The sequence below is a fragment of the Pedococcus sp. genome, from assembly GCF_036000045.1.
In the GTDB taxonomy this organism is placed as follows: domain Bacteria; phylum Actinomycetota; class Actinomycetes; order Actinomycetales; family Dermatophilaceae; genus Pedococcus.
Genome location: NZ_DASYGF010000018.1, coordinates 1 through 56,615, shown reverse-complemented (window position 1 = coordinate 56,615; position 56,615 = coordinate 1). Strand labels below are relative to the sequence as shown.

At 69.8% G+C, this 56,615-nt stretch carries 53 protein-coding genes and 2 tRNA genes (1 of these 55 running past the window's edge); 27 read left to right on the top strand and 28 right to left on the bottom strand.

Going from position 1 to position 56,615, the window contains the following annotated elements:
- On the top strand, positions 1–801 hold the 3' portion of the coding sequence (locus VGN50_RS03450) for a radical SAM protein (protein WP_327443240.1). It extends 798 nt beyond the left edge of the window; the window shows 801 of its 1,599 coding nt (coding positions 799–1,599); its start codon lies off the left edge, out of view; it ends in the stop codon at positions 799–801.
- 720 nt (positions 802–1,521) lie between these two features.
- Here VGN50_RS03450 and VGN50_RS03445 read toward each other — a convergent pair.
- Positions 1,522–2,679: a Gmad2 immunoglobulin-like domain-containing protein gene (locus VGN50_RS03445; RefSeq protein ID WP_327443239.1), complete on the bottom strand. Its 1,158-nt coding sequence runs from the start codon at positions 2,677–2,679 to the stop codon at positions 1,522–1,524.
- The gene (locus VGN50_RS03440; protein WP_327443238.1) at positions 2,676–3,239 is read right to left on the bottom strand and encodes a SigE family RNA polymerase sigma factor; all 564 of its coding nucleotides are present in this window, start codon (positions 3,237–3,239) and stop codon (positions 2,676–2,678) included. Before VGN50_RS03440 ends, VGN50_RS03445 begins: the two co-directional genes overlap by 4 nt.
- A 70-nt stretch (positions 3,240–3,309) precedes the next feature.
- Between VGN50_RS03440 and VGN50_RS03435 the strand changes: the two genes are divergently transcribed.
- Genes VGN50_RS03435 through VGN50_RS03410 form a run of 6 tightly spaced genes read left to right on the top strand, consistent with a single transcriptional unit; the run spans position 3,310 to position 8,651 of the window.
- Positions 3,310–3,690 (top strand): HIT domain-containing protein, encoded by a 381-nt coding sequence (locus VGN50_RS03435; RefSeq protein ID WP_327443237.1) that lies wholly within the window; start codon positions 3,310–3,312, stop codon positions 3,688–3,690.
- Positions 3,691–3,745: 55 nt separating this feature from the next.
- Positions 3,746–4,837, top strand: a complete 1,092-nt coding sequence (locus tag VGN50_RS03430; protein WP_327443236.1) for a PhoH family protein — start codon at positions 3,746–3,748, stop codon at positions 4,835–4,837.
- Positions 4,815–5,282, top strand: coding sequence for an rRNA maturation RNase YbeY (gene ybeY, locus VGN50_RS03425; protein WP_327443235.1), 468 nt, complete (start codon positions 4,815–4,817; stop codon positions 5,280–5,282). The genes VGN50_RS03430 and ybeY overlap by 23 nt, the downstream gene beginning before the upstream one ends.
- A gap of 16 nt (positions 5,283–5,298) precedes the next feature.
- Complete coding sequence (locus VGN50_RS03420; RefSeq protein ID WP_327443234.1) at positions 5,299–6,624, top strand: hemolysin family protein; 1,326 nt, start codon at positions 5,299–5,301, stop codon at positions 6,622–6,624.
- On the top strand, positions 6,621–7,556 hold the full coding sequence (era, locus tag VGN50_RS03415) for a GTPase Era (RefSeq protein ID WP_327443233.1): 936 nt from the start codon (positions 6,621–6,623) through the stop codon (positions 7,554–7,556). Before VGN50_RS03420 ends, era begins: the two co-directional genes overlap by 4 nt.
- A 60-nt stretch (positions 7,557–7,616) precedes the next feature.
- Entirely contained in the window at positions 7,617–8,651 is a 1,035-nt protein-coding gene (locus VGN50_RS03410) for an aspartate-semialdehyde dehydrogenase (protein ID WP_327443232.1), read from the top strand.
- A 6-nt stretch (positions 8,652–8,657) separates the two neighbouring features.
- On the opposite strand, the gene VGN50_RS03405 is transcribed toward VGN50_RS03410, so the two are convergent.
- Positions 8,658–10,598, bottom strand: coding sequence for an acyl-CoA dehydrogenase family protein (locus VGN50_RS03405; RefSeq protein ID WP_327443231.1), 1,941 nt, complete (start codon positions 10,596–10,598; stop codon positions 8,658–8,660).
- A gap of 238 nt (positions 10,599–10,836) precedes the next feature.
- Here VGN50_RS03405 and leuA point away from each other — a divergent pair, with 238 nt between their 5' ends.
- Positions 10,837–12,579 (top strand): 2-isopropylmalate synthase, encoded by a 1,743-nt coding sequence (gene leuA / locus VGN50_RS03400; protein WP_327443230.1) that lies wholly within the window; start codon positions 10,837–10,839, stop codon positions 12,577–12,579.
- 12 nt (positions 12,580–12,591) lie between these two features.
- Here the strand turns inward: leuA and VGN50_RS03395 are convergent, their stop codons facing one another.
- Positions 12,592–13,221, bottom strand: coding sequence for an alpha-ketoglutarate-dependent dioxygenase AlkB (locus tag VGN50_RS03395; RefSeq protein ID WP_327443229.1), 630 nt, complete (start codon positions 13,219–13,221; stop codon positions 12,592–12,594).
- Positions 13,222–13,313: 92 nt separating this feature from the next.
- Between VGN50_RS03395 and recO the strand changes: the two genes are divergently transcribed.
- Together recO and VGN50_RS03385 are read left to right on the top strand one after the other, a co-directional pair.
- A complete protein-coding gene (recO, locus tag VGN50_RS03390; protein WP_327443228.1) occupies positions 13,314–14,069 on the top strand; it encodes a DNA repair protein RecO in 756 nt (251 codons plus the stop codon).
- The gene (locus VGN50_RS03385) at positions 14,066–14,875 is read left to right on the top strand and encodes an isoprenyl transferase (protein ID WP_327443227.1); all 810 of its coding nucleotides are present in this window, start codon (positions 14,066–14,068) and stop codon (positions 14,873–14,875) included. The genes recO and VGN50_RS03385 overlap by 4 nt, the downstream gene beginning before the upstream one ends.
- A gap of 23 nt (positions 14,876–14,898) precedes the next feature.
- Here the strand turns inward: VGN50_RS03385 and VGN50_RS03380 are convergent, their stop codons facing one another.
- The 5 genes from VGN50_RS03380 to VGN50_RS03360 all read right to left on the bottom strand — a co-directional run bounded on the left by VGN50_RS03380 (position 14,899) and on the right by VGN50_RS03360 (position 18,583).
- On the bottom strand, positions 14,899–15,348 hold the full coding sequence (locus VGN50_RS03380; RefSeq protein ID WP_327443226.1) for a transcriptional repressor: 450 nt from the start codon (positions 15,346–15,348) through the stop codon (positions 14,899–14,901).
- Positions 15,345–16,346 (bottom strand): metal ABC transporter permease, encoded by a 1,002-nt coding sequence (locus VGN50_RS03375; protein ID WP_327443225.1) that lies wholly within the window; start codon positions 16,344–16,346, stop codon positions 15,345–15,347. The genes VGN50_RS03380 and VGN50_RS03375 overlap by 4 nt, the downstream gene beginning before the upstream one ends.
- A complete protein-coding gene (locus VGN50_RS03370) occupies positions 16,339–17,157 on the bottom strand; it encodes a metal ABC transporter ATP-binding protein (RefSeq protein WP_327443224.1) in 819 nt (272 codons plus the stop codon). The genes VGN50_RS03375 and VGN50_RS03370 overlap by 8 nt, the downstream gene beginning before the upstream one ends.
- Positions 17,154–18,119 (bottom strand): metal ABC transporter substrate-binding protein, encoded by a 966-nt coding sequence (locus VGN50_RS03365; RefSeq protein WP_327443223.1) that lies wholly within the window; start codon positions 18,117–18,119, stop codon positions 17,154–17,156. The genes VGN50_RS03370 and VGN50_RS03365 overlap by 4 nt, the downstream gene beginning before the upstream one ends.
- 83 nt (positions 18,120–18,202) lie before the next feature.
- Complete coding sequence (locus VGN50_RS03360) at positions 18,203–18,583, bottom strand: DUF6703 family protein (RefSeq protein ID WP_327443222.1); 381 nt, start codon at positions 18,581–18,583, stop codon at positions 18,203–18,205.
- Between VGN50_RS03360 and VGN50_RS03355 the strand changes: the two genes are divergently transcribed.
- Genes VGN50_RS03355 through VGN50_RS03335 form a run of 5 tightly spaced genes read left to right on the top strand, consistent with a single transcriptional unit; the run spans position 18,574 to position 23,566 of the window.
- The gene (locus tag VGN50_RS03355) at positions 18,574–19,977 is read left to right on the top strand and encodes a glycine--tRNA ligase (RefSeq protein ID WP_327443221.1); all 1,404 of its coding nucleotides are present in this window, start codon (positions 18,574–18,576) and stop codon (positions 19,975–19,977) included. The two genes, VGN50_RS03360 and VGN50_RS03355, sit on opposite strands and share 10 nt — an antisense overlap.
- Positions 19,978–20,037: 60 nt before the next feature.
- On the top strand, positions 20,038–20,532 hold the full coding sequence (locus VGN50_RS03350) for a sigma factor-like helix-turn-helix DNA-binding protein (RefSeq protein WP_327443220.1): 495 nt from the start codon (positions 20,038–20,040) through the stop codon (positions 20,530–20,532).
- Positions 20,529–21,773, top strand: a complete 1,245-nt coding sequence (locus VGN50_RS03345) for a hypothetical protein (protein WP_327443219.1) — start codon at positions 20,529–20,531, stop codon at positions 21,771–21,773. Before VGN50_RS03350 ends, VGN50_RS03345 begins: the two co-directional genes overlap by 4 nt.
- A 48-nt stretch (positions 21,774–21,821) precedes the next feature.
- Complete coding sequence (locus VGN50_RS03340; RefSeq protein WP_327443218.1) at positions 21,822–22,775, top strand: ABC transporter ATP-binding protein; 954 nt, start codon at positions 21,822–21,824, stop codon at positions 22,773–22,775.
- Entirely contained in the window at positions 22,772–23,566 is a 795-nt protein-coding gene (locus VGN50_RS03335) for an ABC transporter permease (RefSeq protein ID WP_327443217.1), read from the top strand. The genes VGN50_RS03340 and VGN50_RS03335 overlap by 4 nt, the downstream gene beginning before the upstream one ends.
- A gap of 19 nt (positions 23,567–23,585) precedes the next feature.
- On the opposite strand, the gene VGN50_RS03330 is transcribed toward VGN50_RS03335, so the two are convergent.
- Positions 23,586–24,416 (bottom strand): sulfurtransferase, encoded by an 831-nt coding sequence (locus tag VGN50_RS03330; protein WP_327443216.1) that lies wholly within the window; start codon positions 24,414–24,416, stop codon positions 23,586–23,588.
- A gap of 38 nt (positions 24,417–24,454) precedes the next feature.
- On the opposite strand from VGN50_RS03330, the gene dusB reads away from it, so the two are divergent.
- A complete protein-coding gene (gene dusB, locus VGN50_RS03325; RefSeq protein ID WP_327443215.1) occupies positions 24,455–25,669 on the top strand; it encodes a tRNA dihydrouridine synthase DusB in 1,215 nt (404 codons plus the stop codon).
- A gap of 22 nt (positions 25,670–25,691) precedes the next feature.
- Here the strand turns inward: dusB and VGN50_RS03320 are convergent, their stop codons facing one another.
- Positions 25,692–26,249, bottom strand: a complete 558-nt coding sequence (locus VGN50_RS03320; RefSeq protein WP_327443214.1) for a type 1 glutamine amidotransferase domain-containing protein — start codon at positions 26,247–26,249, stop codon at positions 25,692–25,694.
- A gap of 64 nt (positions 26,250–26,313) precedes the next feature.
- Between VGN50_RS03320 and VGN50_RS03315 the strand changes: the two genes are divergently transcribed.
- The 5 genes from VGN50_RS03315 (at position 26,314) to VGN50_RS03295 (ending at position 30,932) form a co-directional block, all read left to right on the top strand.
- Complete coding sequence (locus VGN50_RS03315) at positions 26,314–26,973, top strand: YdeI/OmpD-associated family protein (protein ID WP_327443213.1); 660 nt, start codon at positions 26,314–26,316, stop codon at positions 26,971–26,973.
- Between the two features lie 9 nt (positions 26,974–26,982).
- A complete protein-coding gene (locus tag VGN50_RS03310) occupies positions 26,983–28,224 on the top strand; it encodes a deoxyguanosinetriphosphate triphosphohydrolase (RefSeq protein ID WP_327443212.1) in 1,242 nt (413 codons plus the stop codon).
- An 82-nt stretch (positions 28,225–28,306) separates the two neighbouring features.
- Positions 28,307–30,247: a DNA primase gene (dnaG, locus tag VGN50_RS03305; RefSeq protein ID WP_327443211.1), complete on the top strand. Its 1,941-nt coding sequence runs from the start codon at positions 28,307–28,309 to the stop codon at positions 30,245–30,247.
- The gene (locus VGN50_RS03300) at positions 30,247–30,765 is read left to right on the top strand and encodes a hypothetical protein (protein WP_327443210.1); all 519 of its coding nucleotides are present in this window, start codon (positions 30,247–30,249) and stop codon (positions 30,763–30,765) included. Before dnaG ends, VGN50_RS03300 begins: the two co-directional genes overlap by 1 nt.
- A gap of 91 nt (positions 30,766–30,856) precedes the next feature.
- A tRNA-Asn gene (locus tag VGN50_RS03295) sits at positions 30,857–30,932 on the top strand.
- A 161-nt stretch (positions 30,933–31,093) separates the two neighbouring features.
- On the opposite strand, the gene VGN50_RS03290 is transcribed toward VGN50_RS03295, so the two are convergent.
- From VGN50_RS03290 to VGN50_RS03245, 10 genes are all read right to left on the bottom strand, one after another.
- On the bottom strand, positions 31,094–31,297 hold the full coding sequence (locus VGN50_RS03290) for a hypothetical protein (RefSeq protein ID WP_327443209.1): 204 nt from the start codon (positions 31,295–31,297) through the stop codon (positions 31,094–31,096).
- 333 nt (positions 31,298–31,630) lie between these two features.
- On the bottom strand, positions 31,631–32,242 hold the full coding sequence (locus VGN50_RS03285) for a GNAT family protein (protein WP_327443208.1): 612 nt from the start codon (positions 32,240–32,242) through the stop codon (positions 31,631–31,633).
- A 348-nt stretch (positions 32,243–32,590) separates the two neighbouring features.
- Positions 32,591–33,436, bottom strand: coding sequence for a glutamate ABC transporter substrate-binding protein (locus VGN50_RS03280; protein ID WP_327443207.1), 846 nt, complete (start codon positions 33,434–33,436; stop codon positions 32,591–32,593).
- A gap of 79 nt (positions 33,437–33,515) precedes the next feature.
- Positions 33,516–34,244 (bottom strand): amino acid ABC transporter ATP-binding protein, encoded by a 729-nt coding sequence (locus VGN50_RS03275; protein WP_414694551.1) that lies wholly within the window; start codon positions 34,242–34,244, stop codon positions 33,516–33,518.
- An 85-nt stretch (positions 34,245–34,329) separates the two neighbouring features.
- On the bottom strand, positions 34,330–34,530 hold the full coding sequence (locus tag VGN50_RS03270; protein WP_327443205.1) for a hypothetical protein: 201 nt from the start codon (positions 34,528–34,530) through the stop codon (positions 34,330–34,332).
- A 68-nt stretch (positions 34,531–34,598) separates the two neighbouring features.
- The gene (locus tag VGN50_RS03265) at positions 34,599–35,222 is read right to left on the bottom strand and encodes a phosphatase PAP2 family protein (protein WP_327443204.1); all 624 of its coding nucleotides are present in this window, start codon (positions 35,220–35,222) and stop codon (positions 34,599–34,601) included.
- 211 nt (positions 35,223–35,433) lie between these two features.
- Entirely contained in the window at positions 35,434–36,906 is a 1,473-nt protein-coding gene (locus VGN50_RS03260) for a carboxylesterase/lipase family protein (RefSeq protein ID WP_327443203.1), read from the bottom strand.
- An 89-nt stretch (positions 36,907–36,995) separates the two neighbouring features.
- Positions 36,996–37,757 (bottom strand): decaprenylphospho-beta-D-erythro-pentofuranosid-2-ulose 2-reductase, encoded by a 762-nt coding sequence (locus VGN50_RS03255; protein ID WP_327443202.1) that lies wholly within the window; start codon positions 37,755–37,757, stop codon positions 36,996–36,998.
- The gene (locus VGN50_RS03250; RefSeq protein ID WP_327443201.1) at positions 37,751–39,088 is read right to left on the bottom strand and encodes an FAD-binding oxidoreductase; all 1,338 of its coding nucleotides are present in this window, start codon (positions 39,086–39,088) and stop codon (positions 37,751–37,753) included. The genes VGN50_RS03255 and VGN50_RS03250 overlap by 7 nt, the downstream gene beginning before the upstream one ends.
- Positions 39,085–39,999: a decaprenyl-phosphate phosphoribosyltransferase gene (locus tag VGN50_RS03245; protein WP_327443200.1), complete on the bottom strand. Its 915-nt coding sequence runs from the start codon at positions 39,997–39,999 to the stop codon at positions 39,085–39,087. The genes VGN50_RS03250 and VGN50_RS03245 overlap by 4 nt, the downstream gene beginning before the upstream one ends.
- A 313-nt stretch (positions 40,000–40,312) precedes the next feature.
- On the opposite strand from VGN50_RS03245, the gene VGN50_RS03240 reads away from it, so the two are divergent.
- Together VGN50_RS03240 and VGN50_RS03235 are read left to right on the top strand one after the other, a co-directional pair.
- Positions 40,313–41,371 carry a hypothetical protein gene (locus tag VGN50_RS03240; protein WP_327443199.1) on the top strand — a complete coding sequence of 353 codons (1,059 nt, stop codon included), beginning with the start codon at positions 40,313–40,315 and terminating at the stop codon, positions 41,369–41,371.
- A gap of 105 nt (positions 41,372–41,476) precedes the next feature.
- Positions 41,477–41,980 (top strand): hemerythrin domain-containing protein, encoded by a 504-nt coding sequence (locus tag VGN50_RS03235; RefSeq protein ID WP_327443198.1) that lies wholly within the window; start codon positions 41,477–41,479, stop codon positions 41,978–41,980.
- A gap of 451 nt (positions 41,981–42,431) precedes the next feature.
- On the opposite strand, the gene VGN50_RS03230 is transcribed toward VGN50_RS03235, so the two are convergent.
- The 5 genes from VGN50_RS03230 to VGN50_RS03210 form a co-directional block, all read right to left on the bottom strand.
- The gene (locus VGN50_RS03230; protein WP_327443197.1) at positions 42,432–44,810 is read right to left on the bottom strand and encodes a transglycosylase domain-containing protein; all 2,379 of its coding nucleotides are present in this window, start codon (positions 44,808–44,810) and stop codon (positions 42,432–42,434) included.
- Positions 44,811–44,940: 130 nt separating this feature from the next.
- Positions 44,941–46,164: a hypothetical protein gene (locus VGN50_RS03225; RefSeq protein ID WP_327443196.1), complete on the bottom strand. Its 1,224-nt coding sequence runs from the start codon at positions 46,162–46,164 to the stop codon at positions 44,941–44,943.
- A gap of 130 nt (positions 46,165–46,294) precedes the next feature.
- Entirely contained in the window at positions 46,295–47,083 is a 789-nt protein-coding gene (locus VGN50_RS03220; RefSeq protein ID WP_327443195.1) for an ABC transporter permease subunit, read from the bottom strand.
- Complete coding sequence (locus VGN50_RS03215; protein ID WP_327443194.1) at positions 47,073–47,975, bottom strand: ABC transporter ATP-binding protein; 903 nt, start codon at positions 47,973–47,975, stop codon at positions 47,073–47,075. The genes VGN50_RS03220 and VGN50_RS03215 overlap by 11 nt, the downstream gene beginning before the upstream one ends.
- 40 nt (positions 47,976–48,015) lie before the next feature.
- Entirely contained in the window at positions 48,016–48,510 is a 495-nt protein-coding gene (locus VGN50_RS03210) for a MarR family winged helix-turn-helix transcriptional regulator (RefSeq protein ID WP_327443193.1), read from the bottom strand.
- Between the two features lie 57 nt (positions 48,511–48,567).
- On the opposite strand from VGN50_RS03210, the gene VGN50_RS03205 reads away from it, so the two are divergent.
- The 4 genes from VGN50_RS03205 to VGN50_RS03190 all read left to right on the top strand — a co-directional run bounded on the left by VGN50_RS03205 (position 48,568) and on the right by VGN50_RS03190 (position 54,007).
- Entirely contained in the window at positions 48,568–50,361 is a 1,794-nt protein-coding gene (locus VGN50_RS03205; RefSeq protein ID WP_327443192.1) for a chloride channel protein, read from the top strand.
- Positions 50,362–50,440: 79 nt separating this feature from the next.
- The gene (locus VGN50_RS03200; protein ID WP_327443191.1) at positions 50,441–51,397 is read left to right on the top strand and encodes a cytochrome c oxidase assembly protein; all 957 of its coding nucleotides are present in this window, start codon (positions 50,441–50,443) and stop codon (positions 51,395–51,397) included.
- Positions 51,398–51,668: 271 nt separating this feature from the next.
- Positions 51,669–52,292 carry an SCO family protein gene (locus VGN50_RS03195; protein ID WP_327443190.1) on the top strand — a complete coding sequence of 208 codons (624 nt, stop codon included), beginning with the start codon at positions 51,669–51,671 and terminating at the stop codon, positions 52,290–52,292.
- 233 nt (positions 52,293–52,525) lie between these two features.
- Positions 52,526–54,007 (top strand): cation:proton antiporter, encoded by a 1,482-nt coding sequence (locus VGN50_RS03190; protein ID WP_327443189.1) that lies wholly within the window; start codon positions 52,526–52,528, stop codon positions 54,005–54,007.
- A 536-nt stretch (positions 54,008–54,543) separates the two neighbouring features.
- Here VGN50_RS03190 and VGN50_RS03185 read toward each other — a convergent pair.
- Together VGN50_RS03185 and VGN50_RS03180 are read right to left on the bottom strand one after the other, a co-directional pair.
- Complete coding sequence (locus VGN50_RS03185; protein WP_327443188.1) at positions 54,544–55,728, bottom strand: IS481 family transposase; 1,185 nt, start codon at positions 55,726–55,728, stop codon at positions 54,544–54,546.
- Between the two features lie 114 nt (positions 55,729–55,842).
- Positions 55,843–55,915, bottom strand: a tRNA-Arg gene (locus tag VGN50_RS03180).
- Positions 55,916–56,615 lie beyond the last annotated feature (700 nt).

The following is a 56,615-nucleotide window of genomic DNA, read 5'->3' as shown; positions in this document are numbered from 1 at the left end:
ACGATCCAGACCTTGAAGTCGATCGAGGAGGTCAAGGTTGTCAACGTGTTCCCGGTGATTATGCGCGAAACCGATCCGATCACGACGCAGCTCCGCCGCAATCCAGCCGACTTCCACGACGCGGCGACCCGTGACCAGATGTGGATCTTCGCTCGTAACGAACTCCGGGACTCGGGGTGGACCGAAGGCCCCATCTCCTACTTGCATCGCAGCGATGTGCGACCCGAGCAGCAGTCCGACAAGTTCGAGTGCGTCAACCTGCTCGGGTTCGGCACGTCCGGATTCGGCTACTTGAACGGGAACGGCTGGGCATCGCAATACTTCAACTTCTGCAACGACGTCGACTACGCCAAGCGGGTCGACGCTGGTGAGCCTCCGATCTGGCGCATGGGCATCTACGACCAGGCCGAGCGTGCCCGGCGCAAGGTCATCTTCGGCCTCGCCAACGTCAAGAGCGCAGAGAACCTGGTGGCGATCGAGCAATGCTTTGGGGTCGACGTCGACGAGATTTACGGCCGCACCTTCAATGCGCTGCTGATGCTAGGTCTCATCGAGGTTGTACCCATCGAGCACGGGATCAGGTTCACCGAGGACGGCTTGGCTCGACTCGAAGAGATCTGCTACCTGCTCCAGAGCGACTACGCCAAGGACGCGTGCGACACCCAACCCGACGCCGACGACCCTCGCTCCAAGGAGCTGATCAATCAGCACTATGCCGTCACCATGCCGTCGGAGGACCGGGCGGCATTCGAGGCCCTCGTCGCCGATCAGCCACGCGAGTTCATGCATCGAATCCGCTGATCGGGCCGCCGAGATGACCCTCCAAAGCCTCGCCGGCCCGGAGACGTTCGGCCCGTGCGGGTGTCAGGGGGGTCCAGAGGGGGCCCACTCACGTGCGTCACCGTTCGTGACTGCGCGCGTACCCTGAGAGACGACGGCCCAGGGGCGCGTGACCCGAACTCGTCGTGGGGCCCGGGTCATGACGAGGGGGATAGGTCATGGTGAGGCTGGCCGTGCTGCGGCACGTCAGCTTCCGTCGTTTCTTCGTCGGACAGGCGGTCTGGCCCATCAGGGCGCCGGCTGCGCTAATCCACAGTGCGTTGCGAAGTCCGAAGCTGGCGCCGATGAGCCCTCCGAAGACGGCTCCCGCTGCACGCACGCCGTAGTTGATCATCCGGTGGGCGCCGGCGACACGGAGCGCAGACGATCGGGTATCTTCTGGGCGCAACGCTCCCCGTGGTCAGACCGGCACGGGGGACCTCACTCCCGATGGTCGCTGTCCTCCCGAAGACGGTCAACGTAGGCCGCCTCCCGGCTCGACCGGTGCGCCCAGCCACGACGCGAACGACTCCATGACTTCGAGGCCCGCCAGGCGGCCCATGAGCTCCATCTCGCTGCGGTAGATGTAGCGCAGGCTCGATGGGTAGAACGTCGCGCCGGACTCGCTGGTGAAGTGATTGCTCCGGCACGGCCGATCGAGTTCACAGTTTCGAAGGGTGTCTAGCGCGATGGCGCTGACTGTCAGCGAACCGTGAAGCCCACCGCCTCCTGCGCGGCGACACTGCCGTCGGCCATGCTCACCTCGAACACCCGCACGGTGTAGTCGCCCGGCGTGAGCAGCCCCAGGTCGACGGAGTACGAGCCTTGGGCCGGCGCCCCGGCTGTGGCGGTCGTGTGGCCCGCCTTGACCTGGGTCTGGCCGCGGGTCAGCTGCCAGCTCACCGCGCCCTCGAACACGATCGCCTGGCCCTGAACGTGGACCGGCTTCGACACGGGCAGCACCTGGCCGCGGCCCGGGGTCGTGACCCACACCGGTGCGAGGTCCTGGAACAGCTGGTCCGAGCCAGGCCGGTTGTAGGTCCGCGAGGTGGGGAACCGCCCGAACAGCGCGGCGGACCCGTCGGCCACGGCGAACCGCACCGGGATGGTGCCCTTGCCGACCGCTGCCTGGGCCGTCCAGACGAGCTCCTGCACCGCGAGCCGCTGGGTCTCGGCGCTCAAGCCGGATGCGCCACCGTTCGCGAGGGCGACCGTGATCGTCCGGTCCGTCACCGTGACGTCGGCGATCGTCTGGCCCGACCATGGCTGCAGGTATCCGGCGGTGCTGCCGCCTGGGTACGCGTCGACGGCGAGGACCAGCGCGGCCTTGGCCCTCTCTGCCGGCGAGGCACCCCGGTGCAGTGCGCCGGGAAGGAACTCGCGGAACAGCTTGTGGGTGCCCTTGCTGTCCCCGATCGGCCCGACGAAGTACACCGGCAGGCTTGCCGTGGTGAGGCCGGCAGGGGGTGCGGTGGGGGTGCCGCTCGTGGGTGTGCCTGAGGAGACGGTGGACGAGCCGGTCGGCTGACCGGTCGTGGCCGACAGACCCGGGCCGCTGCTCGCCGGGGGTGCCGGCACCAGCTGGTCGGCGCTGCGATGCGTGGCCGCCCAGGCACCACCGGCGATCAGGGCCACCGTCGCGGCCACGGAGACGGGCCCGAGCCACCGTCGGGGCCGGACGCCGTCACTGGTCGGCCCCGCCTCGTGCGCGGTTCTTAGCACCTCGTCGATCCGGTCGGCGGGGTGGATGCGGCTGGCCTCCACTGCGAGGGCGTGGCGCAGCTGCCCCTCCATGCGGTCGAGCTCACCGGGCTCGTAGTCGGGGTGGAGGAACTCCGGCTGGTCATTCGCGTGCCTCATGACCTGGCCTCCATCCGGTCGCGCAGGCTCGCGAGCCCGCGGTGCGCGTGCGCCTTGACCGAGCCTGCCGAGATGCCGAGGGCGTCGGCGATCTCGGCTTCGCTGAGGTCGAGGTAGTAGCGCATGGTGAGCACCTCTCGCTGACGTTGCGGCAGCCGCCCCAGGGCCATGACCATCGACTGGGTCGCCTCGACGTCGATCGCACGGTCCTCGGGGTTCGCCTCGGTGCTCCGGTCGATGCGCTGCGCGCTGGCGGTGCCCCCGCCGGCCTGGCGCGCGACGTACCGCTGCTCGACGCCCCGGTGCCGCAGGCCCGAGCGGGCGCCGTTGACCACCGAGCGACGCAGGTATGCCGCGGCTCTGTCCGCGCTGCGCAGGGAGCCCCAGCGCCGGTGCACGGCGATGAACGCGTCCTGGACGACCTCCTCGGCGCCTTGGTCGTCGCGCAGCAGTAACCAGGCCAGTCGGACGAGGCCGGCCCAGTGCGCGGCATACAGCTCCGCGACCGCTGCGTCGGCGGAGCTCTCGGCGGCCTCGCCGAGGCGGTTCCGCTCAGCCACACCCAACGGTCTCATGCTCCATCGACGCGCAACCCTGCCTTTCGGTTGACCCGCCGGTAGTCTCGGGCTCATGCCGCCCACGCAGGCTCCGACCGACGTCCCGACCGACCCTGACTGCGTGTTCTGTCGCATCGTCGCGGGCGAGATCCCCGCCACCGTGGTGCACGAGGACGAGCACACGGTCGCCTTCCGCGACCTCGAGCCCCAGGCGCCGACCCACGTCGTGGTCGTGCCGCGACGGCACGTGCCGACCGTGGCAGCGCTGGTGGAGCAGGCTCCCGAGGAGGTGGCGGCGGTCATCGCCGCGGTCGCGGCTGTCGCGCATCAGGAGGGCGTCGACGAGGGCGGCTACCGCACGGTCTTCAACACCGGCCGCGACGCGCACCAGACCGTTCTGCACGCCCATGTGCACGTGCTCGGGGGCCGGGTCATGGGATGGCCGCCCGGGTGACGGCGCTGGGCGCTGAGCGGCACCGTGGCTGAGCGCACCGTAGACTGGACGGACCATGCCTGACGCCGATCATCCGACCACGCTGGACGGCGCGCCCGATGCCGCTCGGCCCGCTCCCACACACACCGTCGTGATCCCGCCGCAGGTGCAGATGGTCACCCTCCTCGGACCGCGCGACGAGCTACTGCGGACGATGGAGCGAGCCTTCCCCCAGCTGGAGATCCACGTGCGGGGCAACGAGTTCCACCTGTCCGGCCCGAGCGCCGAGGTGGCGTTGGCCGAGCGGACCATCGACGAGCTGCTGCTCGTCATCGACGGAGGCCAGCCCCTCAACCGAGACGCGGTCGAGCGCTCCATCAGCATGCTGCGCGCCCAGACGACCGAGCGTCCCGCCGACGTGCTGACGATGAACATCGTCTCCTCGCGCGGCCGGACGATCAGGCCCAAGACGCTGAACCAGAAGCACTACGTCGACGCGATCGACCAGCACACGGTCGTGTTCGGCATCGGCCCCGCGGGCACGGGCAAGACGTACCTCGCGATGGCCAAGGCGGTCGCAGCGCTCCAGGCCAAGCAGGTCAACCGGATCATCCTGACCCGGCCGGCCGTCGAGGCGGGGGAGCGGCTCGGCTTCCTGCCCGGCACGCTCAACGACAAAATCGACCCGTACCTGCGCCCCCTCTACGACGCGCTGCACGACATGGTCGACCCCGAGTCGATCCCGCGCCTCATGGCAGCCGGCACCATCGAGGTCGCGCCCCTCGCGTACATGCGTGGCCGCACCCTTAATGATGCGTTCATCATCCTGGACGAGGCCCAGAACACCTCTCCGGAGCAGATGAAGATGTTCCTGACCAGGTTGGGCTTCGGCTCCCGGATGGTGGTCACCGGTGATGTCACCCAGGTCGACCTGCCCGACGGCACGAGGTCCGGCCTGCGCGTCGTGCGCGAGATCCTTGCGGACGTCGAGGACATCCACTTCTCCCTGCTGACGCCTCAGGACGTCGTGCGGCACCGGCTGGTCGGCGCCATCGTCGACGCGTACGGCCGCTGGGACGAGGTCCAGCACCGCGACCAGCGAGACGGTCGAGATGGTCGAGACGGTCGAGGAGGGCGAGGACAGCGTGAGCGTCGACGTTCTCAATGAGACCGACCACCAGCTCGACGAGCTCGAGCTGGTGGCCCTGAGCAAGTACGTCATGGAGCAGATGCGGGTGCACCCCGGCGCTGACCTGTGCCTGCGGCTCGTCGACGAGGCGGCCATGGAGGTGCTCCACGTGCAGTGGATGGACCTGCCCGGACCCACCGACGTGATGAGCTTCCCGATGGACGAGCTGCGGCCCGGGCGCGAGGGCGACGACCCACAGGAGGGCGTCCTGGGCGACATCGTCCTGTGCCCTTCGGTGGCGGCCCGCCAGGCCGCCGAGGCGGGTCACGCGACCGAGGAGGAGCTGCTGCTCCTGACGACCCACGGCATCCTGCACCTGCTTGGCTACGACCACGCCGAGCCCGAGGAGGAGCGCGAGATGTTCGAGCTCCAGCGCCAGCTGCTGCTGACCTTCCTCGCGGGTCGCGGCCGCACCTCTACCTGATGCACCCCCGCCTCCCATGACCCGGCTCGTCCTGTTCGCGTTCCTGAGCGTCCTGCTCGCCTTCCTGCTGGCCCTGGCTGAGGCGGCCATCTGGCGCATGTCCCGCGTGCGCGCCCACGAGCTGCTCGAGGAGGGCCGCCCGGGCGCGAAGTCGCTGGCGCGCATCGTCGCCGACAGCGCGGCATACCTGTCGGTCACGGCGTTCCTGCGGATCGTCGCGGAGACCACCACCGCGGTCCTCATCACGCTCGCGGTCGTCGACGCCGTCAACGGCTTCTGGAGCCAGGTGCTCATCGCCATCGGAGTCATGGCGCTGGTGTCGTTCGTCGTGGTGGGGGTCTCGCCGCGCACGCTGGGCCGCCAGCACTCCGACCAGGTCGCGCTGGTCGCGTCGCCTTTCATCGTGTGGCTGCGCCGGGTGCTGGGTCCGCTCGCGCGGGTGCTCGTCGCGCTGGGCAACGCCGTGACACCGGGGCGCGGGTACCGGGACGGGCCGTTCCAGAGTGAGTCCGAGCTGCGCGACCTCGTGGACCTGGCCGGCGAGAGCTCGGTGATCGAGGCGCAGGAGCGCCAGATGATCCACTCGGTGTTCGAGCTCGGTGACACGGTGGCCCGAGAGGTGATGGTGCCGCGGACGGACATGGTGACGATCGACCGGGGCAAGTCCTTGCGTTCGGCGATGTCGCTGTTCCTGCGCTCGGGGTTCTCCCGCATCCCGGTGGTCGGCGAGGGGGCCGACGACGTGCTCGGGCTGCTCTACTTCAAGGACGTGGCCCGACGGGTCAACGCCGACCCGGACGCGAACGCGCTCCCCGTCACCGTCCAGATGCGGCCCATGCACTACGTGCCCGAGAGCAAGCCGGTCGACGACCTACTGCGCGAGATGCAGCGCGACCAAAGCCATTTCGCCGTGGTGGTCGACGAGTACGGCGGGACCGCGGGGCTCATCACCATCGAGGACATCATCGAGGAGATCGTCGGAGAGATCGCTGACGAGCACGACCGCGAGACGCCGGGCGTCGAGGACCTGGGGGACGGCCGGACACGAGTGCCGGCGACACTGCCGATCGACGACCTGGCCGACCTGTTCGACGTCGAGATCGACGAGGACGAGGTGGACACGGTGGGTGGGCTCATCGCCAAGCAGATCGGACGGGTGCCCATCGTGGGCTCGCACTGCGAGGTGGCGGGTCTGTCGCTCACTGCCGAGCGCATGGCGGGCCGTCGTCACCGCATCGCCACGGTCATCGTCGAGCGGGTGAGCCCGCCGCCCGCCCAGGATGGTGACGAGGGCGCCCAAGACCGGGCTACGGTGGAGCACCAGCGAGAGGAAGTGACATGAAAGGCAGTGTCATGACCGACATGCCGTATGCCGCGGGTTTTGCGTGCTTGGTCGGCCGCCCCAACGCGGGCAAGTCCACCCTCACCAATGCGCTCGTCGGCCAGAAGGTCGCGATCACGTCCTCCAAGCCGCAGACGACTCGGCACACGATCCGGGGCATCGTCACCACCGACCAGTACCAGCTGGTGCTGGTGGACACTCCTGGCCTGCACAAGCCGCGCACCCTGCTGGGTGAGCGGCTCAACGACGTGGTCCGCGAGACACTGCTCGAGGTGGACGTCATCGGGTTCTGCCTGCCGGCGGACCAGCGGATCGGCCCCGGTGACTCCTTCATCGCCCGCGAGCTGGCCGAGCTCCAGCAGGCCAAGCGGCGACCCGTCGTGGCGATCGCGACCAAGACGGACCGGGTCGACCGGCAGCGGCTGGCCGAGCATCTGATCGCGATCGACCAGCTCGGCAGCTGGGATGCCATCGTGCCCTGTTCCGCTGTCGACGGCACCCAGGTCGATGAGGTCGCCGGCGTGCTCGCCTCCTACCTGCCGAGCTCGCCCGGCCCGCTGTACCCCGCGGGCGTCCTGACCGACGAGCCCGAGGCGGTCATGATCGCCGAGCTCGTCCGCGAGGCCGCGCTCGAAGGCGTGCGGGACGAGCTGCCGCACTCGCTGGCGGTCGTGGTCGAGGAGATGCTGCCCCGCGAGGGGCGCCCCGAGGGCAAGCCGCTGCTCGACGTGCGAGTCAACGTGTTCGTCGAGCGGTCGTCCCAGAAGGCCATCATCATCGGCCGGGGCGGGGCGCGCCTGCGCGAGGTGGGCACGACCGCGCGCCAGGGCATAGAGGCGCTGCTGGGGCAGCGCGTGCACCTCGACCTGCACGTGAAGATCGCCAAGGACTGGCAGCGCGATCCCAAGCAGCTCCAGCGGCTGGGTTTCTGAGCCGTCCGCCTCGTGGGCCGCAGGGTCGGGCGGCCCACGCCTCGCCGTAGACTCGGCCCCATGCGAGTCGGAGTCTTCGGAGCCACGGGTCAGGTCGGTTCGGTCATGCGCACGCTCCTCGCGGAGCGTGGTTTCCCGGTCGACGAGATGCGCTACTTCGCGTCGGCGCGATCGGCGGGCACGACCCTGCCATGGGCGGGCGGTGAGGTCACTGTCGAGGACACCGCGACGGCCGACTTCTCCGGACTCGATATCGCGCTGTTCTCCAACGGCGGGTCCACCTCCAAGGAGTGGGCGCCGCGAGTGGCGGCCGCCGGTGCCACCGTGGTCGACAACTCCTCGGCCTGGCGCAGGGACCCCCAGGTGCCGCTGGTCGTCAGCGAGGTCAACGCCGACGACCTCGACGACATCCCCAAGGGCATCGTCGCCAACCCCAACTGCACGACCATGGCCGCCATGCCGGCGCTCAAGCCGCTGCACGACGCGGCCGGTCTCGTGCGGCTCACCGTCGCGTCCTACCAGGCGGTGTCGGGCTCCGGCGGCAAGGGCGTCCAGGAGCTCGACGGCCAGCTGCGCGGTGCGTATGCCGCCGGCGACGTCCGCGGCCTGGCCCTGGACGGGCGGGCGGTCGGGGTGCCCCCGCCGAACGTGTACGCGGTGCCGGTCGGCTTCAACGTCATCCCGCTGGCGGGTTCCGTCGTCGACGACGGCTCGCTGGAGACCGACGAGGAGCAGAAGCTGCGCAACGAGTCGCGCAAGATCCTCCACATCCCCGACCTGCTGGTGTCGGGCACCTGCGTGCGCGTCCCGGTCTTCACGGGGCACTCGCTGGCCATCCACGCCGAGTTCGCCGACGCCCTGTCCCCGCAGGACGCGCTCAGGCTCCTGGAGAAGGCGCCGGGTGTCGTCGTGACCGACGTCCCCAACCCGCTCGAGGCGGCAGGCCGCGACGAGGTGTTCGTGGGCCGGGTGCGCGCCGACCAGGCTGCGCCCGAGGGCAAGGGCCTGGTCCTGTTCGTCGTCGGCGACAACCTGCGCAAGGGGGCGGCCCTGAACGCCGTCCAGATCGCCGAGGAGCTGCTCAAGCGTCGCTGACCGGGGTCAACGCACCGCGCGCCAGACCGACTCGCTTTCGCTCGGTCCCGGCGACCACGGGGCAATCCAGGGCCCGGTGCCCTCAGACGGGTCGAGCACGCCCGCCTCCAGCCACCGGTAGTCGCCGGCCAGCACGCCCTGCGCCACCCGCCGGTCCCGGTCGTCGGTGTTGGTCCACAGCTCCTCGAACAGCCGGTCCACCCGCAGCCGGCTCTGGTGGCAGAAGGCGTCGGCGAGCTGCTGGGCCGACCGACCGCCGCCCGCGGCCCCACCGCCCCCGCGACCAGCCGCGTCATCGGCGCACAGCATGGCCGCCCGCGAGCACGCCGCCGACATCGCGAAGAGCTCCGCACCGATGTCGACGACCCGTCCGAGGAACGCCTGCCGGTACTCCAGCCGGGCCTGCCACCGTGACATCGCATAGAACGTCTGCCGTGCGACCTTTCGGGAGGCGCGCTCCACGTAGCGCAGGTGCTCCGCGAGCGGGCCGAACTCGGTATACGAGATGGGCAGGCTCCCCGGGCCGGCGACGAGGTGCGGCAGCCACCGTCCGTAGAAGCCGCTCGCGCCCACTGCCGCACGGGCCTTGTGACGAAGGTCGGCGTCGCGGGAGGCCAGGTCGCCCGCGGCCTTGAGGTGGGCGTCGACCGCCTCGCGGGCGATGAGGAGGTGCATGATCTCGGTCGAGCCCTCGAAGATCCGGTTGATCCGCAGGTCGCGGAGCATCTGCTCGACCGGCACGGCACGCTCGCCGCGCGCTGCCAGCGATGCCGCCGTCTCGTAGCCGCGCCCACCTCGGACCTGGACGAGCTCGTCGGCGATGCGCCAGGCCATCTCGCTGGCCCAGAGCTTGGCGAGGGCCGCCTCGATCCGGATGTCCTTGCCGCCTGCGTCGGCGAGCTGCGCCGACAGCTCGAGCACCGACTCGAGCCCGTACGTCGTGGCCGCGATGAACGCGATCTTCTGGGCCACCGCCTCGTGCTCGCCCACCGGCCGGCCCCACTGGACCCGGGCGCTGGACCACTCGCGAGCGATCTTGAGCGACCACTTGCCCGCAGCCGTGCACATCGCCGGGATGGACAGGCGGCCGGCGTTGAGGGTGGTCAGCGCGATCTTCAGCCCCTCGCCCTCGGCGCCCAGCCGGTTCTCGGCGGGCACCCGCACCTGGTGGAACCGGGTCAGGCCGTTCTCGAGCCCCTTGAGCCCCATGAACGAGTTCCGCCGCTCCACGGTGATGCCCTCGCTGGTGCCCTCGACGACGAACGCCGTGATGCCGCCGCGCTGGCCATCCCGAGCGGGCACCCGCGCCATGACGACGAGCAGCTCGGCGACGACGCCGTTGGTGGTCCACAGCTTCACCCCGTCGAGCAGGTATGCCGTGCCGTCGGATGTCGGGGTGGCCGTGCTCGCCATCCGGGCCGGGTCGGAGCCGACGTCCGGCTCGGTGAGGAGGAAGGCCGAGATCGCGCCGGCCGCGCAGCGGGGGAGGAAGGCTTGCTTCTGCTCAGGCGTGCCGACCAGCTTCACCGGCTCGGGGACGCCGATCGACTGGTGCGCCGACAGAAGGGCGCCGATGCTCGGGTGAGCCGAGCCGGCGAGGACCAGCGCCCTTCCGTACGCGGACATGGTGAGCCCGAGACCGCCGTACTCGCGTGGGATCTTCATCCCGAAGGCGCCGATCTCGGTGAGCGCCGCGAGGTACTCGTCGGGGATGCGGTCGTCGCGCTCGATCCGGGTGCCGTCGAAGCCCTCACAGACCTCGCGCAGCCGCTTCAGGAACTCCTCGCCACGGGCCTCGTCCTCCGGCCGCGCGCGCGGATGGGGATGGACCAGGCCGAGGTCGAACCTCCCCAGATAGAGGCCCCGCGCGAAGCTGGGCCGGTCCCACTCCGTCTCGCGGGCGGCCTCGGCCACCGCGCGCGACTCGCTGTCGGTGACATGGGTCATGAGATGCCTCCTCGCGGGTACCTCAGTCGTACCCGGACAGCGGCGCCCCGGCAAGTGCTGGCGCGTCCGGATGCTGGGCTCCATGGACGTATGCCGCGGCGGCGGCATACCCTCGACGCGTGCGTTCTCTGCGCCTCCTCCTTCGCCGCCGCGGCGGGGCCTGACCGATCAGCCGCCCCTCGTCGCGGAGTCGCGTTGCCCGGGCTGACCACCGCAACGACCTGATAGGCCAGAGATCATGATCCACCCGCAGCAGCCGTCCGGAATGCCGGTCGCGAAGTACGTTCCCTTCCACGAGCAGATCGCCGTCGACCTCCCCGACCGCACGTGGCCGACCAGGACCATCGACCATGCGCCTCGCTGGTGCGCCGTCGACCTGCGGGACGGGAACCAGGCGCTGATCGACCCGATGAGCCCGGACCGCAAGAAGCGCATGTTCGAGCTGCTCGTGCGGATGGGCTACAAGGAGATCGAGGTCGGGTTCCCCAGCGCGAGCCAGACCGACTTCGACTTCGTGCGGATGCTCATCGAGGACGACCTCATCCCCGCCGACGTGACGATCCAGGTGCTGACGCAGTGCCGCGACCACCTCGTGGAGCGCACGTTCGACGCGATCCGCGGGGCCAAGCAGGCGATCGTGCACTTCTACAACTCGACCTCGATCCTGCAGCGCCGGGTCGTGTTCGGCCTGGACCAGGACGGCATCGTCGACATCGCCCTGCAGGCCGCCCGGCTCTGCCGCAAGCTCGAGGAGACCGTGCCCGACACGGTCGTCTACTACGAGTACAGCCCCGAGTCCTACACCGGCACCGAGCTCGAGTTCGCGGTCCGGATCTGCAACGAGGTGGCGGACGTCATCGACCCGACGCCCGACCACAAGATGATCATCAACCTGCCGGCCACCGTCGAGATGGCCACGCCCAACGTCTATGCCGACTCGATCGAGTGGATGATCCGGCACCTCGAGCGGCGCGAGTCCATCGTCGTCAGCCTCCACCCCCACAACGACCGCGGGACCGGCGTCGCCGCCGCCGAGCTCGGCTACCTGGCGGGGGCGGACCGCATCGAGGGCTGCCTGTTCGGCAATGGCGAGCGCACCGGCAACGTCGACCTCGTCACCTTGGGCATGAACCTGTTCAGCCAGGGCGTCGACCCCGAGATCGACTTCTCCGACCTGGACGAGATCCGCCGCACCGTGGAGCACTGCAACCAGCTGCCGGTGCCCGAGCGGCACCCGTGGGGTGGCGACCTGGTCTTCACGGCGTTCTCCGGGTCGCATCAGGACGCCATCAAGAAGGGCCTCGAGGACATGGACCGTCAGTCCGCCTCCTCGGGCAAGCCGATCGACGAGCTGGTCTGGGGGGTGCCGTACCTGCCCATCGACCCTCACGACGTGGGCCGGTCCTACGAGGCGGTCGTCCGGGTCAACAGCCAGTCCGGCAAGGGCGGCGTCGCCTACCTGCTCAAGACCGAGCACCAGCTCGACCTGCCGCGCCGGCTGCAGATCGAGTTCAGCGGCGTCGTGCAGGCCAAGACCGACACCGAGGGCGGCGAGGTCAGCGCAGCCGAGCTGTGGGCGGTGTTCCAGGACGAGTACCTGCCTGCGACCGACGGGGCGACCAACGCCTGGGGCCGGTTCACCCCGGTCGACCACACGCTGGTCAGCGAGAAGGGCGAGTCCGACCACATCGTCGCGACGATGCTCGACAACGGCCAGGAGGTCACTGTCGAGGGTGACGGCAACGGCCCCATCGCGGCCTTCATCGACTCGCTGTCCACGCTGGGCGTCGACGTCCGGGTGCTCGACTACGCCGAGCACGCCCTGTCGGCCGGTGGCGACGCCAAGGCGGCGGCCTATGTCGAGTGCGCCGTCGGCGACCGGGTCTTCTGGGGCGTCGGGCTGCACAGCTCCATCGTCAAGGCGTCGCTGACCGCGGTGCTGTCGGCGGTCAACCGGGCCGAGCGCGCCGGGGCGGCCTGACCCGGAGCTCGGTCAGCGGACGCCGCGGGGGCGGAACTGGATCGAGATGCGCGGCCCGACGGGCTTGGCGGTCTTGGGTATGCAGTGGTCCCAGGTGCGTTGGCACGAGCCACCCATGACGACCAGGTCTCCGTGGCCGAGCGAGAACCCGATGGACTCGCCACCCCCGCGCGGACGGAGCATGAGCGAGCGCGCCGAGCCGACCGACAGGATCGCGACCATGGTGTCGAGATCCTTGGCCCGGCCGATGCGGTCGCCATGCCAGGCCACCGAGTCACGCCCGTCGCGATAGAGGCACATTCCCGCGGTGACGAAGCGCTCGCCGAGCTCCGCGGCATACGAGCCGCTCAGGGTGTCGCGGGCCTGGGCCAGCACCGGGTGGGGGAGCGGCTCTCCCTGGTCGTAGAACTTCAGCAGGCGCGGCACGTCCACCATCCGCTCGTACATCTCGCGGCGCTCGGCATGCCACGGCACGTCGTGGTGGAGCACGTCGAACAGCTGGTCGGCCCCTGCGAGCCAGCCGGGCCGGTAATCGACCCAGGCGCCTCGTGACAGGGTCGTGCGACGGAGCTCGTTGCCGAGAGGCTGGAGGGCGATGTCGTCGGCGACGTCGAGGAGCGAGGCCTGCCATGCCGTACTCATGACACGAGCATACCCCCGATTCGAACAGACGTTCTAAAGACAGGCCGTCGCGGCGTCCCGTGGATGTCGCCAGGTCGGGAGACAATGGACCCATGCCCCTCTATCGCGACGAAGGCATCGTCCTGCGCACCCAGAAGCTGGGCGAGGCCGACCGCATCGTCACGCTGCTCACGCGTGGGCTCGGCAAGGTGCGGGTCGTGGGCAAGGGGGTGCGGCGCACCAAGAGCCGGTTCGGGGCGCGGTTGGAGCCGGCGATGATGGTCGACCTCCAGTGCTACGAGGGCCGCTCGCTCGACACCGTGACCCAGGCCGAGACGCTCGCGTCGTGGGGCGACGTGCTGGCCCGCGACTACACGACTTACACGAGCGCTGCCGCGATGCTCGAGACGGCCGACCGACTCACCGAGGAGCGCGAGCCCAACCTCCAGCAGTACCTCCTTCTGCAGGGGGCGCTGCGGTCGATGGCCGAGGGTGTCCACGACCCGGGGCTGGTCCTCGACGCGTACCTCCTACGGGCGCTCGCCATCGCGGGGTGGGCGCCGAGCTTCCACGACTGCGCCCGATGTGGTGCGGTCGGTCCTCACCGCGCGTTCAACCTCGCCGCGGGCGGCACCGTGTGCCCCGTGTGCAGGCCGCCCGGCTCCGCTGCGCCGGCGCCCCAGACCCTGGCCCTGCTCGCTGCGCTCCTCGCCGGCGACTGGGTGGTGGCCGATGCCTCCGAGACACGGCACCGCCGCGAGGGCAGCACGCTCGCCAGCGCGTTCCTGCAGTGGCATCTCGAACGCGGTGTGCGATCGTTGCGTCTCGTGGACCGACGAGACTCCAGCGCCACGGCGACTCCCGCGTGAGCGCGGCATACGCAAAGCCGTTTCCCCACCCGAGCGGCGCGCTCCCGCCGACCCTCCCTCGCGAGCTCGTCCCGGTTCACGTGGCGGTCGTCATGGACGGCAACGGCAGGTGGGCCAACCAGCGGGGGCTGCCTCGCACGCAGGGCCACGAGGCCGGTGAGGCAGCGCTCCTCGACGTCGTCGCAGGGGCGATCGAGGTCGGCGTGACCCACCTGTCGGCGTACGCGTTCTCGACCGAGAACTGGAAGCGCAGCCCCGACGAGGTGCGCTTCCTCATGGGGTTCAACCGCGACGTGATCCGCAGGCGCCGCGACCAGCTGCACGAGTGGGGCGTGCGCATGCGGTGGGTCGGGCGCCGGCCGCGGCTGTGGGGGTCGGTCATCAAGGAGCTGGAGACCGCCCAGGAGCTCACCTCCCACAACACGGGGCTGACCCTGTACTTCTGCGTGAACTACGGTGGGCGCGCCGAGATCGCCGACGCCGTCGCACGCATCGCCGAGCAGGTCCAGCGCGGCAAGCTCAAGCCGGGGTCGATCGACGAGAAGACGATCGCGCGACACCTGCCCGAGCCCGACATGCCGGACGTCGACCTGTTCGTCCGCAGCTCGGGGGAGCAGCGGACCAGCAACTTCCTGCTGTGGCAGAGTGCCTACGCCGAGATGGTCTTCCAGGACACGCTGTGGCCCGACTACGACCGGCGGCACCTGTGGCAGGCGATCCAGACGTATGCCGAGCGCGACCGCCGCTACGGCGGGGCCGTCGACCGTGCCGCCGCGAGTCTGCCTGCGGACAGGGGCCCTCGCTAAGGCGACGGTTCCGGGGTCCGGGGCTAGGCGGAGGGCGTCGAGCAGGCGCTGCAGAGGCCGACGATCTCCACGGTGTGGTCGACCTCGGTGAACCCGTGCTCGGCGCTGACCGTCCTTGCCCAGGTCTCGACGGCAGCCCCCTCGACCTCGACCGTCGTCCCGCACCGTCGGCAGACGAGATGGTGGTGGTGGCCGGTCGAGCAGGCTCGGTAGACCGCCTCGCCCTCGTCGGTGCGGATCATGTCGATCTCGCCGTCCGCGGCCATGGCCTGCAGGTTCCGGTAGACGGTGGCCAGCCCGACCTTGTCGCCCATGGTCCGCAGCCGGGCGTGCAGCTCCTGGGCCGAGCAGAACTCGCTCGTCTCGGCCAGCACCGCCGCGACAGCGGTGCGCTGGCGGGTCGGCCGCCGCCCTGAGTCGGTGGCCTCCGAAGCGACGGTCTGGACGCGCTCGTGCGTACGGGGTCCGGTCATCGGGGAGCAGCCTCCTTCTCGGCCTCGTGTCGCGCGGCGTCATGCTCGTCGTAGTGGCCTTGGTGCGGCGCATGACGGTGGCCGTCGTGGACATAGTCGAGGTGGTCGCCGTGCGCGACGACGGGGTGCCCGCAGCCGGTGCCGTGCTCGTGGTCGTGACGCTCAGCGCGGCGGTGGCGGTGCGCGGCATACCGGCTGCGGATCGCCACCACGGTGGCGGCGGCGACGAAGACGGCGATCGCGAGCAGCACGATGGTTCCGCCCGAGGGCGTGCCCGCGTAGAAGGACGCCACCACACCGGCGACGCTGCACACCACGCCGACGACCACGGCCCACCGCACGGAGGACGCGAAGCTGCGTCCCAGCAGCTGCGCGGTGGCGTTCGGCAGGATCATCAGGGCACTGATGAGCAGTAGGCCGACCACGCGCATCGAGACGACGACGGTGACGGCGGTGAGGACAGAGAGCGCCACGTTGAGCGCTGTCACGGGGAGGCCGGTAGCGCGGGCGTACTCCTCGTCGTTCGCCACCGCGAACAACCATGGCCGCAGCAGGAACGTGACCGCGAGGACCAGGACGGCCAGCGTGGCGAAGACCCAGAGGTCACCGGTGCTCGTGGTGAGGATCGCCCCGAACAGGTATGCCGTGAGGTTGGCCGGCGTGCTGCTGCTCGAGCGCGAGATGAGCACGACGCCCGCGGCGATGCCGCCGTAGAACATGACGGCCAGGGCCACGTCGGCGTTGGTGCGCCCGCGCGCCCGGATCACCTCGACGGCGACCGCCGCGCCGATGGCGGCGACGAGGGCGGTCAGGACCGGTGCGGTGCCGGTCAGCACCCCGACCGCGACCCCGGCCAGGGCGACGTGACCCATGCCGTCCCCGATCAGCGAAAGCCGCCGCTGGACGAGGAACACCCCGACGAGGGGCGCGGCGACCCCGACCATGAGCGCGGCCAGCAGCGCCTGGCGCATGAAGTCCAGTGCCAGCAGGTCAGTCATCGGAGCTCCCGGTGCGGACTCGGTCGAGTGGTCCCGTCGGCGCCGCCGGGAGGGCCGGCACAGCGGACGTCAGCTCGTCGGCGTGGTGGTGGACGTGGGGCTCGGCGGGGTGGGCGTGCCCACCGAGGTAGTCGGTCAGCGGGCCGTCATAGTCGATACGGCCGCTGGTGGTGCACAGCACCCGCGAGACGGTGTCGGTGAGGGCGTCGAGCTCGTGGGTGACGATGAGCATCGTCGTGCCGCGGGCGGCCAGCCGCGAGAGCACCTGGGCCAGGACCGCCTGGCTGGCGGCGTCGACCCCGGCTGTGGGCTCGTCCATGACGAGCACCTCGGGCTGCGCGGCCAGGGCTCGGGCGATGAGTACGCGACGCTGTTGACCTCCAGAGAGGGTGCTGACGTCCTCGTGGGAGCGGTCGGCCAGGCCGACGAGCTCGAGCGCCTCCTGCACGATCGCCGAGTCGCCGCGCTGCCACGGGGCCCACCACCGACGGTGGGGGAGCCGGCCGATCTCGACGACCTCGCGCACCGTGGCGCGCACCGAGGCGGACAGCGAATGCCGTTGCGGCACATAGCCGATCCGCGCCTTGTCGGTGAATTGGTCGAGGTCGACGCCGAACAGCTGGGCCTGCCCCCCGAGGTGGTCACTCAGGCCGAGCAGGCCCTTGACGAGCGTCGTCTTGCCCGAGCCGTTGGGCCCGAGCAGTGCCACGACCTCACCGCGCTCGATGCGCACGGTGACCTGCGAGATGACGGCGCGGTCGGCATACCCGAACGCGGCCGACCTCAGGTCGATGACCGGCTGGCCGCTCATGCGCACTCCTGCCCGGCCCGGAGGGTCGCGAGGTTGGAGCGCATGACGTCAAAGTAGTCCTTGCCCCGAGAGGCCGAGGTGATTCCCTCGATCGGATCGAGGACGGCCACCTTCGCGCTCGTCTCGCGGGCGATCGTCTCGGACAGCGCCGGGCTCACGAGGGTCTCGGCGTAGACGGTGGTGATGTGGTCGGCCCGGATGCGCTGCACGATCGACTCCATGGTGGACGCGTCGGGCTCGGCGTCGGGCGTGACCCCTGCTATGCCCTCCTGGATGAGGCCGTAGCGGCGTGCGAGGTAGCCGAACGCGGAGTGGCCGGTGACGATCTCCTTGTGGGCGCAGGAGGCGAGCCCGGCCCGGTAGGCGTGGTCGAGCTGGGTGAGCCGGGCCACGAACCGCGCGGCGCCGGCGCGGTAGTCGGCCGCGTGGGCGGGGTCGACGGCGGCGAGGCGCTGACCGATGGCCTGGGCCACGCTCGCGTATCGCGTGGGGTCGAGCCAGAAGTGGGGGTCCCGCGCGCCCGCCGCACCCCCCGGGGGGGCGGCGCCCTGGGTAGCCAGCCCCTCGGCTGGTGCCGCGAGGTCGAGGTGCGCGGCGTTCGAGATGTCGAAGGCGTGGCTGGATGCCTGGCTCACGGCGGCGTCCATCGCGGGTTGGAAGCCCCGCTCGTAGACGACGAGGTCGGCCTGGCGCACGGCGACCACGTCGCGCGGCGTGAGCTCGAGGTCATGGGGCTCCCCACCCGGCTTGGTCACGGGCGTCACCGACACGTGGCTCCCTCCGACCTGCTCGACCACGAACTGGAGCGGGTAGAAGGCGGCCGCCACGCTCACTGTGCCCGGTGCTGCCGCGCCGGGTGAGGTGGAGCAGGCGGAGGTGAGGGCCACGGCGACGACGAGGGAGACCAGGGGGAGACCGGCCCGTGCGGCGAGGCGCCGCGAGAGGGCGCTGTGCATCGTCATGACAATCATTCTCATCCTAAGTGAGAATGATTGTCAAAACCGGGACAGAGCCGGCAGGAGGCCCGCTCCCGCGCGGCGGCGCGTCAGTGCCGGGGGAACGCCTGGGTGACGGTCACGGCGGCGACGAACAGCACGATGGTCCCGCGCATGATGCGGTTGGTCCGGTCCAGTGTCGGCCAGGACAGGTAGCCGACCCAGACCAGGAACAGGAGCACGAGGACCAAGAGGACCCACCCCCAGCCGGGCACGAGGATGCCGGCGACCATCAGGGCCAGCACCGCGAGGAAGGGGATGGCCCGGGGCAGCCGGCTCAGCCAGGTCAGAGCGGGCAGGCTGGCGTGCTCGATGCGTTCGCGCGGGGTGGACACGGACCGACATGTTACGGCGCGGGCGCCGGTGGCCGTGGGGCCCCGCCCCGCTCGGAGGCAGGCCGCCGCACAGTAGCCTTCTGCGCATGGCTGCACCTTCCACCGTCGACACCGTCGTCTCCCTCTGCAAGCGCCGCGGGTTCGTCTTCCCCTGTGGGGAGATCTATGGCGGGACGAGGTCGGCCTGGGACTACGGCCCCCTCGGCGTGGAGCTCAAGGAGAACATCAAGCGCCAGTGGTGGAAGTCGATCGTCACCGGCCGCGACGACGTGGTCGGCCTCGACTCCTCCATCATCCTGCCGCGCCAGACCTGGGTGGCCTCCGGCCACGTCGGCGAGTTCACCGACCCGCTGACCGAGTGCCAGTCCTGCCACAAGCGGTTCCGGGTTGACCACATGCAAGAGGCGCTCGCCGAGAAGGAGGCCAAGAAGGGCAAGCAGGTCGACCCCGACTCCATCCCCCTGGCCGAGATCGCCTGCCCGAACTGCGGGACCCGTGGCGCGTGGACCGAGCCGCGCGAGTTCAACATGATGCTCAAGACCTACCTCGGCGTCATCGAGGACGAGTCCGGGCTGCACTACCTGCGACCGGAGACGGCCCAGGGCATCTTCATCAACTTCCTGAACGTCATGAACGCCTCGCGCAAGAAGCCGCCGTTCGGAATCGGCCAGACCGGCAAGAGCTTCCGCAACGAGATCACGCCCGGGAACTTCATCTTCCGCACGCGCGAGTTCGAGCAGATGGAGATGGAGTTCTTCGTCAAGCCCGGCGAGGACGAGGAGTGGCACCAGTACTGGATCGACGAGCGGACCCGCTGGTACACCGACCTCGGGATCAACCCCGACAACCTGCGCCACTACGAGCACCCGGCCGACAAGCTCAGCCACTACTCCAAACGCACCGTCGACATCGAGTACCGCTTCAACTTCGCGGGCAGCGAGTGGGGCGAGCTCGAGGGCATCGCCAACCGGACCGACTTCGACCTCACCACGCACTCGACCCACTCGGGCACCGATCTCGTCTACTTCGACCAGGCCAGCGGCGAGAAGTACACGCCGTACGTCATCGAGCCGGCAGCTGGCCTGTCGCGCTCGCTGATGACGTTCCTCGTCGACGCCTACACCGAGGATGAGGCCCCCAACACCAAGGGCGGCGTCGACAAGCGCGTCGTGCTGCGCCTCGACCGGCGGCTCGCGCCGGTCAAGGCCGCCGTGCTCCCGCTGTCGCGCAACGCCGACCTCTCGCCCAAGGCCCGCGACCTCGCCGCGACTCTGCGCAAGCACTGGAACATCGACTTCGACGACGCCGGCGCGATCGGGCGGCGCTACCGCCGCCAGGACGAGATCGGTACGCCGTACTGCCTGACCGTGGACTTCGACACCCTGGAGGACCACGCTGTCACCATCCGCGAGCGCGACAGCATGGCGCAGGAGCGGGTGTCGCTCGACAAGGTGGAGGAGTACCTCGGCGGTCGCCTGCTCGGCTGTTGAGGCAGATGAACCGATCCGGGTCGCTCGTGCGTTACTAGGGGTTGACGCACAGGAGGCGCGATGCGACGCGAGGTCGATGCGGAGTTCGTCGAGTTCGTGCGCGCACGGCAGCACGGTCTGCTTCGGGCCGCCTGGCTGGTCTGTGGGGACACCCGCCTCGCCGAGGAGGCGGTGCTCCGAGCGCTGGCCGAGCTGGCCGGTCGCTGGGAGCGCGTCCGAGGCGAGGACCCCGAGCTCGCAGTGCGCCGCAGCCTGTACCGCGAGGCCGTCTCTGCGGGCCGCCGCCGGCAGCGCGAGTCCACCGTCGTGGCAGGTGAGCTCGCCAGGTTGGGCCTGCCGCACACCGACCTCCTGCTGGCGTTGGACACCCTGACGCCGCGGCAGCGCGCCATCCTCGTCCTGCGCTTCTTCGACGACCGCAGCGAGCCGGAGACGGCGGACATCCTGGGGCTCTCCACGGGCACCGTGCGGGCTCAGGCCCGGGCAGCGACCACGGCCCTGCGCCGGGTGCTGCCGGAGCGGGCATCCAAGGAGCCCAGGAGTGACGTGTCATGAGCCACCCTGAGCTGGGCGCACTTTTGGAGGACGCGAGCGGGCATCTCTCCGAGCGGGACTTCGTCGAACAGGCATGGGAGACCGCGCTGGCCAGGCAGCGCCGTCGCCGCCGGGGCTGGAGCGGGGCGGCGAGCGCCGCAGGTCTCGTCGTCCTCGCTGTCGTCGCCGTGCAGGTCGCGGGCGGCCACGGGGCCGTCCCCATGCCGGGGCCCAGCCCCACGACATCGCCGGGGGTGGGCAGGCTCGCGGACGGGACGGCATACGCCCAGCTGCCTTTGGAGGGCAAGGAGTCCGAGCTCGCCTACTTCGCTGCGGGGCTGCCGCCCGCTATCGACCTCGACGCCGCCCCCGTTGCGTTGTCACCGCGAACCGCCGTGCGGACGCCTCTGGCGGCCGTGTACCTGCGGTCGGCAGGGACCACGAGCTACCAGCCTGTGCTCGTTCCTGTCAGCGGACGCCCCGTGCTCGCCGACCGCATCACCCTGGTCATCCCCGCGACGGGGGACCCCGCGTCCGTGCTGGGTCCCAGGGCCATCGACGCCCATGGGCGGTTCGTGGTCTTCGCGCAGCCGGGCCGGGTGGTGCGCCTGGACGCGCAGTCGGGAGCAACCACCTCGTTTGCCGTGCCGTCGAACCGGATCCGCGAGGTGGGGTGGGGTGTGGACGGCCTCATCGTCGTCCGGGACGACGGGCATGCCTGGACCGTCGACCCGACGGCGAGTCGTCCGCAGGCGCTCCTGTCGCCGGGCCGTGAGGTCGGCCAGTTCCGCCTGTCGACCGGGCCGGGAGGCCTGCAGCTGGCTCGTGCGGACGGCGCGGGCGGACAAACCGGGCAGCGCCTCCCGGCCCCCGTCACCCAGATCTCGGGAGCGACCGTGAGCACCGACCAGCGTGCCGCCTCCGTGGCGTACTTCGACCAGGACCTGACGCACCCGGTCATCCAGCGCGGGAACGGCCCGATCTACCAGGGGCTGGTGGCCGTCGACGCCGGTGCTCGGTCAGCCCGGGTGCTGCTCGCGCCGGAGTCGCCGGACGGACTGACCGGCCGGGTCAGCCCCTGCTGCACCGTGCTGGGCTGGGCCGATGCGAGCACGGTGCTGTTCACGGCAGTGGGGCGGCACGGGCGGTGGGTGCTCGCCTGGAACACGGCGACCGGCCGGGTCTACCAGGCGGTCCGCCTGACCACCCGGACGCCCGACGAGCCTGTCGTCCCACTGGCGGTCCACATCGGAGCGACGTGACCGCGCCAGCGCCCACGCCGAGTGGGGCAGGCGTGGCACTGTGAGGTCATGACACAGACGCAGACAGTCAGCCGTGGTGCCGCGGGCGCGGTGTCGGCCATCGAGCTCGCGGGTCTGACCAAGAGCTTCGGGGCCGTTCGCGCCGTCCGGGGGGTCGACCTGACCGTGCGCCCAGGTGAGATCGTCGCCTTCCTGGGGCCGAACGGAGCCGGCAAGACGACGACGATCGACATGATGTTGGGGCTGTCCCGCCCCGACAGCGGCACAGCCCGGGTCTACGGCATGGACCCGCAGTCCGCGGTACGTCACGGCTTGGTCTCTGCGGTGATGCAGACCGGTGGCCTGCTGCGTGACCTCACCGTCCAGGAGACCCTGCGGCTGACCGCGAGCCTGTTCGCCGACACCCGGCCGGTAGCCGAGGTGCTGGATCGCGCCGGGATCAGCGACATCGCCGGGCGCCGGGTGGTCAAGTGCTCGGGGGGCCAGCAGCAGCGGCTGCGGTTCGCCATGGCGCTGCTGCCCGACCCCGAGCTCCTCGTCCTCGACGAACCCACCACCGGCATGGACGTCGCCGGGCGGCGCGACTTCTGGGCCGCCATCCGCTCCGATGCCGAGCGCGGGCGCACGGTCGTGTTCGCGACGCACTACCTGGAGGAGGCCGACGCCTACGCCGACCGCATCGTCCTGGTGCGGCAGGGGCAGATCGTCGCCGACGGCACCGCGGCCGAGGTGAAGGCCCTGGTGTCAGGCCGGGTGGTACGCGCGACTTTGCCCGATGCGGATCCCGCTGCGCTGCAGGCGCTTCCGGGCGTGGAGTCGGTCGAGCTCCGAGGTGACACGGTGCTGGTCGCCAGCATGGACAGTGACGCCGTCGCCCGACACCTGCTGACGTCGACCGCAGCCCGCGACCTGGAGATCACCTCGCGTGGCCTCGAGGACGCCTTCATCTCGCTGACGTCGCAGGACTCCGATGACCCGACCCCGACAGGAGCAGACCGATGAGCCTGACGACCGCTACCCCGTCGGCCCCTCAGCGCAGCGTGCCGCCGATGGGCGGCTTCAACCCCACCCTGTTGTTCCTCGAGCTGCGCCGCATGCTGCGCAACCGCCGCACCGTGATCTTCTCGCTCGTCATGCCGGTCGTCTTCTACTTCATGTTCGGGTCAGGACATAGGTACTCCGACCAGAGTGCGGGCCACGGCAACGTCGCCGGGTTCATCATGATCAGCATGGCCCTCTACGGCGCGATGCTCTCGACCACCGGGGGCGGCGCCATGGTGGCCGTCGAGCGCAGCCAGGGCTGGAGCCGCCAGCTGCGCCTGACGCCGCTCACGGCTCCGGCATACATCGCGGTGAAGGTGCTCGTCGCCATGGTGCTCGGCGCCGTCGCGGTGGTCGTCACGTATGCCGCGGGGGCCTCGTCCGGCGCGCACATGGACGGTGTGGTCTGGGCGGAGACGGCGGTCCTCGCCTGGGTCGGGTCCCTGGTGTTCGCCGCGTTCGGGGTCTTCATGGGGTACCTGCTCCCCAGCGAGAACGTCATGCAGATCCTGGGACCGGTACTCGCGCTGCTGGCCTTCCTCGGCGGGCTGTTCGTACCGCTCGACCAGCTCGGCTCGACGTTCCAGACGATCGCCACCTACACGCCGATGTACGGGCTCAACCAGATCGTCCACGCGCCTCTGACGGGCACGGCCCCGGGCACGGCCGCGGTCGTCAACGTCCTCGTCTGGCTGGCGATCTTCGCCGGAGGGGCGGCGTGGCGGTTCCGTCGCGACACGGCCCGTGTCTGACGTCTGACGGCGGTGTCGGCTAGCGTCCGGTCGCCACGGGTCGCGCGGGGTCGGTGACCCAGTCGCTCCACGACCCGACGTACAGCGCCGCGTCGATGCCCGCCTCGTGCAGGGCCAGCACCTCGTGGGCGGCGGTCACCCCGGACCCGCAGTAGGCGCCGACGGGTCCATCTCCCGGCTGGATGCCCAGGCACTCGAATCGCAGTCGCAGTGAATGTACGTCGAGGAACCGGCCGTCGGCCCTGGCGTTGTCGATGGTCGGGGCGTTGACGGCACCGGGGATGTGGCCGGCCACCGGGTCGATGGGCTCGCTCTCGCCCCGGAACCGCTCCGGCGCTCGCGCGTCGAGCAGGACCCCGTCGTGGGCCAGCGCGGCGGCACCGTCGGCGTCGAGAAGGGGCAGCTGCCCAGGCCGGGCCTCGAAAGTGCCCATGCCTGGCGCGGGAACGTCAGCGGTCGTGGGCAGGCCGGCCGCGACCCACGCGGACAGGCCGCCGTCAAGGACCTGGACGTCTTGCGCCCCGAAGTAGCGCAGCACCCACCACGCCCGCGCCGCGGCATACGAGAGGTCCTGGTCGTAGACGACGATGCGGGAGGCGGTCGACGCACCACATCGCCGCATCAGCGCCTCGACGTCCTGCGCGGTGGGGAGGGGGTGCCGCCCGCCAGGCCCGGGCGCTGCGGCGAGCTCAGCGTCGAGGTCGACGTGATGTGCACCGGGGAGGTGTGCTGCGGCATACAGGTCGTGGCCGGGCGGCCCCCCGGCGCCGGTGAGGTTCCACTGGACGTCCAGCAGCACCACATCCGAGAGCTGGGGGAGCAGCGCGGCGGCGCTGAGCAGGGCACGCATTCGGCCAGTCAACCAGCAGATGGGACACTGGTGCGGCCATGACTGCCACCACCGTCACCGCCGCCCCCACCGCGCTGGTCCCTGCCCTGCAGATCGGCCGGCACACCATCGAGTCGCCGGTCGTCCTCGCACCCATGGCCGGCATCACCAACCGAGCCTTCCGCAAGCTGTGCCGGGAGTACGGCGACCTGGGCCTGGAGGCAGGCGGGGCGAGCGGCGCCACGTCGTTGTACGTCAGCGAGATGATCACGTCCCGCGCGCTCGTGGAGCGATCGCCGGAGACGATGCGGCTGATCGAGCATGACCCCGACGAGAGCCCGCGCTCGATCCAGCTCTATGGGGTCGACCCGGCGACCGTGGCCGCCGCGGTGCGGCTGCTCGTCACCGAGGACCGCGCCGACCACATCGACCTCAACTTCGGCTGCCCGGTCCCCAAGGTCACCCGCAAGGGCGGCGGCGCGGCGCTGCCCTGGAAGCGCGACCTCTTCGAGGCCATCGTCACCAGTGCCGTGCGCGAGGCGAGCCCGTATGCCGTGCCCGTCACCGTGAAGATGCGCAAGGGCATCGACGACGAGCACCTGACCTATCTCGAGGCCGGCCGCATCGCCGAGCGTGCCGGTGTCGCGGCGGTGGCGCTGCATGGCCGCACGGCCTCGCAGGCGTACTCCGGCGAGGCCGACTGGTCGGCGATCGCGCGGCTCAAGGAGGCGGTGCGCAGCGTCCCAGTGCTGGGTAACGGCGACATCTGGTCGGCCGAGGACGCCGTGCGCATGGTGCAGGAGACCGGGTGCGACGGCGTGGTCGTCGGCCGGGGGTGCCTGGGGCGGCCATGGCTGTTCACGGACCTGGCGGCGGCCTTCGCCGGTACGTCGGCCCGGGTGCGGCCCACGCTCGGCGAGGTGCTGGCCACGATGCGCCGGCACACCGAGTACCTCGTCGACTTCTACGGGGACGAGCTCAAGGCGTGCCGAGACATCCGCAAGCACATCGCCTGGTATCTCAAGGGTTTCCCAGCGGGGTCGAGCGTTCGGCACCAGCTCGCGCTGGTCGACTCGCTGGAGTCGCTCGACCGGCTGGCTGCCGGCCTGGACCCGACGGCGCCCTGGCCCGGTCAGGACGCCGAAGGCCAGCGCGGGCGCGCCGGCTCACCGCGGCGGGTCGCCCTGCCCGACGGGTGGCTGGAGTCCCGGTCGCTCGACGACTCGGCCCGCGCCGAGGTGGCGCAGGCCGAGCTGTCGGTCTCTGGGGGCTGACCCGGCCGGCTAGACCCGGAGGTCAGGAGGTCGCGGCCGCTCCGTGGGCGACCGACTCGAGCAGCTGGGCGTTGAAGGCGGGCAGGTCGCCGGGGTTGCGGCTGGTGATGAGGTTGCCGTCGGCGACGACCTCCTTGTCCACCCACTCGGCGCCGGCGTTGCGCAGGTCCGTCTGCAGGCTGGGCCACGACGTCACGGTGCGGCCCTTGACGACGTCCGCCTCGATGAGGGTCCACGGTGCGTGGCAGATCGCAGCGACAGGCTTGCCGCTGGCCACGAAGGCGCGCACGAAGCCCACGGCCGGCTCGTCCGTGCGCAGCGCGTCGGGGTTGGCGACCCCGCCCGGCAGGACCAGCGCGTCGTAGTCGTCCACGGACGCCTCGGCGACGGCCTTGTCGACCGGCCGGGTCTCCGCCTTGTCCAGGTGGTCGAACGTCTGGACCTCGCCGGTCTCGGGGCTGAGGAGCACGGCCGTCGCCCCGGCCTCGGTGACCGCCTGCCACGGCTCGGTCAGCTCGACGCGTTCGATGCCCTCCTTGGCGACGAGGAAGGCGATGGTCTTTCCGCTGAGATGGCTCATACCTCCACCCTCAATGGGCTCAGGCGACAACGCAAGTCGAGCAGTCTCGTGGCAGGCTGCCGCCATGATCGGGACGCAGGGGGGCACCCCCGAGCGGCCGGCGCTGTTCTTCAGCGGCGCCCAGGAGTTCTCCGCGTGGCTCGAGGCCAACCACGCCACGGCGACCGAGCTGTGGATGGGCCTCTACAAGAAGCACGTCGGCGACCGTGGGCTCACCTGGGAGGACGCGGTCCTGGAAGCGCTGTGCTGGGGGTGGATCGACTCGGTCGTCCAGCGCATCGACGACGATGCGGTCCGCCAGCGCTGGACGCCGCGCAAGCTGACCAGCACGTGGAGCGCGGTCAACATCGCGGCCGTGGAGCGGCTCACCGCCGAGGGGCGCATGCGACCGCCCGGACTGGCGGCCTTTGCCCGTCGTCGCCCCGAGCGGTCGGGCATCTACACCTACGAGCAGGGCGAGCTGGCCTTCCCTCCCTCGTATGCCGCGCGGCTGCAGAGCGACGCAGGGGCGGCTGCCTTCTGGGCCGAGGCCACCCCCTCGTACCGCAAGATCGCCATCGGCTGGGTGATGACGGCCAAGCAGGAGGCCACGCGCGACAAGCGGATGGCTCAGCTCATCGCCGACAGCGGTGCGGGGCGTCTCATCCCGAGCCAGCGCTACGGCGAGGCGCCGCGATGGGTGGAGCGGGCAGCCGCGGCCGCCGCGTCCGCACGGGGGTCATAGAGTCGCGGAGTGGGATATGCCGAGGCCGACCGCGAGCGCTGGGTCCCGGAGGACCCCGTGCACAAGCGCGCTGACCGCGACGACTTCGCCCGCGACCGCGCTCGTCTCGTGCACTCGGCGTCCCTACGCAGGCTGTCGGCGAAGACCCAGGTGGTCCAACCGGGTGACGACGACTTCGTGCGCAACCGGCTCACGCACTCTCTGGAGGTCGCCCAGATCGGCCGCGAGTTCGGGGCGGCCCTGGGCTGCAGCGCTGATGTCGTCGACACGGCCTGCCTGGCGCACGACCTCGGCCACCCGCCCTTCGGCCACAACGGCGAGCAGGCCCTCGATGCGGTCGCGGCTGACATCGGGGGCTTCGAGGGCAACGCCCAGACCCTGCGGCTGCTGACCCGGCTGGAGCCCAAGCGTGTCCACCCCGACGGACGGCCCGCCGGTCTCAACCTGACCCGCGCCAGTCTGGACGCCGCGACCAAGTACCCGTGGACCCGGGCCGAGGCCCCGGGCCAAGGCCGAGGCCCCAGCGAGAAGTTCGGTGTCTACGACGACGACATCGAGGTGTTCGAGTGGTTCCGCCAAGGACACCAGCCGGGCCGCCGCTGCATCGAGGCCGACGTCATGGACTGGTCCGACGACGTGGCCTACTCGGTGCACGACGTGGAGGACGCGATCGCCTCGGGCCGGCTCGACGTGCGACGCCTACGCGACCCCAGCGACGTCAACGCCGTGCTTGGCGTCGCCTCGGGCCTCTACGCGCCCGATCTCGGGACTGACGCCCTCGGCGCGGCGCTGGAACGGGTGCTGGCCACGGGGACCGTACCGACGGCATACGAGGGGTCCCGCACCGACCGGGCCGCCCTCAAGGACATGACCTCGCGCCTGATCGGCCGGTTCGTGGTGGCGGTCGAGGGAGCCACCCGGGAGGCTCACGGGCGAGGGGCGCTGACGAGGTATGCCGCGCACCTGGTGGTGCCCGACGCGACGCGCGCGGAGTGCGCCGTGCTCAAGGCGGTGGCCGCGCATTTCGTCATGCACGCCCAGGAGCGCGTCGAGGTGCTGGCCGGACAGCGCGAGGTGGTGCGTGATCTGGTGGCCGCGTACCAGGAGGACCCCGTGGGGCGGCTCGACCCGGACCTGCTGGGGGACTGGAAGACGGCCGACTCGGACGCTGCCGCGCTCCGGGTGGTCGTCGACCAGGTCGCGTCCCTGACCGACGTGCGCGCTCTGGCGCTGTACGCGCGCTGGCGCTGAGGGGGACCTCAGAGGCGATCTGTGGGCTCGCCGTCGGCGAGTCGGTGCCAGCACCTAGACTCGGCGCCGAACAGGAGGGCCAGTGGCGGGTCGGATCAAGACCGACGACATCGCGCTCGTCAAGGAGCGCTCGTCGATCGAGGATGTCGTGCGCGAGCACGTCACCCTGCGCTCGGCGGGCCCCGGCTCGATGAAGGGGCTGTGCCCGTTCCACGACGAGAAGACGCCGTCCTTCACCGTCCGGGGCGCGGTGGGCGCCTGGCACTGCTTCGGATGCGGCGAGGGGGGTGACGTCATCTCCTTCGTCCAGAAGGTCGAGCATCTGACCTTCACTGAGGCCGTCGAGCGGCTCGCCCAGAAGCTCGGAATGGAGCTGCACTACGAGGAGGGTGGACGTCCGGGCGGTCGCGACGGGGAGAGTCTGGGGCGCCGGTCGCGGCTGGTCGAGGCGCACCGAGTGGCGCAGGAGTTCTACCACCACGCCCTGCTCAACGCGCCCGAGGCGCGGGCCGGCCGCGACTTCCTGCGCGAGCGGGGGTTCGACAGTGAGGCGGCGAAGCGGTTCGGGGTGGGCTTCGCCCCCCGAGGTGGGGAGGAGCTGTCGCGGCATCTGCGCGCGAAGGGCTTCACCGACGAGGAGCTGACCCTCGGGGGGCTCTCCGGCCGGGGCAGCCGCGGGCTCTACGACCGGTTCCGGGGGCGTCTGGTCTGGCCCATCCGCGACATCACCGGCGACACGGTGGGGTTCGGGGCGCGACGGCTTTTCGATGACGACCGGATCGCGGCGAAGTACCTCAACACCTCCGAGACGCCGATCTACAAGAAGTCCACGGTCCTCTACGGCCTCGATGCCGCGAAGAAATCCATTGCAGCAGAACGCAAGGCGGTCGTGGTCGAGGGCTACACCGACGTGATGGCCTGCCACCTGGCGGGCATTGAGGGCGCGGTGGCCACCTGTGGAACCGCGTTCGGCGTGGACCACATCAAGATGTTGCGACGGATCATGCGCGACGAGGCCGACCTCGCGCCTGCCCGCGTCGTGTTCACCTTCGATGGTGACGCCGCCGGCCAGAAGGCCGCGATGCGCGCCTTCGGCGAGGACCAGCGGTGGGCGTCCCAGTCCTTCGTTGCCGTCGCCGAAGGGGGCATGGACCCCTGCGAGCTCAGGGTGGCGCTCGGCGACGACGCCGTCCGACATCTCGTCGACGACGCGATCCCCATGTTCGAGTTCGCCGTTCGCACCACGATCAGCCGGTTCGACCTGTCGACCGCCGAGGGCCGGGTCCAGGGCATGCGTGCCGCCGCGCCCATCGTGAGCTCAATCCGCGACAGCTCCATGCGGCCCGAGTACATCCGCACCGTGGCCGGCTGGATCGGTGTGGAGGTCGAGCAGGTCCAGGCCGAGGTCGCCCGCGCCGGCCGCGTCGCCGCACGCGACGCCAAGGCCGAGGCCGGGGCCCCGTCTCGGGCCGACGCCGACGTCGTGCCCGAGCCGTCGGTGGAGGAGGCGCGTGCCGCCCTTCCCGCGCCCGATCTACGCGACCCGGTGGTGTTCGCGGAGCGCCAGCTGCTCCAGAGCCTGTTGCAGTATCCCGGCAGCTTCTCCGCCGCCGAGGTCGACTCGATCGAGCCCGATGCGTTCACCGCGCCCGCTCATCGTGCGGTCTTCGACGGGGTGCGCAGCATCGGTGGCCTGCAGCAGGGACTGTCGGCCCGAGCCTGGGCCGACCGGGTGGCCGAGGCGGCGCCGCTGGCCGTGCGCGGGCTCGTGTCCGAGCTGGCCGTGGCCGAGCTGCCGACCCGCATGGACCGCGCGACCGGGCTGCCGGAGCGCCGCTACATCCAGGCCCTCCTCGTCCGCGTCAAGGAGGTCGCGCTCACCCGGCAGATCGGCGACGCGATGTCGGCCATGCGCCGGATGGCGACCGACCCGCAGGCCGACCCTGCGGCGTCGCGTGCCCTCTCCGGTGCGCTCCAGGACCTCCAGCGTCAGCTGGCCCAGCTGCGCGACCGGGCCGGCTGATGGCGTTCTCCCTGCGCCGCGGCGAGCAGCTGCCTGGCCCGATCCGCCGCGCGCTCGAGCTGGGCCCCGGAGAGCGCGTCCTCACGTGGGCGCGTGAGGAGGGGGCGGGCGACACCGTCGTGCTGAGCAACCACCGCCTCTATGCCGTGGATGCCGCTGGGGTGCGCACGCTCGCCCGTCCATGGCATGAGGTGGACGCCGGCACGTGGTCCGCCGAGCTCGGCCAGCTGACGGTCACCTGGGTGGGCGGCGCCCGGCCGTCACAGTGGACGCTCGGCGACTCGACGCTCCTGCCGGAGACGCTGCGCGAGCGGGTGCAGGCGAGCGTCGTGCTGGCGCAGCGGGTCGACCTGGGTCCTCGCCGCATTGCGCGCGCTGTCATCCGGCAGGACCTCGCGACTGGGGAGCTGGTGGAGCAGGTCGTGACAGGTCGAGGGGTCCGGGGTGACGACGAGGAGGTGGCGTCCGCAAGCGCCCGTGCGCTGGCGGAGCTTCGCGAGCAGGTGGGGCTCGACTGAGTGGTCAGGCGCGGGCGCCTCCCCGTTTTCAGAAGTGCCCGCATCCTTTGCTATCGTTGCGCAGCGCCGCGGGCAGGAACGCCGCGGCCATTCCCCTGTAGCTCAATTGGCAGAGCAGCCGACTGTTAATCGGCAGGTTGTTGGTTCGAGTCCAACCGGGGGAGCCACCACGCACGATGGCCGCCCTCAGCCTCCCATGGCTGGGCGCGGTACCCGTTGAGTACCCACTCATTCACCGGCCAGCACCTCGGCGCCCCCGAGAGCTCGCCACGCTCCGACCCATGTAGACGTCCTGGGTGAGCGGCGGATGGCAGCGCGGCCAGCGGCGCTAGCGATCGCTGATGCGATGCTCCTGCCAGGTGGCAACCATGACGAGCCCGGCCAGGAGCCACAGGAACAAGGCTGCCATGAACATCGGCAGCAGGAGCCGCGGGAGTGGGCCTTTGCCGTCGGGCAGCAGGCCCGCCAGCACCAAGGCGGCCGGAACGAGGCCCCAAGCAAGCCAGATCACACCACGCTTGACGATCGGCATGAGGCATCGTAGGTCGGGCAGCGCGGGGAGGCCTCCGTCAGACGGCTGAGCGCCGTCGTCGAACAGGCTCCGCCGTGCAGTCGGCTCGGCGATGGTCGATCGAAGGGACCCGCCGCGCGAGGTCCAGCAGCGCGTCCGTCCTTGCGGGGAGGCCCGAAGCGATACCCGAATCCGGGCTGTGACAGGGCAACGCCCCCGATCGGGGGGGCCCCTGTTCGGCTTCTCGTGTGGTTTTGGGTGCGTCGGTTTCGTGTCTGGAGGCGCCATCGCTCACCTCGCCTGGCCCGACCCGAGGGACGGGTCAACCGCAACCCCTACCTGCCTCGCCGACCCTCACTGGCGTGGCCCTTTGGCTTCCAGGGGCTCGTCCGTTGAACCGGAGAGACGCTCAGTCGGAGGGGTGAAGGCCGCCCGGAACTCTGGCTCCAGAACGCCCATGATGACGTCGTCATGCCATTGACCCTCCAGCCGGCAGCTGTCGCGTTCGCGCCCCTCTTCGACGAAGCCGACACGCTTGTAGGACGCGATGGCCGAGGTGTTGAACGCCAACACGCGAAGGTCGACACGGTGGAGCCCAAGCTCACCGAACGCGTGCTGCAACACCAGCTGCGTCGCTTCGGTCCCCAGCCCACGCCCAAGGAACCGTGGGTCGAACATGCCGATGGCGTAGCGCGCCTTGCGGTCGGGCTCGCTCAGCGAGTGCAGGAACGCAACACCGGCCATACCGTCGGGCGCTTCGATGACCCAGAACGTGGAACTGTTCTGGTGCTGAATGTCATCGAACCACGCCCGGGCTTCGTCGGGCGTCATGGGTCGGGTGGCGCACTCGTGTCCGTAGTTGCGCTCGATGTCGTGGTGCCAGCCCCACTCTTGGCGGGCCTGCGCATCGTTCGGGCTCACGGCCCGGAGTCGCACGCGTGTGCCGAGGAGGGTGGGGGTGGTCATGACCCAGATGGTGCCCTACACCGGTGAGGGGGCACTCCTCCAGACACGCCGATGACTCCACCCTGGATGAGCTGTAAAGCCGAACAGGCCGGGGGTGGGGGGTGACGGGGGCGTTGAGGGGCAGGAGGAGTCGGTCCTTGCGGTCGGTGGGGTTGCACTGGACAGGCCCCCCTCATTCCGAGTGTGACAGCGCGGAGGCATGCCACGGCTCCCGGTTAGGTCAACCCTCGTCGGCAATACCGCGTCGCGGTCGACGTTGAGTACCCGCTTAGTCGGTCAGACATCGGCAGGCTGTTGGTTCGCGTCCAACCGGGGGAGCCAGGCAGCGTCCGCCTCGTGGCAACCCCGTCAGGAGCTCGTCGACTCACTGGGGCACGGGTCGGGTTGCGGAGGGTTCGTCGTCCGGTCGACCCGGAAGCCCGAGGGACCGAGGTTCGCGTCGACCGCCCGCTGCCAGGCTCCCGACGAGATCATCGACGTGATGGCCGTGGTGATCTTCTGGCACAGAGCCACGTCGCCGTGCCTGAAGCCGATCCCGTAACGCTCCTGCGAGAAGGCCTTGCCCACGACCCTGAGCGTGCCCTTGTATGCCGGCTCCGCGGCATACCCGGCAAGGATGGCGTTGTCGGTCGTCACCGCATCCACGCGCCCGGCGACCAGGGCCGCGACGCACTCCGAGTACGTCTGGTACTCCTGCAGCTGGACGCCGGAGTACTTGTCCTTGACCTTCTGTGCCGAGGTCGAGCCGGAGGCGGAGCAGAGCTTCTTGCCGGTCAGCGACTCCGGGCCGGTGATCGAGGTGTCGTCGGAGCGGACGAGCAGGTCCTGCCCGGCCACGAAGTAGGGCCCCGCGAAGGACACCTTCTTCTTGCGCTGGTCTGTGATCGAGTACGTGGCCACGACCAGGTCCACCTGACCGGTGGAGATGAGGGTCTCGCGCTGCGCCGAGGGTGCCTGCACCCACTGGATGTCGGACGCCCGATACCCCAGCTGCTCGGCCACGTAGGTGGCCACGTCCACATCCAGCCCGGCGTAGGTCGAACCCCGCTTGAAACCGAGTCCAGGCTCGTCGAACTTGATCCCGACCTTGAGCTTGGCGCCACCGCCAGCATGGGAGACGCCGCCCGTGCATGCACTCAGCCCCACGGTGAGGACCAGCGCAGCGCCCAGCGCCGCGAGCCGGCGAATGGTCATCCTGCTCCTACTCTGATGGTGGTGGCTGTGCGCGTGGGTGGCTGTGCGCGTGGGTGGATGTGTGCGTGGTGGCTCAGGCTCAGTGGCGCAAGACGCTACCGAGGAAGTCCTTGGCGCGCGCTGAAGAGGGAGCGGTGAAGAACGTGGCCGGGTCGGCCTGCTCGACGATCTGACCGTCGGCCATGAAGACGACCCGATGGGCAGCCTTGCGTGCGAAGCCCATCTCGTGGGTCACGACGACCATCGTCATGCCGTCTTCGGCGAGCCGCACCATCACCTCGAGCACCTCGGTGGTCATCTCCGGGTCGAGCGCGGACGTGGGCTCGTCCAGGAGCATCACCTTAGGGTCCATCGCGAGGGACCTGGCGATCGCGACGCGCTGCTGCTGGCCGCCGGAGAGCTGGCCAGGAAGCTTCTGCGCCTGCGGGGCTACCCCGACGCGCTCGAGCAGCTCCAGTGCCCGCTTCTCGGCGACGGCAACCGGGGTCCCGCGAACCATGATGGGCGCCAAGGTGACGTTCTCGAGGATGGTCTTGTGAGCGAAGAGGTTGAACGACTGGAACACCATGCCCACCTCCGCGCGCAGCGCAGCGAGCTCCTTGCCGTCTTCGGGCAGTGACCTTCCGTCGATGGTGATGGAGCCGGACTCGATCGTCTCCAGCCGGTTGATGGTGCGGCACAGGGTCGACTTGCCGGAGCCAGAGGGCCCGATGACCACGACCACCTCGCCCCGCCCGACCGTCAGGTTGATGTCACGCAGGACGTGTAGGTCGCCGAAGTGCTTGTTGACGTTCTGGAGGACGACCAGGGGCTCGGGGGGCTCGGTCACGTCGGCAACTTACACGGCCAGGCTGGTCTGCCCAGGTCAGTGCCAGTCGTCTCGGCCGGGACGCTCAGGCGACTTCGTGCACCATGAGCTCGAAGATGTAGGCCCAGCACTCGGCCCCCGTCTCTACGGACCGGACGCGGTAGATGCGGCGGTGGTCCGGCAGGAGACAGTCGCAGCGCGCGCCGTCGACGAGCTCGACGGTGCCGGCACACGCGATGACCGGCCCACTCACGGGCGGTCGGGGTGTGAACGTGAGGATCTCCACCACCCCAGTCTGCGCGAGCGTGTCCGGCCCCACCATGGCCCGTCCGGATGCTCGTTCCCGAGAACGGGCTAAGCCCGATGAGGGACGTCGTTCGACGTAGCCGGGCCGCCGAAGACGGAGCGAAGACCCGGCGCAGTCCGGAGCCGGTCGACGACCCAGGTGAGAGGCGTCCTCAGCAGGAGCCAGCCGAGACCTGCGACGAGCCCGCCGAACACCAGCCCACCCACGACGTCCCACGGGTAGTGCGCCGCGATGTAGACCCGCGCGAAGGCCATCACCAGCGCCGCCAGGGTGGCCAGGACGCCCAGCCGGCGATGGGCCAGCAGCAACCCCACCGCGACGGCGCCGGCCATCACGCAGTGGTCGGAAGGGAAGGAGAAGTCGGTCGTCACGCTGGCCAGTCGCAGCAGGCCCGGGTGCGCGACATACGGACGCTGCTCGGCGAAGACGTGACCGAGAGGCTGGTTCAGCGCCAGTGCCACGAGTGTGGCGATGGCTGCCCAGCCGGTCGCCGCGAGGTCACGTGAGCTTCGATGGCGAGCAGCGACCAGCCCCGCGAGCAGCAGCAGCGCGAAGACAACCACGCCGTACTTGGCATAGGCGTTGACGGGCCCGTGCAACAGCGGGGTCCGGCGGGCGAAGTCGTTGATGGCCAGGAGGACCCGGTCGTCGAGGCGACGGAGCTGGTTCACGCAGACCCTTTCGGTATCGGGCGAATGACCGCCCTGGAACGTACGCCAGCATGCTAGCCACCGCCGGGCGGTGCGCCCGGAGCGCCTCGCGTGAGGTCAGGACGTCTCCTGCGGCGTGACGCCCAGCAGTGGGGTCGTCCTGGCCCGGATGCGCTTGAAGCTTTTCGCGTACGCCTGCCGGGGTGTGTGGCATCGCGGTCCGGCAGGACCGTCAGTCCCAGATGGCCAGCTCGTCGGCACGCGGTCCCAGGACGACACCGGAGGAGCCGTCGAACGTCATGACGGCAGGGTTCTGCGGTGACCAGGGCTCCCAGCCCGGCGCCCCGTCGTGCGCGAACCCGACCCAGGCGTGGTGCATCACGTCGGCGAGCTGCTGCGGGGCAGCGTCACCTGCCATGGGCGCGCCACGACCCACGGTGTCGAACACGAAGGCGAGCTCGAGGGCGTGGCAGGCTCCCAGGGCGGCGACCGGGCTGGGCCACCCGAGCTCGTAGGCATGGACCGTCCCTCCCGCGTCGTGGTGGGCGGTCGCGAGCCGGTGCGCCGGCACCCGGAACCCCGCGTCCGTGAGGATGGCGCAGGCGATGTCGCCGGGCGAGGCGTCGGGGCGGTTCGCGGCATACAGCTCGATGGCCTGCTGGGGCCAGCCGTAGCGAGACGCCAACAGTGGCAAGGCTTCTCGCGTGACCGACGCGGCGACGCCTGTGGGCACAAGGAAGAGGCGGAACTCCTCGCGTGTCGTGCCTACGAGCAGGGGTATGCCGGCGGCGGACCCACCGGCGATACGGGCCAGAGGGACGTCAGGCACGAGGTCGCCATCGACGACGGGGAACAGGCTCATGATGCCGAGCCCGCCGCTGAGCACCGAAGGGCCCCAGCGGTCCGGGTCGGGGTCGGTCTGCATGGCCAGGCCCACGGCTGACTGGGCCGCCGTCACGAGGTCGGGGTCGAGGGCGGCGAAGGCCTCTGCCGTGGCAGGCACCGAAAGGCGGGCGGCGATCTCGCTGCTCACCTTGCGGGCGTCGTCGAGCGAGCAGACAGCGGTCGCGCCGCCGCTCTCGACGATGGCCCTGTGGAACAGGCCGCGCGCGGCTGGGGAGGCCATCAGTGTCGCCACGCTCATGCCGCCTGCGGACTCCCCGAAGACGGTGACGTCATCGGGGTTGCCACCGAACGCACGAATGTTGTCGCGCACCCACTCGAGGGCCGCGATCTGGTCGCGCAGCCCGAGGTTCGTTGGGGCGCCGTCCAGCACCGCGAACCCCGGGACCCCCAGCCGGTAGTTGACCCCGACGAGCACCACGCCGTCGCGGGCGAACGCGGAGCCGTCATAGACGGCCAACGAGTTCGCGCCCCGGAGGAACGCCCCGCCGTGGATCCACACCATCACCGGTCGGTCGGCTCCGTCGGTCGGTGCCCAGACGTTGACGTTGAGATAGTCGTCCCCAGGTGCCACCGAGCTCGGCAGCAGCGCATCCATCGGCGGGGGGTATGCCGCCTGGCTGGCCGTCGGTCCGGGCGAGGTCCCGTCCCGCTCGCCGTCCCAGGGGACGACGCGGCCAGGGGCGCGGTAGCGGTCGGCACCCACGGCCGGGGCGGCATACGGGATGCCGAGGAAGGCGCTGACGCCGTCGCGGGTCGAACCTCGAACGTCACCCCCGGTGACGCGAACGACTGGATCCATCGGCCCATCCAAGCAGAGCGCGCGTCCGTGTCCAGGGTCGACCCAGGACACAGACGCCCATGCCACGCACGGGCTCAGGACTGTCGCACCTAGATGGGCAGCCGTCGGAACACCGCTCCAGGCAGGTGCCTGAGTACCGACATCACGGGCCGCATCGCGCCCGGCACCCAGATCGTGCGGCTGGGTCCGCGAAGGTGGGCGACGACTGCAGCCGCCACGTCATCAGGACCGACCGCCAGGGGTGCGGGGTCGAGGCCGGCTGTCATCCGAGTTCGCACGAAGCCGGGGCGGACGACGAGGACGGACACTCCCGATCCGCGGAGTGTGTCGGCGAGCCCGGTCGCGAACGCGTCGAGGCCGGCCTTGGTGGCGCCGTAGAGGACGTTGCTCCGGCGCGGGCGCTCGGCGGCCACGGAGGACAGCACCACGATGGTTCCGTGACCCTGCCGTCGACACCGCTGCCCGACCACAGTCAGAGCAGCCACCGCACCCGTGAAGTTCGTGGTCACCACCTCTGCAGCGGCAGCAGGGTCCTCGGGCAGTGCATCGGCAGGCAGCACGCCGAAAGCCAGGATGACCACGTCGATGTCACCCGCATCGAAGACGGGACCAAGGACGTCCGCCGTCGCCTCGATGTCTCTGGCATCGAAGTCGACCGCCTCCACACTGTCGGGGCCAGCAAGCGCCGCGACGTGCTCGACCACTGCCGCGCGCGACGGCCCGGGCCTGCCGGCCAGTACGACCCGTCGCAGCGAGCCCGCCGCGGCGAGTCGCGCGACGGTGGCCGTGGCGATCTCGGACGTGGCGCCGAGAACGAGGACGGAGCTGGGTTGTCCCACTGCGTTCAGCACAGGTCGAGTCTCCTTGCAAGATCAGAGGTGAAGACATGGTCGGGGTCGGACTGGGCGCGCAAAGTGCGCCATTCATCGAGTCGCGGGTACATCACCCGCACCAGCTCGGGCCGCATCCGGCCGTCCTTGGCGAAGTACTGGCGGCCGCCGGCGCTGACGACGTCCTCGTCCAACCGGTCCAGGAGGGCCCCTAGGGACGGGTGCGCCGGCATGTCCACGGCCAAGGTCCACCCCGGCCGCGGGAACGACAGAGGGGCGGGCGCCGCCGGCCCGAAGCGCTTCAGGACCGCGAGCAGTCCTGGCACACGGTGTCTCTGGAGTGTCACGACGAAGCGCTCCACCGCGGCCGGGTCGGGCACCACGAACTGGTACTGAAGGAACCCGCGCCGACCGTAGAGCCGGTTCCACCCGGTCAGGACGTCGAGCGGGTGGAAGAAGGCCGGGATGCTCTGCACGTCCGTGGTCGGCTGTGCGGGTGCGCGTCGGTAGTAGGCCTCGTTGAAGGCTCGGACGAGGCGCGGGGTGAGGAGGCCTTGCGGTGCCCAGGGAGTCGCCGGTGCGAGAGCCCTGGCGCGATAGTCGGCCAGCGGTCTGCTGCCGGGCATGCCCTGCGGGGCATGCTCGCCACTGGTGACCACTCCTCGCCCGAGAGACGCCCCGGGGGCGAGCGTGTCGAGCCAGGCCACCGTGTAGCGGTATCCCTCGTCGTCGGCGACGAGCTGGGCCATGGTCTCCTCGAGATCGCGGGTCCGCGTAGTGTGGACCGTCATGCTCGAGGTCTGGATCGGCCGAAGCCGCAGACCCACGCGCGTGATGACTGCCGCGAGCCCCATGCCCCCGACCACGGCCGAGAACAGCGCGTCGTCGGGTGTCAGCCGCCGGGCCTGCCCTGTGCCGTCGACGATGTCGACGAAGGTGAGGTGAGAGCCGAGGCTGCCGTCGCGGTGGTGGTTCTTGCCGTGGACGTCCGAGCTGACGGCGCCGCCCATCGTCACCTGTCGGGTGCCAGGCGTCACCGGGACGAACCAGCCTTGCGGCACGATCCGGGCAAGGACGTCGTGCAACGACGCGCCCGCGCCGATCTCGATGGTCCCGTCCCGAGCCGGGATGCCTATCGTGTCGAACGCGGAGAGGCGCAGCACCTGACCACCGGCGTTCATCGCAGCGTCGCCATAGCTGCGCCCGAGCCCTCGGGTGAGCAGCCCGCGCCCGGCCGGTGCCTCCCGCGCCTCCAGGACGGCCCGCTGGACCGCCGCGACGTCCGCCGGGTAGCTCACCTCGGCCGTGGTCGCGACCGCACGGCCCCACCCGCTCAGTGCTTGTCTGGTCACAGGAGCACCCCCGCGGCATAGGTCAGGAGCCAGAGCAGGCCGAGACCCTGCAGGGTGCGGTCGTGGATGACGACCTCCTCGGGTTCCTCGACTTGGCCGCCGTCTGCGTCGAGTCCGTAGCGTAGGAGGGCCAGCACGAACGGGAACACGCTCACACCCACCCAGATCGAGTTGCCGTGGTGTGCCGCCACGTCAGCAGCCCACAGGCAGTAGCCGGCGATGGCCACCGAGGCGCTGATGGCGAGTATGCCGCGCAGGTAGGACAGCGGGTAGTGGGCCACGGCACGACGTACTGCGCCGTTCTCGTGCTGGGCCCGGACCAGCTCAGACAGTCTCTTACCGGCCACCATGTACAGCGAGCCGAAACCCGTGACGATGAGGAACCACTGCGACAGGGGTATGCCGGTCGCCACGCCTCCGGCGATGGCGCGGAGTACGAAGCCGGCCGAGATGAGTCCCAGCTCCAGGACCGGTTGGTGCTTGAGGGCGATGCTGTACGCCGCCGTCACCACAAGGTAGGCGACCACCACACCGCTCAGTGGGCCCCAGCTCGAGGCGAGGCCCGCCACCAGCAGCGCCGCGGCAGCCAGAACCGAGGCAAGCACGACCGCCACCCGGCTGGTCAGCAGCCCCGACGGTATGGGCCGCCGGCTCTTGACGGGGTGTAGCGAGTCGGCCTCGGCATCCATCGCGTCGTTGAGGCAGTAGGTGGCGCTGCTGGCCAGCGCGAGCGCGACGAACGCGGTGGCGGTGTGCAGGAGGACCCGCGGCTGCGTCAGCGTGCCCGCCGCCAGGGGGGCCGCAGCCACCAGAACGTTCTTCACCCACTGGCGTGGCCGCATGAGCCGAACCCCGGCTCGCAGCCGCGCGAGGGGACGGAGGTGAGGCACCCGTGGCGGTCGCCGCTGCATCGGTTTTCGGTTTCCTCTTTCTGGTCAGGTCTTCCGGTCGCGCCGTGGAGTAGGAACCACGTGGACCAGGCGCGCGCTGCGACCGTGTCGGCACGTACTAAGCAAGTTCTCAGAGCGTCACCTTAGGGTGGACCCTACTTGGCGCCGGGCTCGGCGACCCGCCATGTAGGAGTACGGAGATGGAGAGAGCTGCGTGACTACCCCGGTTGACCAACGGTCGCCCCATGCGCAGCCGCCGTTGCTTCCCGCCCGACCGCAGCGTCATCGCCTCACCCCTCGGCGGCGGCGGGTCAGGGCCGGCATCCTGGCCGTCGTGGCGGTGTTCCTCCTGGTCACCGGAGTGTCGGTCGGAGGTGCCCTGACCGCCCCGGGTACCGACACCACTGCCGCGCGGCTCGCCGAGTGGGCGCGGACCCACGGTCTGGGAGCGGTCGTCACCTACCTCGAGACCGAGCAGTACCAGCTCAGCAAGCCCAAGGTCGGTGGCACCGTCGCAGGTGGCATACCCAAGGTCTCACGCGGCGTGGTGCCACCCGCCCATACCCGAGGGCTGGTGCGACCCACCGACCTGCGCCCGGTCGTGGCTCCTTCAATCCCGGGCGAGGGCGTGTGGCAGCCGTTGCTGCAGGCGCACGGTCAGACGGCCGCCTGGGTCACGTTCCTGCGTCCGGACGCCCTGCACACCTCCTATGTGGTCAGCGTGGTGTGGATGAACCCCAAGCTCCTGCGGTTCGTCCAGCATCCCGGATACCAGGTGCCGGGCGACCCTCTCACCGGGCCGGACCAGCTCACCGCGGCGGAGCGGTCGAACGTCCTCGCCACGTTCAACAGCGGGTTCCAGATGGTCGACGCCGAGGGTGGCTACTGGCAGAACGGCACCACCGTGGCACCACTAGTGAGGGGCGCCGCCTCGATGGTGGTCTCGCGCGCCGGCGAGTTCACAGTCGAACGCTGGCCAGGGGGTCAGCCGGGCGCAGGCACGGCCGCGGTCCGTCAGAACCTCAGCCTGCTCATCGACCACGGGGTGGTCTCGCCACTGGTCTACAGCGCAAGCACTCGGGCTTGGGGCAAGACGGTCGGCAACGCGGCATACGTCTGGCGCAGTGCGGTCGCGACCCGCGCAGACGGTGCCGACCTGTTCGTGGTCGGCCCGGCCATGAGCGTCTCCACCTTGGCCGGTGTGCTGCAGGCGGCCGGCGCGACGGAGGCCATGGAGCTGGACATCAACCGCGACTGGACGAACTTCATCACGTACACGCACCCAGGTCCGGGGGTGGCGCAGCCGCACAAGCTCACCAGCGACATGCGTCCCAACTCCTACCGCTACCTCAACCCCTCCACGAGGGACTTCGTCGCCGTCCTGCCTCGTTGAGTGCGGGTGTCCCGAGCGACATGCCCCTCAGGCTCAGACCCTCATACGCCCACCCGGGCTGCTGGACCAACGACTGACTTAGTGTGCCAAGCGTTAAGGTGTGGCATGGCCGACATCATCGATCTCATCTTTGAGGATCATCACTGGTTCAGGCAGCGCTTCTTCTACCTGGACTCCGCCACTGGCGAGGCTGAGCTGAGGGCCGTCTGGGAGCCGTTGGCCGCCCGGCTGGAGACCCACGCCGACGCCGAAGAAGCGATCTTCTATCCTGCGTTGCTCAAGCGCGGCGACTCGGGGGACCCCAAAGAGGAGACCGAAGACGCCATCCACGACCACAACGAGATCCGCGACGCGGTCAAGGCGGCCCGCGCGGAAGCGGTCGGCACACCCGGGTGGTTCGCCGCGGTCGGGGAAGCCCGGAAGCAGAACGGCCAGCACATGGATGAAGAGGAGCGCGAGGGCCTGCCCGACTTCATCAAGAGCGCGACCGGGCAGCTGCGCCATGACCTGGCGATGCAATGGCTGCAGTTCTACTACGAGCACCCGGCGGGGAGAGGGGTCGACGAGACCGACAAGGACCCCGAGGCCTACATCCGGGACCACGACTGACCTCACCGAGCGTTGCGTGACACGGGTGGCCTCGTGCGGAGGCGACAACCGCCCCCCGATGCCTCGGGGGGCGGTTGCCCATCTGTCTCAAGGTGTCACCCCGTGTCGAACATCCGATGACGGGGTCTCCGCGCGTCGGTGGTGGTCGCCTGAGTTGAGAGCGGCGTCCTGGAACTGGTCCGGCACGCCTCGCGACGGAGCCGCGGTTGAGCCATGGGAGCAAAGTCCTCACGATGCTGCGGCGACCACTGTCTGACTCCGCTTGATGGGTTACCCGCTGGCTCCACTTCATGGGTGACGCTGTCGCCCGGGACCTCGCAGGTGACGTTGCTGTCGCGTGCGAGGGGCCGGGCCGATACGCAGAAGTGGCCATGCACGACTACACGCTCCTGCGGGACACGCCGTACCCGGGCGCGACCTCGCTCATGCCCGGCCGGGGCCCTTCATGTGTCTAGTGGCTCGGCTTGATCTTCGCTGGCGTCGGCGTCGGCGTCGGCGTTGGGGTTGGCGTCGGCGTTGGGGTTGGCGTTGGTGTCGGCGGTCCGGAGCTTGGTTGTTTGGCCGCCTGTGGCGATGGTCCGCTGGAGAGGTAGAGGTAGATCGTGGTCCCGCTCGCTGCCTTATGGCTGGGGCTGGTGTAGACGACGTTGCCCTTGGGTACGTTGCTGCCGACGTGCCCGCCGATCTGGAAGGAGAATCCGGCGCTCGTCAGGCGCTGGGTGGCCTCGGAGACCGAAAGGCCGCTGACGTCCGGCACCGCGACCATGTTGCCGTCAAGGATCTGGGTGCTGGGGTCGTGGAAGTTGCGGATGGGCATACCTTGGGAGGCTCTTGTCATGATCGCCTGCCAGATGGGTGCCGAGATGGTGCCACCGAAGACCTCGCCGTAGTAGGTCCCTGCGAGCGTGACGTTCTTCATCCGGAACTGCTTGTAGGGGGTGCCGACCCAGACCGCGGTAGCCAGCTGTGGAGTGAACCCGACGAACCACGACTGGTAGTGGTTGTCGGTGGTGCCGGTTTTGCCGGCGGCCGGGCGAGGGCCGAGGGATGCGCCGGTACCGGTGCCGGACGTGATGACGTTGGTGAGCAGTTTGGTTGCGCCTTTGGCGATGTCGGGGTCGATGACCTGCTTGCACGGCCTGGGTCGCAGGGTGAGCGGCTTCTTGCCCGTAGGCGTGATCGACACGATCGGGTTCGGCGGGCAGTACTTGCCCTCAGCGGCGAGTGTCGCGTACGACGTGGCCAAGGTGAGCGGCGTCGTCGTACCGGCGCCGAGGGTCACCGACGCGGGGGTGCACGGGATCGGCGACCCGTCACCGGAGTGCAGTCCCATCTTCGTCATGGTGGCCCGGACCGTGGGCGTCCCGAGGTGCAGTACGAGCGAGGCGAATGCCGTGTTGACCGACTTGGCCGTGGCCACCGCGAACGGCAGGGGCTTGCCACCGATGGCCTCGTCGTTGCGGACCGGCCAGTCTTTGGTCGAGCCGCACTTGCCTTGCTCTTGGGGGGTGTAGATCGCCGGGGTGGTCGGAGTGGCGAACTTGGAGGGGATCGTGCCGTTGACCGGGATTCCGCTTTCGAGTGCGGTGACGATGGCATACATCTTGGCGGTGGAGCCGAACTGGAAACCGTTCTCCCCGCCATAGGCGCGGTCGACGTTCCAGTTGACCTCGGTCAAGCCCCTGGACTGGCTGCCGGCCCCGGTGGTGTAGGTCGTGTTCTGCACCATCGCGAGCACCTTGCCGGTTCCGGGCTGGACGATGCTGGCTGCAGACCCGATGCCTGCGTTGTTGCCGATCGGCACCTTGGCGGTCAGCTGCTGAAGCGCCATCTTCTGCAGCGCCGGGTCGAGGGTCGTGCGGATGGTCAGGCCGCCTTGGGTGATGTTCTTGATGCGTTCGGGGACCGAGCTGCCGAGTTCGGGCATGGTCTTGAGGTAGGCCATGACGTAGCTGCAGAAGTACGGGTGGGGGGAGGCTGCGCAGTTGCTGAGGGGTTGCTTGACCTTGAGCATCTTCTTGACCGGGATGGCCTTGGCGGCCGTCCAGTCCTTGTCGGTGATGATGCCTAGGGTGTGCATACGGTCCAGGACGACGTCACGGCGGGCCTGGGCCTTCGCCGGGTAGTGAACCGGGTCGGTGGTGCTCGGGTTCTGCACCAGCCCCGCGAGCAGGGCTGATTGGGCGAGGGTGAGCTTCTTGGCCGTGGTGCTGAAGTAGTGCTCGGCGGCAGCCTCGATGCCGTAGGCCCTGTCTCCGTAGTAGGCGATGTTGAAGTAGCCCTGCAGGATCTGGTCCTTGGTCATCTTCTGCTCAAGGGTGACCGCGTACTTGAGCTCTTGGAGCTTGCGTGAGTAGTTCCGGGCTGCCGCCGCTTTGGCGGCGGCCGGGTCGTTGTTGCGAAGTGCCTCCGCCTCCAGTGTCATCTTCACGTACTGCTGGGTCAGGGTGGAGGCCCCCTGGACTGCCCCGCCCTGAGCGTTGGAGACGAGCGCCCTGGCGATGCCCCTTGGGTCGACGCCGCCGTGCTCGTAGAAGCGGTTGTCCTCGATGGCGATCTGCGCCTTCTGCATGATGGGCGCGATGTCCTTGAGCGTGACGATGATCCGGTTCTTGTCCTGGGGTGTGGCGATGACCTTCCCGGTGGCGTCCAGGATGCGGGACCGCTGCGCCAGAACAGCGGTGCTGATGTCCCCCGGCAGGTTGTCGAACATGGTGACGCCGGACGTCGCGAGGCTGCCCGCTGCTCCCGCGGCGGGGATCAGCAGGCCGGCGGCGAGCAGCCCCATGACCATGGCGGCAGCGACGAACGCGCAGAGGAGACGCGCCACTGCTCCTAGGTTGTTGGCGTGTGCGGCGCCGAATGGGGGCAGAGGCAACGGACGAGGTGGCCGGTCAGAGGCTCGTCGGTCCATGGTCGGTTGCCTTTCTGCGTGTGGTGAAGGTCTACTGGCGGGCGGATCAGCGCATGTTGCCGGTGTGCCCCAGCGAGAATCGGCCCGGTTGTGGCCAGACCGCCAGGCCGTGTGGGCCCGCGCCGACCTTGATGCGGTGGATGACCTTCCCGGTGGTGGTGTCGAACACGTAGACGACCCCGTCGTAGCGGCCCGAGAGCCACAGGGTTCGGCCATCCGCGCTGACACCGCCCATGTCGGGCGAGCCGCCACCGGGGATCGTCCACAGGGCGACTGGTGCCAGTGTCTTGGCGTCGAGCACCGAGATGCTGCCAGCGTCCCGGTTGCTGATGAACAACCGTTTGCCTGCCCGGTCGGGATAGATGCCGTGGGCTCCGGTCCCGGTGTGGATGAAGCCTTCGTATGCCGCGGTCTTGGCGTTGATGACCCAGACTCCGTTGCGGAGCATGTCGGCCACCAGGAACCTCGTGCCGTCTGGGGTGAGACGCACGTCTTGCGGCATGGAGGAGGCGCCTGGGCGCAGCCCGCTCTTGGGTCCTCCCATGCTGTGAGCCATGCCTGGTGAGGTGGCCCCGGGGGTGCGGATCGGGTTGAGGTTGATGGTCTTGATGATCCGGGTGGCGTTGCGATCGACGACGATCAGCTTGCCGCTGAACTCACAGCTCGCGATGAAGTAGGACAGGTCGGCTGAGAAGTCGGCGTGGTTGATGCCGTAGCAGGGCACCGGCAGGGAGCGCTCGAACGCCATGGTGTGGGGGTCGTGGACGTCGATGCGGCGCAGCCGCTCGGCCATGACGAGGGCGTGGGAACCGTCGGGGGTGAAGTACAGGTTGTAGGGGTCCATCACCGGCACTTTGGGTCCCGGCTTGCCTGTGGTGGGGTCGATCGGGATGAGGTCGTTGCCGTGGTCGTCGTTGACCCACAGGGTCTTCATGTCCCAGCTGGGCACGACATGTTGGGGTTCGCGGCCGGTGGGGAAGTGGTCGACGATGCGGTAGGTGCTGGGGTCGATGACGTCGACGGTGTTGGACTGGCTGTTCGGGACGTAGACCAGAGGCTTTGCCTTTCGTGCAGCGCCGGTCAAGGCGTCGACCCCCGCTGCGGCGTAGACGTTGACCGGCGCCGGCGGGCGGGTCGTCGTCGTGGGCCGGTGGGCGGACGAGGACCCTCCTGGCGCAGCGGAACCGGTGGCCGTTCGGGGGTTGGCGGAGCACGCCGCGGCGCTCAGGCACAGCACGGTGCCGACGAAGGTGAGGATGGGGCGTTTCATGGAGAGCACGGAGGGCACTTTCGGGTCGGGGCCGTGTGGCCGGCCAGCTGAGGTACATGGGGCGAGGTGACGGTGAGGTCGGGTCGTGGGCGAGGGCGAGTGCGATGGGTGGGTCGTAGTGCAACCTGCGTCATTGGATGTCCATGCGTTCGAATGCCCAGACGGACCCCCCGAGCAGAGCCGCTCCGAGTAGGAGGAGGGCCAGGGCATGTGCCGGCTCCAGTCCGTGGCTGACCTGGTTGTTGCCTACGGCCCAGTAGAAGGGGGAGGCGTCGCGGACCGTGTGGACCCAGTCGACGACTGGTGCCAGCGAGCTGATCAGGTACCCGAGTGCGGCGGTGCTGGCGCTTACGGCGAGGGCGAAGGGTCGGCTGCCGGTCAGGCAGCCCAGCAGCAGGGCCAGTAGGCCCAGGTCGAGGCCGAGCAACACGGTCCCGGCGGTGACCCCGAGGAGCGGGCCCGCGGCCAGAGTCAGCTCGAACCTTCGGCCCAACAGCCCAGCGGCCAGGGTGACAAGAGGGACCGGCATCGCCAGCACGGCCAACGCTGCGGCCTTCTGCGTCAGGAGTGAGCGCCGCGACAGCGGAAGCGCCGCGACGAGGCCGAGCTGAGCGTCTTCGTCCTGCCCAGCCACGCAGGATGCGCCATAGCCGATCGTCATCAGCAGCACGACGAGCGGGACGAAGTTCGCGTACAGGTTGGCATCCATCCACCCCGCTGGCGAGGTGAGCGACCCACTGACGCCGAACAGGGCCGCCATCGTGGTATTGCCCTGGGCCAGGGCATTCAGGGAGGTGTCGTTCTTAAAGGTCGGGTACAGCGCGACGATGAGCCCGGCATACGCGGCCATGCCCAGGCCGTAGCCCCAAAGCCCGCGCCGGCGCATCCGCAGGTCCAGTCGGGTGATGTCAGTGGACATCGGCGCCCTGGTCGTCGCGTCCGTCCGCATAGAAGGTGCGAAACAGCTCGTCGAGATCTGACGGCGTGGCCGTCATGTCCTGGACGTCGCGCCGGGCGGCTTCTTTCAGTAGCGGACCTAGTGGCCCGGTGACCTTGAGGGTGACGCGGCCCGGGTCGACCTGCACAAGGCTGACGCCAGGTATGTGGTCGAGTCCATAGGCGTCCTGGGGGTTGGCGAAGCGCAGCTCGACCGTGCGCGGCGCGCGGGCGCGCAGCCCTTCGACGCTGTCGACCGTCACCATTGTCCCGTCCCGGATGATGGCCAGTCGCTGGACAGCTCGTTGCACCTCGTCCAGGTCGTGGGAGGACAGGAACACCGTGGCCCCTGCCGCGGCCGACTCCGCCAGGAGTCTGGTGAACTCCTCTTGGAGCAGCGGATCCAGCCCCGACGTCGGTTCGTCCAGGACGAGCAGTCTGGGCCGGTGCATGAAGGCGAGCACCAAACCGAGCTTCTGACGGTTTCCCTTGGACAGCATCCTGACCGGACGGTCGAGCTCTGCCCCGAACCGCTCCACGAGCTGATCGCGGTACGTCGTGTCGGTCAGGCCGCGAGCCCGGCAGAACCGCTCAAGCGTCTCCTTCCCGGTCAACCTGGCAAAGAGGGCGAGCTCACCGGGCAGGTAGCCCACGTCCCGGCGCAGCCGCGCCCCATCCCGCACCGGGTCCATCCCCAGGGCGCGGACCGAGCCGGCGGTGGGGTGGGTCAGGCCCACGGCGAGGCGGATGGTGGTCGATTTGCCGGCCCCATTGGGGCCTAGGAACCCGAACACCTCGCCCGGGCAGATCTGCAGGTTGATGTCCTCGATGCCTCGGTGCTCCCCAAAGCGCTTGGTCAGCCGGTTCAGACTCAACACGGGGTCCAAGTCGGGGGCAGTCGTGAGGGTCATGGCTTTACCAGCCGAGCAGCGTTGCCGGGTCGGCGGCGGCCACCGGCTCGTCGGCCGCCTGCGAGAACGCGTCGAGTGCGTCGACGAGGGTCCGTGACTGTCGGGGGGGCATGGCACTGACGATGTCCGTGATCGCCGCCCGACGCCGGGCCGTGACCGTATCGACCAGGTCCTTGCCGTGAGGCGTCAGGCCGATGACCACCTCGCGCCGGTCGACCTCGTTCTCCCGGCGGACCACCAGCCCTGCCGCGATGAGTCGGTCGACGGCGCGCAACGCGGTCGACGGGCCGACGCCGAGGCGTTCCGCGAGCCGGTTGAGGCGCGTCTGCCCGTGGCCGCGCAAGACCACCAGGGTGCGGAACTGGCTGAGGGTGACCGTGTCCTCGACCTCGGCCAGCGACCGCGCGGACACGCCGACCAGCACCCGCGACGCGGTCAAGATCGTCGTGACCAGCTCGTCCACGCCGTCGTCCGCTGCCTGCCCGGCACGCCTTGTCACCGCCATGTCCTGACCTCCGCTTGTGTTGGCTGCAGCAAGTATTGCATGATGCAATTCATGACGTCACGTCCGCCAGTCCCGATCGACGAAAGCGCCACCCCCGCTGGGGCGACCCGCCGGATAGGCGGTATGCCGGGCAGTGTCGGTGTGGCCCTGCGGACGTCGAACTCTGGCCTGCTGGCGCTCTCGTTGGCGGTGGGGGCCGCGGCCGCCGGGTTCGCTGTGCTCTTCCGCTGGCTCATCCGAATCTTCACGCTGCTGTTCTCCGGCCATGCGGACTATGCGGCCGTGCCGGGGGCTGGCAACCCGTCCTTGCCTGGCCTGGGGCGGTGGTTCGTGGTGCTGGTGCCCGTCGTGGCGGGGCTGCTGTACGGGCCGTTGGTGCACTTCTTCGCCCGGGAGGCCCGGGGGCATGGCGTGCCCGAGGTGATGTTCGCGGTGTCGCACCGCGGGGGCCGTATCGCGCCGCAGGTGGCGGCGGTCAAGGCGTTGGCTTCGGCGCTGTGCATCGGTGGTGGAGGTTCGGTGGGGCGTGAGGGTCCGATCGTGCAGATCGGTTCCGCCCTGGGCTCCACGGCAGGGCGGTTGCTGAAGGTGCCGGAGGTCCGTTTGCGTGTCCTCGTGGCGTGCGGCGCCGCGGCGGGGATCGCGGCGACGTTCAATGCTCCGCTGGCGGGAGTGTTCTTCGCGATGGAGCTGATCCTGGCCGACTTCACTGCTCAGTCCTTCGGCATGGTCGTCCTGGCGTCGGTGGCGGCCAGCGTCATCGGCCGCGCAGTCCTGGGCGATACCCCGTTTCTTCGTCTGCCGCCGTTCAGCGTGGGCCATCCCGCGGAGTATCTGCTGTTCGCCGTCCTCGGGTTGGTCGCCGGTGGTGTCGGCGTCGGGTTCACCAAGGTCCTGTATGCGATAGAGGACCTGTGCGACCGCCTGTGGCGTGGTCCGGAATGGCTGCGTCCCGCGGTCGGCGGGGTCGTCCTGGGCCTGCTACTGCTGGTGTTGCCCCAGATGTACGGGGTCGGGTACCCGGTGCTGGGCAACGCCGTGGACGGCCGGTATGCGGTCGCGTTTCTGGCTCTGCTGCTGGTCGGCAAGATGGTGGCTACCAGTCTCACGATCGGCATCGGTGGTTCCGGTGGTGTCTTCGCCCCGAGCCTCTTCATCGGCGCGATGCTCGGCGCCGGGTTCGGCCAGACCGCCCACGCGCTGGCGCCGGGCATCGCCGGCCCGGTAGGTGCCTATGGGCTGATCGGCATGGGCGCCGTGTTTGCCGGCGCCGCTCGCGCCCCGATCACGGCCGTGATCATCCTGTTCGAGCTGACCGGCGAGTACACCATCATCCTGCCGCTCATGGCGGCGATCGTGCTGGCCACCGGCATCAGCCACCGGCTCTCACCGGACACCATCTACACGCTCAAGCTGCGCCGCCGGGGAGTCGCTTTGGGGCGCCCGGAAGCGATCGTCATGCCGCAGCCCCGTGCTCAGGTTCGGGACGTGATGCGCCCGGTTCCTGCGGCCGTCTCCGAGCGGGCGACCCTGGCAGAGGTCGCCGCCGCCCTGGCCAGCACCCCCTTCGGCATCCTGCCCGTGCTAGCCGAAACGGGCGACTACCTGGGGGTGGTCACCGCCCGTGGCGTCGCCGACGCCCTGGCTGACGGCCGACATGAGGCAGCGGCCGCCGCGCTGGTCACCGAGATCCCGAGCACCATCGGGGAGAGCGACACCCTCGAGAACGCCACGGAGGCACTGTCCCGCAACGGCACCAGTGCCCTGCCCGTTCTCAGCCCCGAAGGCGTAGTCGTGGGGTGGCTCGACTACCGGACGCTCCTCACCGCCCGACACCCGGCCTGAGCGGCGCCGGTAGCGTGAGCAGACAGAAGGCCCGCAGGTGACGCCCGGCATGAGGGGCGGAATGGGCGCGCTGATGTGGATGCCTCTTCGCCCGCCCCGGTTGGGCGGGCTGCTGGCATGGCATCCCCAGCCCATCCCCGTGCTGCCGGTGCTGTGCCTGGTCCTGTGGCTGGCGTACACCACCGGCGTCCTGCGGCTGCTGCACCGTGGCCACCGCTGGCCCGTGGGACGGCTGGTCAGCTGGACGGTGGGTCTCTTGACGGTGGTCGCGGTCACCGGTACCGCTGTGAACGGCTACGGCATGCGGATGTTCAGCGTCCACATGGTTCAGCACATGGTGCTCAGCATGCTCTCGCCATTGCTCCTGCTCATGGGTGCACCCGTCACGTTGTGCCTGCGGGCGTTGCCCGCCCGCGGGGTCGGAGGTCGGGTCAGGCGCCGGCTCGTGCGGATCCTGCACAGTCGTGCGCTGCGGGTGCTGACGGCCCCGATGCTGACCCTTCCCTTGTTCATCGCCAGCCTGTACGGGCTCTACTTCACCCCCCTCTTCGATGCGGCGATGCGGACGTGGTGGGGCCACGACTGGATGCTGCTGCACTTCGTAGCCGTCGGGCTGCTGCTGTTCTGGCCGATCATGGCGATCGACCCCAGCCCGCGCACCACTTCGCCGGTCCTAAGGATGCTCGAGCTGTTCCTGGCGATGCCGTTCCACGCCTTCTTCGGCGTCGTGGTGATGACCAGCACCACCCTGCTGGTGCGCTCGTTCGCGCGATCCCCGTCAGGCTGGTCGACCAGCCCCCTGAGCGACCAGCGGCTCGGCGGTGGCATCGCCTGGGCGTTCAGCGAGATCCCGACGCTGCTGGTCGTCGCCGCGGTATTCGCTCAGTGGTCGCGCAGCAGCGACCGGGAGGCCCGCCGCGGCGACCGCGCGGCGGCCCGCGACGGCGACCAGGCCCTGCGCGAGTACAACGCCTGGCTGGCAAACCTGTCGCGCCCGGACCCGAGCCGACCCGCCAACCCGGGCGGTAGGGGGTGAGGATCGCACTTTCACTTTTTGGGGCACGGGAGTGGCCCGCCCAACCTGGCCGAGACGCATCACCCTGCACGCCTTCCACGAACCTGTGAGGATCCCCTAATCAATGTTCCCTGATACCAACCGAACTCGCCGGATCGCGATCGCGCTTGCATCCACGGTCACCGTCTTGTCCCTCCTGGGCTGCGGCGCGAGCCGGAACCCGTCGGCACCGACTACGCCGCCTGCCACACCCACGTCGGGCACCGTTCTCGACAAGGCGATCCCCGCAGCGGTGGCGAACGTTCCACTCATCGACCAGGCCGGGCGGCACTTCACCCTGGCCTCCCTGCGCGGCAAGACCGTCGTGCTCGCGGACTTTCTCACCCTCTGCCAAGAGATCTGCCCCCTGACCAGTGTCAACCTCCGCGACGTCGCCAAAGCCCTCCCACAGGCCGGCGCAGCCCCCGAGATCCAGGTCGTCGAAGCCACCGTGGACCCCAAACGAGACACGGTGCCACGCCTCGCGGCATACCAGAAGCTGTTTGGCGCCAACCCCCACTGGACCTTCGCCACCGGCGACCAGACCGGCTTGGACAAGCTCTGGGCCTTCCTCGGCGTCAACCACGAGCAGGTCGGCGAGGACACCAAACCAGCCCCCCGGGACTGGTGGACCGGCGCCCCGCTGACCTACGACATCCAACACCAGGATGTGGTCTACGTGATCGACCCCCACGGCCACCTCCGCTGGTTCGACAACGGCACCCCGAACACGATGGGGTCCGCCCCACCCTCCACGATGCTCCGATTCCTCAGCGCAGAAGGCAGGAAGAACCTTGCGTCGCCCACCGACCCGACCTGGACCGTCAAAGACATCGAGCAAGCCCTGACCTACGTCACAGGACAACGCTTCCGCTGACTTCGAGGTCGTTCACGCCAGGTCCGCCGGCGGACGTCATCCCCTGGCCGGTGGCTCATCGCTGCGCCCGGGGTCGTGCCCGGCGACGTCCTTGCGTGGATCGGCTGGGCCTCGAACCGTGCTGTCGACCGGTTCCGCGAAACTCGGGACGCTAGGGTGGTCAGCGGTGTGCCGGGAAGTCTGGTCGGCGGCACGTTCCCGACCCTTGCTTGCCGCACACATCCAGGAGCCCAGTGTCCGAGACCGAGCGCTACGCACTTGCGATCCTGTTGGCGAGCGGGGCAGCCCTTGCTGCTGTCCTGCTGAACCGAGTGACCGAACGGATCAGGGTCCCTGCTCCACTGCTGATGCTGGTGGGCGCAGCCGCCGTGGCGAAGCTCGTCCCCGCCCTGGGGATCTCCGACGTTGTCACCGTCGAACATGTCGTGACCATCGCGCTGGCACTGATCCTGTTCGACGGGGGCATGCACATCGGCTGGCGACGGTTCCGCGCTGCAGCCGCGCCCATTGCGTTCGTGGGCGTGGTCGGGACATTCCTCACCGCGGGCGCTGGAACGGTGCTGCTGCACGCCTGGTTCGGGTTGGACTGGTACCTGGCAGCGCTAGTGGCCACGGCCGTCGCCCCGACCGACCCCGCCGTCGTCTTCTCGGTCCTTGGTAGGCGTGAGATCCGGGGGCGCAGCGGCACCATCCTGGAAGGGGAGTCCGGCGCCAACGACCCTGTGGGTATCGCCCTCATGGCGAGCCTGTTGGCTGCGGGCGGACTCAGCTGGGTCGCGGCCGGCCAAGTGGTGGGCCAGTTCGCGCTCCAAATGGCGATCGGCCTGGCTGTCGGCGCCATCGGTGGGAAGGCGCTGGTCTGGTTCGTGCGCCGCGTCGCACTGCCCAACGAAGCCCTTTACCCGCTGCGGACGGTGTTCTGCGCCCTAGCGCTCTACGGCCTTGCGACCATCGCTCATGGGTCGGGGTTCCTCGCAGTGTTCGTCGCCGGAATCGTCATCGGGAATCCGAGCGCCCCCTTCAAGCGTGAGATCGAGCGGTTCCACTCAGCCCTTGCGAGCCTCGGCGAGATCGTCGCCTTCCTGGTGCTGGGGCTCACCGTCGACCTGACGGTCCTCGCACGGTCCGACGTATGGGTGCCCGGACTGGCGCTCGGCGTGGCCCTGGCGGTGTTCATCCGACCGTTGTTCGCGGGTCTGTGCCTCCTGCCGGCGCGGCTGCGGCCAACCGAGCTGGCGTTCGTGCTGTTCGCTGGGCTCAAGGGAGCTGTGCCCATCTTGCTCGGCGAGCTGCTGCGCGCCGCCGATGTCCCTCAGGCGCAAAGGCTCTACGGGATTGTCGTTGTGGTCGTCGTCTTCTCGGTGCTCGTCCAAGGCGGTCTGGTGCCAACCGCCGTGCGGGTGCTGAGACTGCCGACGCGGCTGGTCCAGCCCGAGCCGTGGGCTCTAGGGGTGCGACTGCGCGAAGAGCCCGACGCAGTCCATCACCTCCACCTCGCCGCCGGTTCAGCGGCCGACGGCGCGACGGTCGCTGAAGTCGTGGACCTGGTGGGTGACGTATGGGTCAGCATCGTCGTCCGCGACCGGGTGCTTGTCCTCGTCGGACATGACACCAGGCTGGAAGCGGGGGACGAGGTCGTCATCCTCGCCGACCCTGGCCTTCACGATCGACTAGCGAAGACCTTCCAACCGCGAATATCGCCACCGCTGTCGTAGTGGGCTACTAGGGACTGTCCTGCTCGTAGTTGCACTGCCGACCTCGCCGTCCTTATCGGTTCGAGCCACGCGGGAGCAAGAGCGTGGATCACGTCATCATCGGGGTCGGTCCCCACAAACTGTCGGCGAGGATCGAGGTGGTCGACCACACGAACACAAACTCGGTCAGGGTCGGTTCACCACCGACAGGTCCGGCTTCGTCGCCATGTGTCCGTACGCCAGGGGCTGGCCCCTGCGGGTGTGGGCGGTCGAAGGAGCCAACGGCGTCGGCCGACCGCTGGCGCGGCGGCTGCTCGAGGCCGGTGTGAAGGTCGTCGACGTGCCGGCCAAGCTCGCCGCACGCTCGCAGCGGCTGGTCGAACGAGGCGATGCCCTACCCGCCCCCGGGTTCAGACCGTCGCCCGGCGCCAAGCCCTACTGGCGGAGCTCCTACCTGGACAGGCCAAGGAGGACATCATTCATACACTGGTGGGGCTGTAAGGGTTCGGTTGATGGTTGACGAATGTGTATCGGTTGATCCTTGACGCTCTTGGTTGTCAGTGTGCTCGGGGTGTCTTGGTCAGCGCACCTCCTAGGGGTTGTTTGTTGCGGACGGGTCCGGCGCTGTGGCGGGGGACGGTGCGCAGTAGTTCGTTGCCGACCCACAGCTGCAGGACTTCGGGTCCGACGTGGATGTCGCAGCGTTCGCCGGCACGGTGCCGGCCCACGCTGATCTGTTGCCAGGACACGCACACCACGCCGACGGTGGAGACCTTCCGGGCGACCCATTCCGGGCCGGTGCGGTCGGGCTGTTGGGCGGGTCGACGTCGTGGTGCGGTGCCGAACCGTTCGGCTGGGGTGTGCATGTCCAGGCTCTGGTGCGGTCTGTCCCGGTTGTAGGACTGCACCCAGGCGTCGAGCTCGGCCTGCGCGACGGGCATGGAGGCAAAGATCCGGCCGGTGAGGAACTCGGTGCGCAGCGACCGGTGGAACCGTTCGATCTTGCCTGTGGTGGTCGGGGAGCGGGGTGCGGTGAGCAGGTGCTCGATCCCGTTCTCTCGACAGATCCGGTCGAACAACACCTCGGTCGGGGGGTGGTTGAACCGCCCGGTGAACACCTTGCCGTTGTCGGTCAACACCTGCTCGGGAACCCCGCTGGCGGCCAATGCGGCCGCGAACGCGTCACACACCAGCTGGGTGCGCTCCTTGACCAGCAGCGCGGCGCACACACAGAACCGGGAATGATCGTCGATCCCGGTCAGGCACTTCAGGCTCGACCCGTCCGCCAGCCCGAACCCGCCCACGATGTCCATCTGCCACAGCTCCATCGGCCGGGCCCGCTCCCAGCGCCTCCAGGCCTCCTTACGCCGCCGCCGCGCCCCGGGGTCGATCAACCCCGCACGGTGCAGCGCCCGGTACACCCCGGACTCGCTCGGCACAGGTGACAGGCCCGCCCGAGCCAGCTCGTGCACGATCCGGCGCGCACCCCAGCCCGGATGTTGACGCCGCAGCTCCAACACGGCGACCTCTACCACCGCGGGCATCTGATGCGGACACGACACCGGCCGGTGGGAACGGTCGATCAGCCCCTCCAACCCCGCGATCTCATACCGGGCCAACCACTCATGCAAGGTCTGACGGGAAACACCCCAGGCCTGCGCGACCTCGCCGATCGCCCGCCCATCGCCGATCACCGCCAGGACCGCCTTGTACCTCTGCTCCGCCACGCTCATCTCCTTCATAGGAAGAGCGTCAAGGATCAGCCGGAACAGGTGTCAACCATCAACCGGAACACCGTCAGGTATCACCCGAAGGCCAAACGTCAAGCATCAGGCGAAGCAATACATTCGTCGTTGTGCCCTCGGGCAGATTCGAACTGCCGACACCCGCTTTAGGAGAGCGGTGCTCTATCCCCTGAGCTACGAGGGCGGAGCATGGCTGAAACCCCCGCTGTAAAGCTCGCTGGAATCCGGACCAGCCACGCAGCGGTCAGCGTAGCCGAGACGCCACCGATTCGGGCCGCCGGGGTCCGCTGGTCCCACCTTCGCAATTTGGCTGATCGCAGGCTCGTCGGTCACATCGCTACGCACTCGCGGACCGGTGCAAGCGCGTTATCATGCGTCCTGCGGGACTCTGGGGCGGCTCTGCGGGAAGGCCCTATGACGCAGGGCGTCGGACAGCGGGTCGTGGTTGCAGGGGGTCGGCAGCCCATTTCAGGTCAGCGGCGTGACGTACCACCAGACCTCCGAGAGCTCCCGAGCGGGGACGCGGCAACTGCGTCGAACGCGGCTGCAAAGACGCGGCACCTCCGCTGGTTCGAACGAGCGGCTTGCGGCATCGTCGTGCAGTTCCCTCTCCGGCTCGGGTCGATGAGCGTCACGAGGATCGCGAACGGGACATCACTTGCCGACGGGTCGAGATTGCGCCCGGCCAAGCACTAGATGTCCAGGCGTGGGTTGCGCACGGCAGCCGCGCTGAGGTTGACCCTGTAACGGCCCATGGCCTCCCCTTCCCGGCTTCCCGCAGGTCGAGCTCGGGCATTCCGGGGAGGGCGCCGAGGGACTTGGAGATGGGCTCCCAGGACTCCTTCCAGCACTGGACTCGCAGCGCGGACGCCCCGGCCGACGTG

Bases quoted from the DNA above. Each gene is read 5' to 3' on its own strand.
- VGN50_RS03365 (WP_327443223.1), bottom strand. From the start codon at position 18,119: ATGACGATGCACAGCGCCCTCTCGCGGCGCCTCGCCGCACGGGCCGGT.
- VGN50_RS03380 (WP_327443226.1), bottom strand. From the start codon at position 15,348: ATGACCGGACCCCGTACGCACGAGCGCGTCCAGACCGTCGCTTCGGAG.
- VGN50_RS03350 (WP_327443220.1), top strand. From the start codon at position 20,038: ATGCGACGCGAGGTCGATGCGGAGTTCGTCGAGTTCGTGCGCGCACGG.
- VGN50_RS03300 (WP_327443210.1), top strand. From the start codon at position 30,247: ATGGCGTTCTCCCTGCGCCGCGGCGAGCAGCTGCCTGGCCCGATCCGC.
- VGN50_RS03370 (WP_327443224.1), bottom strand. From the start codon at position 17,157: ATGAGCGGCCAGCCGGTCATCGACCTGAGGTCGGCCGCGTTCGGGTAT.
- VGN50_RS03430 (WP_327443236.1), top strand. From the start codon at position 3,746: ATGCCTGACGCCGATCATCCGACCACGCTGGACGGCGCGCCCGATGCC.
- VGN50_RS03375 (WP_327443225.1), bottom strand. From the start codon at position 16,346: ATGACTGACCTGCTGGCACTGGACTTCATGCGCCAGGCGCTGCTGGCC.
- VGN50_RS03355 (WP_327443221.1), top strand. From the start codon at position 18,574: ATGGCTGCACCTTCCACCGTCGACACCGTCGTCTCCCTCTGCAAGCGC.
- VGN50_RS03245 (WP_327443200.1), bottom strand. From the start codon at position 39,999: ATGCAGCGGCGACCGCCACGGGTGCCTCACCTCCGTCCCCTCGCGCGG.
- VGN50_RS03410 (WP_327443232.1), top strand. From the start codon at position 7,617: ATGCGAGTCGGAGTCTTCGGAGCCACGGGTCAGGTCGGTTCGGTCATG.
- VGN50_RS03405 (WP_327443231.1), bottom strand. From the start codon at position 10,598: ATGACCCATGTCACCGACAGCGAGTCGCGCGCGGTGGCCGAGGCCGCC.
- VGN50_RS03285 (WP_327443208.1), bottom strand. From the start codon at position 32,242: ATGACCACCCCCACCCTCCTCGGCACACGCGTGCGACTCCGGGCCGTG.
- era (WP_327443233.1), top strand. From the start codon at position 6,621: ATGAAAGGCAGTGTCATGACCGACATGCCGTATGCCGCGGGTTTTGCG.
- VGN50_RS03445 (WP_327443239.1), bottom strand. From the start codon at position 2,679: ATGAGGCACGCGAATGACCAGCCGGAGTTCCTCCACCCCGACTACGAG.
- dusB (WP_327443215.1), top strand. From the start codon at position 24,455: ATGACTGCCACCACCGTCACCGCCGCCCCCACCGCGCTGGTCCCTGCC.
- VGN50_RS03280 (WP_327443207.1), bottom strand. From the start codon at position 33,436: ATGACCATTCGCCGGCTCGCGGCGCTGGGCGCTGCGCTGGTCCTCACC.
- VGN50_RS03205 (WP_327443192.1), top strand. From the start codon at position 48,568: ATGACGTCACGTCCGCCAGTCCCGATCGACGAAAGCGCCACCCCCGCT.
- recO (WP_327443228.1), top strand. From the start codon at position 13,314: ATGCCCCTCTATCGCGACGAAGGCATCGTCCTGCGCACCCAGAAGCTG.
- VGN50_RS03330 (WP_327443216.1), bottom strand. From the start codon at position 24,416: ATGCGTGCCCTGCTCAGCGCCGCCGCGCTGCTCCCCCAGCTCTCGGAT.
- VGN50_RS03220 (WP_327443195.1), bottom strand. From the start codon at position 47,083: ATGTCCACTGACATCACCCGACTGGACCTGCGGATGCGCCGGCGCGGG.
- VGN50_RS03435 (WP_327443237.1), top strand. From the start codon at position 3,310: ATGCCGCCCACGCAGGCTCCGACCGACGTCCCGACCGACCCTGACTGC.
- VGN50_RS03340 (WP_327443218.1), top strand. From the start codon at position 21,822: ATGACACAGACGCAGACAGTCAGCCGTGGTGCCGCGGGCGCGGTGTCG.
- VGN50_RS03290 (WP_327443209.1), bottom strand. From the start codon at position 31,297: ATGCCGATCGTCAAGCGTGGTGTGATCTGGCTTGCTTGGGGCCTCGTT.
- leuA (WP_327443230.1), top strand. From the start codon at position 10,837: ATGATCCACCCGCAGCAGCCGTCCGGAATGCCGGTCGCGAAGTACGTT.
- VGN50_RS03395 (WP_327443229.1), bottom strand. From the start codon at position 13,221: ATGAGTACGGCATGGCAGGCCTCGCTCCTCGACGTCGCCGACGACATC.
- VGN50_RS03260 (WP_327443203.1), bottom strand. From the start codon at position 36,906: ATGGATCCAGTCGTTCGCGTCACCGGGGGTGACGTTCGAGGTTCGACC.
- VGN50_RS03320 (WP_327443214.1), bottom strand. From the start codon at position 26,249: ATGAGCCATCTCAGCGGAAAGACCATCGCCTTCCTCGTCGCCAAGGAG.
- VGN50_RS03315 (WP_327443213.1), top strand. From the start codon at position 26,314: ATGATCGGGACGCAGGGGGGCACCCCCGAGCGGCCGGCGCTGTTCTTC.
- VGN50_RS03235 (WP_327443198.1), top strand. From the start codon at position 41,477: ATGGCCGACATCATCGATCTCATCTTTGAGGATCATCACTGGTTCAGG.
- VGN50_RS03200 (WP_327443191.1), top strand. From the start codon at position 50,441: ATGCCTCTTCGCCCGCCCCGGTTGGGCGGGCTGCTGGCATGGCATCCC.
- VGN50_RS03335 (WP_327443217.1), top strand. From the start codon at position 22,772: ATGAGCCTGACGACCGCTACCCCGTCGGCCCCTCAGCGCAGCGTGCCG.
- VGN50_RS03420 (WP_327443234.1), top strand. From the start codon at position 5,299: ATGACCCGGCTCGTCCTGTTCGCGTTCCTGAGCGTCCTGCTCGCCTTC.
- VGN50_RS03345 (WP_327443219.1), top strand. From the start codon at position 20,529: ATGAGCCACCCTGAGCTGGGCGCACTTTTGGAGGACGCGAGCGGGCAT.
- VGN50_RS03225 (WP_327443196.1), bottom strand. From the start codon at position 46,164: ATGAAACGCCCCATCCTCACCTTCGTCGGCACCGTGCTGTGCCTGAGC.
- VGN50_RS03185 (WP_327443188.1), bottom strand. From the start codon at position 55,728: ATGAAGGAGATGAGCGTGGCGGAGCAGAGGTACAAGGCGGTCCTGGCG.